Below are 55964 nucleotides of genomic sequence, written 5' to 3'. Positions count from 1 at the left end.
CCGTCGGCCCGATTTGTCAAGTTCCAAATTGAGTTCACGCTGAACTTGTTCTTTCGCGATCAGTGCATCCGTGATTTTAGAATCGTACTGTGCCCGTATTTCAAGAAAATCCTCTTTCGGGATAATATCCTCCTTGAAGTCTTCATATAAAGAAGCTTTCAGCTTCCTGTACTTTATTTCTTCCATCTCAGCTTTTTCCATTCGCTCCTGAGCCTTGCGTGCGCGGATATGCTGAAGCGGCGCGTCCTGGATCGCCTTTAAGCACTCATCCATCTGAACAACCATGGAGATATGCTTCTGCAGCAACGCAAGCACCGCATCCAGAAGCTGCTGTTCCGGAATCGCATGACTTGTGCAAGCTCCACTGTTTTTATAAGTGCTGCAAGCATAGCATATTTGCTTATTCGCTGCGGAAGCGGTAATCGTCCGGCGAACCATGGGGCTTCCGCAATCTGCGCAGAAAAGCATCCCTGCAAGGGGAAACACAACGTTTTTCCCGGGAGAGACACGCGTATCCATCTTCAGCAAGCGTTGAACAAGGTCAAACGTTTTCTCACTGACAATTGCCTCAAACGCTTGCTCAACCACGACCCATTTCTCCGGCGGGTTTACAACCACTGTTTTGATTTTGTAATTCGGCCTTGTGCGAACGCCCTGTATCATCGTCCCTGTATACACACGGTTTGACAATATACGTCCTACGCCGACAGCGGTCCATTCGACTTTTGCATGCTTCTGAAAGCTGCACTTGAGCCTGCTTCCCATGCTTCTCTTATATTCTAGTGGCGCCAGAACTCTTTGCTCTGTCAGGCGTTTAGCGATTGCCGCTTGGCTCATTCCTTCAATTTTCCAACGAAAAATATCCTGAATGACGCCTGCAGCATAGGGGTCGATCTCCAATTTAGTATGGTCATCTTCGGATTTCATATAACCATAGGGGGCAAAGGCGCCGAGATATTCTCCGTTTTTACGCCGAACCTGAAATTGACTCCGAATTTTCATGGAAATATCGCGGCAATAGTTGTCGTTCATCAGGTTTTTTAGCGTGATGCTGAAATCATCTGCGTAATCGCGCGTCACCGTGTCAATGTTGTCGTTGATCGCTATCAAGCGTACGCCGTAAAAAGGAAAAAGACGGTCGATATACTTTCCGGCATTGATGTACTCTCGGCCGAAGCGGGACAAATCCTTCACAACGACGCAATTGACCGTCCCAGCCTTGATGTCATTCATCATAAGCTGGAACGCAGGTCGGTCATAGTTAGTCCCAGTATATCCATCGTCTATACGAACGGATACAATATTTATTTCGGGTTTATCTTGTAAATAATCGAGAATGAGCTGTTTCTGATTGGTAATGCTGTTGCTTTCGTTTTTTCTTCCGTCAGAAGCATCTTCGTCTTCTTTGGAGAGGCGTACATATATAGCGGCGTTATAGTTCGTAAGCTCTGACATAATCTCACTCCTTTGATATACTTGTCAGGTTCACCGACAATTATCTCCGGATGAGTATCAGACTGAATCCTTGTTTATTTTAACATGTCGCAGCTGATAAGTCTACCGGTTTTGCCGAAAACCATAACTTTCCAGACCTCATACTGTTTGCAGCATATCGATCATATTCTGCTGAAACGATGGTCCGTTTTCCTTGTACACAACCTTTATCACAACATCCCCTATCCGAAAACAGTAGGGATTCTGTATTTGGCGCATGAATTCAGCTACTCGCTCCGGAACAGGTTTTGTTTCATCAATCGTAACCTGATTCAGGTCGATCAAGTCGTTTTTATCTATGGAACGGACATCCACGGCTCGAAGCTGTTCCAACCTTTCGTTTATCCTTAAACTATCCACAACAGGAACTCCTTTCCTAAACTCTAACTCCATTTTTGACCAATTGAATAGGTTTTATTCCTTCAAACGATGCAGTCACCCTCCGCCCGTGGCGAACGGGTCCATGGAAATCTCATCCCCCCGCCTTCATTATGGCCGGGCCGCGAATTACGGAAGTATCATTATTGCCCCTGGCGGATCATCGCGCATACGGTTGCCGTCCGTATTTATGTGCTCTTGGCTCTGGCCTGCCAAACCAAATGGATAGCCGCTTGCCACCAGAGGAACGAGAGGGCGCCGCTATGCGATTTTCAAGGTTCATTGAAAATGGGGATTGCCTTCATGAAGTAAGAACACTCGAAAAACGCAAAATCTAATGCTCTGAGAAAAAAATAAGGCTCCGGCAAAGCACCGGAGCCTTTGTCTAAATTCTGAACTCCGAAATATGCAGAACAATATGCAGCATAATGTATTGCCTACAATCCTCGTCGAGATTACCGGCATAACTGCTCAGCCGGTTAATCAGAGGCATATATAGAGCAAGCAGGGAATCCAACGCTTCCCGGTCTCCGCATACAGCAGTTTCCAGAAGCAGTCTAAATTCATTGTCGGTCATTTTTTTCGCTCCTTTATAAGGCGCTCTCTTAATCGCTTTATTGCAAGGGAGCGCTGGTTGTATACATGCTGTACAGAGCAGTGGAGTTTTGCTGCAATTTCAGATGGTGTAAGCTCTTCGACAAAAAGCATTTCCAGTATACGTCTGCGCATCAGCGGAAGTTCCCGGAATGCCTCAGCCAAACGCTGTTCCTCGAAATCAAAGCTATCCGGCGAAACACCAGCAGATAATAGCGCCGTATCCACAATTGCAACGTCAGTTTCTTCAAGGGGTACGGTTTGCAATTGCTTTTTTTCAGCACGCAGATAGTTCTTCTGTGCATTTTCTGCAGTTATGACGATCCATCTTGTGAATCGGCCACGCAGTTCATCCCTTCCGTCCGTGGGTGACATTTTTTACGCCTCCTTTGGCGCATGCCACCCCGGCAAAAGAGATCAAAACACGCCACGATGGCATGCTATGATCTGTAAGATATGGGGTTAAACCAGGAATTTGAGCGGAATAGCAGCGCATCAACGCATCAAAACCACCTCCTCCCTGTATAAGCGAGGGTTGTCTGCCCATAAAAACACCCACCCGTTGACAGTTTTTATAAACTGTACAAAACGGATGGGTGCTTGGTAGGGCTCAACAGCTCCGCCTCTGAAGTCATATTTTTACGGTGAAAGGACCTGCTTGTTTGTAGGCAGAAAAGTCTCAAAATAATCTCAACTACGGTCACAAAAACGGATAAAATCCGCAGTTCATGTTCTGCATTATGTAAAAAACGTTTTCAATTCCTGCATATGCTCATCTGTGAGATACGGCTCTGCCTGCCTGAAATAAATCTGTGACAGGGTCTTGCTGCCGGACATAAGCATTGCTTTTATGAGATAGTAATGGACTTCCGACTCATACATATCAATGGACAGCAAATCCATGGATAGTTCCTGTACGCGAAGGTAGTTCTTTTCTCTATAAAGCATAGAGAGATACCGTTTCATGTAGTGCAGAAACTTGTTTTGGTAATACAGCGTTTTGGGCATTAGCCAGTGATAAAAGTCGTACCGCGGAAGGAGACTGCCTCGGTAGAGTCCAATAATGCTCTCATACAGCGTCTGTAAAATCACCTGGTCGGAAGAATTATCGATCCGTTTGCATGCATCGTCGAAGCGATCAACATCAGTAAAGATTGTGTAATAGGGGTTTAATGTAAATGTCCCGTGCGACGCCTGAATCAAATCGCGGAGCCCTATGCAGGCAAGCGTCTTGCGAAGGCGGTATACGACATTCTTAATCGAATTGTACGGATTTCCCATGTCTGTATTTTCCCATATGACGTCTGTAAGCAGCCGCAGCGGATGTTCTCTTTTGCGGTTTAAGAGCAGAAATGTCAGGAGCACATATCCAGACTCATTTGTAAATGAATCATCTTTCAAAACATCGGTTGAAGAAATGATTTCCAGTTTCCCAAACAGATTTGCCTGAATGATTGTTGGTTGTTTTATACTCGCATAGCGCCGTTCTCTCCATTCCTGCAGCAGTATTTCATTCAACTCCACAACGACGCAAAGGATAACAAGTCGTAAAAACCCCGGATCTTCCACATTGCGTTTCGGATTATCCACGCCGAGAAAACCGGCATTGAGTCTTTTTTGAAACGGAACCGCCAGAAGCGAATTCACGCTCCGTTTCCCCAAGTAGCTGTATTCTTCCAGGAATTCAGTTTTAATCCGCTCCAGATCCGTAATAATGATTGGCGTATCGCTCTTTAGCGAGCAAAGCCAGCGCGGAAACATTTCGAACGGCATAAATTGGAGATTGTCAATTTCTGGCGCTATTCCAGGGGCACAGAACTCATATGTATTGACTCCGATACCCAACTCATCGTCCACTTCGATGACATATGCTCTGTCAGCACCGTAGAACATAAGCGCCCCCTGCAGTGCCAGTTCGATTTTTTCTTTTGGGTTCGTATTGTTGCGCAGCTTGGTTTCCAAATCGCTCAGAATGCGCAAATAATCGCAGCCATTACCATCTACATTCAGTCTGCAGATTCCTTCCTTTCTTTCACCGTTCATCATAGTGTTCACCTCCTATTTGGATGAAACCTCCCCAGATAAAACGCAAAGCTGTCCAGCAAGAACCGGACAGCCTTTCGCTCTCGTTGACCGTGCAGATATAGACTGTACGGTGCAGAATATTCATTTGTGTTGACCGAGTGCCTGCTAAGCAGAAATCGCTGCCTTCAGGGAAAGGCATTCACAACTCAATGCTCGTCATGAGCCTTTTCGATGATGTCAACCAACTGCCTCAGCAGATCGCAGGTGAGTATCTTTGTTTTCACAGGGAATTTATCAATACGCTCATAAAGGTCGCGCATGATGACCTGCTCCTTATAGTCATAGGAATCCAACAAAAGCTGATCCACTGTGGTGTGCAGCATGTTTGCCACTGAAACCAGCAGCTCAATGCTGATCCCGCCCTTGCCATTTTCGATTTTGCCGAGGTGGCTGTTCGTGCAATTCAGCCGTTCAGCGAACTCCTCCTGCGTCATTCCAAGGTTCTGACGCATCGCTTTTATGCGTCTTCCAAGAGCTACTTTGTCCACCAGCATCGTCTCCTTCTATATTATTATTTTACAAAAAAGAGGCGTGCTGTTGAAGTTACTATAAATCCATTATCCACCTTAATAATGCGTATTTACGCCTTGAAGTGGTTTTGTATTCATCAAAACAACAGAAAAGTAGATTCACAGTTTTGTAAGTTCTTAAAAGTCAACCATCAAACAACTCCAGATTACTGATCATTGCCGCAATGTCCACGTTCAAATCTTCCTGCATTTGTATAGATGGTGTTTCAACGCCTCCGGCAAGCAACTGACCGTTTGCGATTCGCTCGTCAATAATGGATCGAATCATTTGCTCAAGCGCCTCACGCCTTATCCCGCCGTCAATTTTAACACTTACCGGCGCAGGTTCAGCAAGCTCGGGATGTGCAGCAATATATGCATTCAGTGCGGCTATGACAACTGCGCTTTTTCGGTTTCCAAGACGCTCTAAAAGCTCTCCTGCCTGCACCTGTTCTCGCGTTTCCGAACCGAACTGCAGCGAAAAACGGTATTTCCCATCCCGCTTCACAACGGAACCCTCATTATTGTACCGCGCGCATGGCCATCTGTCCTCGCGCAAGCATCTCATAACCGATCGCGTTTGCCTTTGGATCCTCGATGAAGGTAGCCTTCGCCACAAGCGGGGTATGCTCAATCAACGGTCTGAACAGGACGCTTCCGCCTCCAATAAAGATGGCGGGATTGGTACGCAAATCCACCTGAAGCTCACGCAGCTTGCCCAAAATATCTTTTGCGTGCAGCTGAGCCGCATCACGAATCGCCTTTTTTACCTCCTCTGGCAGTATCGTTTCCTGCCCCTGCAGCACTGCACAGATATGCTCGTCTTCAATGCGCATGTCGTGCTGTGCGCTGATTTTGCCAATGATATCATTGTTCATGGTGATGACTCCGCTCTCTAAACTGCGGCAGAATTGCAGATCCGGCTTTCCGTTGCGAAGGAGAAGCACATCGGTAGTATATCCGCCGATATCCACGATAAACATCCGCAGCGTTTTCAATAGCTGTCCGCTTTGAGGAACAACAGCGGCATACGCCTGCGGATACACAAAGACATTTCGGATCACAATGCTCATAGGACGGTTGTTGTAAGCAAAATTCACTGTTCCAAACCGCCTGAAATACTGCGCGAAGCGTTCTCTCAGCATCCCGTAGTGTTCCGGCGGCAAGCCAACCGCAAGGTCGATCTGCTCAAACGCCGTATTGGCACCGGCAGCGGAAAGCTCCTTGGCAATGGCAAAGAGCGACAGGATAAAGTATCGATCATCTCTGGTCTTGTCTCTCATATAGGGCAAGCGCTGCCCGGTGAGCGACCAGTATTTCCCGTTGTACTCCAAAACCTCCTCTGCCATAGGCGGTTTTACGGTGTGCTCTGTCAGCCCGGAAATGAAAGAGAAATGCGGGGTTTTAACGGCATAATTTCCATGATCAATGGCGATCAACATAAGAGTACCTCCCATTTTAGTTTATCTAATTACACGGTTTAGCATGCGTATTTACAGCAGAAATACGCATTGAGTCAATAAATACGCGCGAAACGAAGGATCAGGCTTCTGGCTCTCTGCGGGGAAAAAGTCTCTGTTTCTCTCTTGGAAGAACACGATTCGACGCATTTACATTATTTCTCCCATAAAAGAAACTATTGATATTTCCCACAGCTTGTGCTATGATAAAAGAAAACTTCGGAGGTGACCTGCCATGATCGTGCGTGAACGATATATGCGGCTGATCCGTGATTTTATGGATAAGCCTGTGATTAAAATCATAACAGGAATGCGGCGGAGCGGCAAAAGCGCCCTCTTGGAGCTTACGCGTCAGGAACTGCTCGACCGCGGCGTTGACAGGAAGAACATCATTTTCATTAACTTTGAATCCTTGCGTTATGAGGCGCTCAGGGACTATAAGGCGCTGTACGCAGAGATCATCAAAATCGCGGGACAGACAGAGGGACGGATCTACGTCCTCCTCGATGAAATCCAAGAAGTGAACGCTTGGGAGCAGGTCATAAATTCTCTCCGCGTAGATCTTGACTGCGATATCTATGTAACAGGCTCAAATGCAAAGCTCCTCTCCGGGGAACTCGCCACGCTGTTGGCTGGGCGGTATGTGGAGATCCGGGTCTATCCGCTGGATTTTGAAGAATATCTGGCATTCGCGGCAGAGAATGAGGATGAGGCAAAGCTCTCGAAGCAGGAACAGTTTGCTAACTTTCTCCGTTTTGGGGGACTGCCCGGCATCCATCAGCTGAAATGGGATGAAGATCGCGTCATGCAATACCTTCATGACATCTATAATTCCGTCCTGCTGAAGGATGTGATTGCACGAAACCGGATACGCGACACGGCACTGCTGGAGAGCATTGTCCTGTATCTCATGGACAACATCGGAAACACTTTTTCTGCAAAAACAATCTCCGATTTTTTAAAAAGCCAGGGGCGAAAGCTAAGCACGGAAACCGTCTACAATTATCTGAAGGCATTGGAAAGCGCCTTCCTGATCCACAAGGTCGTCCGCTTTGACATCAAGGGAAAGCGGATACTGGAGACGCAGGAAAAATACTATCTCTCCGATTTAGGTCTGCGCCACGCCGTTATTGGCTACCGAGACAATGATATTGCCGGCGTTCTGGAGAACACTGTATTCCTGGAGCTACTGCGCAGAGGTTTCTCCGTCAACATCGGAAAGCAGGATGTGGCAGAGGTTGACTTCGTTGCAAACCGGGCTGACGACCGGCTCTATATCCAAGTCTGCTATATTCTTACGCCGGAAAACACGGATCGGGAATTTGCGCCGCTGGAGGCCATCTCGGATAACTACGAAAAGCTTGTTCTGTCCACGGATACGCTGCTGCGGGTCAATCGTGGAGGGATCCGTCAAAAGAACATTATTGACTTTCTGTTGGAACACTAAATATGAGATAACGCAGGAACGAGAAAAGGACGGTACAGCCGAAGCTGAACCGCCCTTTTTCACTAAGATAATTGCCGTTGGAAGCAGTGCTCCCAAACATAATCATCAAGACCTTTATATCGGGGATCCCACAGATAGGTGCCATAGCGAAAACCTGCATCCGAAAGCAGTGAGACCAGCGTCCTGTATCCGCCTTGCACATGGGGGTTCTCCATGAAATCCATGTCGAATGCAGTCATGATACGTTCTACACCTTGCTCGTGCAGCTGCGGCAGGATAAGCTCCAATTGGGTCAATGTATTTACCCCCGCAACTGCGAGTACCGTCTGTCCTGTCAGGTAATGGATGACATCCGCTTTCATGGGTCCCTCTGTGAGCAGCACCATATTGCGCGGTTCCCCCGCAATATGTACCCATCCCTCCGCCTTACAGCCGTCTGTGCGGCCGCTGCTGGATACCCAGCGAAATTTGCGCCGCGCCGCATTATCCCGGCGAATCTGCATGCCTTGAATACGGCCTTTGCTGTCTCGCACCGGAATCAGAATACCGCGGCTCTCACAGGCAAAGGACCATTTCCCATCTTTTCGGTAAAAGCCGGGTACACCGGACAGATAATATCCGCTGGATTGAAGCTGCCTTGCAATGGTTTGCATTCCCACCACCGGAGTGGTCCGGTACCCAAGCCTGTCGATTTCCTCATCTGATAGGCCCCGGTTTTGCAGGTTCTGCCGATGGTCGGAGGCCAGCGTCAGCTTGGACAGAAGCCCGGTATAGGTGTCGCTTCGTGATGCAATATCTGTCGGTGGGACTTCTGCAACCACGGGTACAGGAATGTGCTCCGGCTTCGGTATACTGCCCTGCACATCCAAGCGTGCGATCAGCGCGTCACGGACCTCCTCGCGGGCAATCCCCGTATAGTATGCATACAGATCGAAAATGCCGCCGGAGAACCCACAGCGCGGACAGCGAAATACATCCTTCTGCAGATTGATGTTCAGGTGTTTTGCATGTGGCTCGTCATCACAGCACGGGCAGGGTACATTGTAGTTGCTTCTTCCGTATGGCGGGTATGGAAGCCCAATCAGCGGAATGATGTCTGACATATGAAAGATGTCCATACAGCCTCCTTTCCGGGGGACGGAATATCCGTCCCCCGTGATGATATCCGCATCACACGGATGCCTGCTGCATGGCATGTTCGCAGATCAGCCTTGCCGCGTCAGACAGCTCCTGATTGTCTTTGTATTTATTGGCCACCCATGCAATCGCGTTTGGATCCATCGCTAACACCTCGCCAAGCGTCTTGCCGCTGTACTTTTTGATGGGGCATGGCTTCTGGAAAGCCTGCTCCAATCTCTGCTCCTCCGTTAGAACTGCCGGTTCGTATGTCGGCTCAATCTCCGCCTGTACAGGCTGCTCCATAGCCGACGACTCTCGGCTCGTGTCCATCTCGCCGGCAGGCAGTTCGTCCGGAGCCATGTCGGCGAAATCGTCGCCGGCCGCTGAGAACTGAAGCCCAAAGCCTGCGTTTCTTAGTGCAATGCCGACCGCTGCCGTCTGCGCCCATTCCCGCGGTGACACAGAAGGCTTGGAGGCATCCGGACCCCTTGACGCTGTAGCTTCTGCGAGATAGCAGTCAACCGGGTCCTTGTAGCTGGGATAGATGCGCGCCGTTGCCACAAAACAATCCTTGCCGGGCGACACCTGGATGGCGATACGTCCTTCAGGGTATTTCAGGCGGAACCATGCCATTTGGATCATGACAGGAAGACGCTTTCGCGTCTCCTGCGTATTGAGATCCGTATAATCCACGGCAAACGGGGATGGGTCAAAGCCCTCCACCTTGTGGATGCTGTCCAGCTTTGCCAGCATAGCTGTTTTGGCATTCGAGTTGTTCTGACTCATGATAAAGCCCTCCTCTTATTTGCTGATGTTGATGTAGGTGTTGCGCAGTTTCAACCAAACCGGTAAAACGGTGTTGATCAGGCTGCTTACTCCCTTGCGATACTGGTTCTGATCTGTTGGGGTGAAGCTGGAAAACCGCTTCCGGCAGTCCAGAACGACCTTCTCAAGGGTCTCGGACGCCGTCTGGCGCTTGGCCTTCAGATTCTGATCTGCAGGCTGTCCCAGCCGCCGCTCCTTAGTCAGGCACTGGATATAGGCGTCTACCAGCTGGTAATGGCCGGACAGAACGGCTACATCCGTCGTGACCGGTGCTGTCTGGCAGAATGCCTGACTTGCATAAAGCACCTCAATACGATACAGCAGCTCCTGATACAGCATCAGCTGCTCCAGGGAGGCATGTCCTGCACCGATCTGCTTTTCCATTTCGTTTTTCAAGTTCTTGTACTCACTGAGCCAAGTTGCCATTGTCATGATCTCCTTTCACATTTGAGATTAGCTCTTTGATTCGCGCCGAGAGCATCGTCCCGCGCTGTTCCGTATCTGTACGCTTGATGGCAATGCATAATGCCCTCCGCTCTCCTACGATCAGCACGCGCTCCTTTGCGCGTGTAATTGCCGTATAAACAAGCGGACGCACCAGCATGACCGCATGGGCGCACTGCAGGTTGATGATAACAGACTTATATTCGCTGCCCTGTGATTTGTGGATGGTGGAGGCGTAGGCCAGATCCAGCATTTCAAGGTCGCTGCCGTCATACTCGGCAATTCGGCCATCGCCGAAATCAACGGTCAGCACGCTGTCGGTGTCATCGCGGGTGACGGAAGTGATATAACCGATATCGCCATTGCTGATGTCCTCGCAGTTTTTTATCTGCATGACCTTGTCTCCCAAACGATATATCCGCTTTCTGTATGCAACCTCCGGCTTTTTCCCGTCCTGCGGATTGAGCTTTTCCCGAAGCCGCTCGTTCAGCGCATTCACGCCCGTCTCCGTCTTTTGGCGGTATGGGGTCAGAAGTGCCACATTGTCAACACCGTATCTGGCGGTTTCCTGTAGGTACAGTGTCTCGATCTGCTGTGCGGAAGCACTCATGTCACAGGAGTCATAGAACTGGAAATCCTCGCCGTATTCCAAGCTAAGATTTCCGTGTCGGATGAGCTTTGCATTAGCGGCGATACGGCTACCATAGCTCTGCCGGAATATGCGATCCAGCCGCACTACCGGTACAGCGCCACAGGCGATGATCTCGCTCAGCACGGCGCCGGGCCCGACAGAGGGAAGCTGATCCGCATCGCCAATCAGCACAAGCTGACTGCCGTGCGGTACGGAGCGGAACAGATGGTTGGCAAGATAGATATCCATCATGGACACCTCATCCACTACAATCAGATCCGCATCCAGCATCTCCGGTTCACAGTAGTCGCCGTCCTCACCGGCCAGAAGCCCAAGCGCTTTGTGAATGGTAGTGGCCGGGAACCCGGTCGATTGCTCCATCCTGCGGGCTGCGCGTCCTGTAGGCGCACAGCAGATGATTTTTGCTCCGCGGTTTTTCCTGCGATAGATATCCAGCAGGAATCGCTGGATCAGCGTCTTGCCGGTACCGGGTCCGCCGGTAATCACACTGAGTTGTGATGTCAGGGCCGTCGTAACTGCGTGCCGCTGTTCGGAAGCCAACTGTATACCCTGCTTTTTTTCTTCTGCGGAGATCTCCGTATCAATGTTGACGTGAGACCCCGCTTTCTCATAAGTAAGCATTCTGTAAACGGCCCACGCAAGGCTCTGTTCCGTTCGCGCTGTGACTGCACGGTATACCTGCCTGTCGTAGGAGGCCAAGCGGCCGGACTCAAGCATTCTTGAAGCCCGTACCGCCAGCATCTCTTCCGTCAGGTCTTCGGTATCCAGCAGCTTCAGGCATTGCTTGAGAAAGCTGTGCTTTTCCATACACAGATGCCCTTTCAGCTCTGCATCGGTCAGCGTGAATATCAGCCCCTCATCCACACGTTCCGGCGAAAGAGGGTCAAAGCCCATGCTGACAGCAATACGGTCAGCCGTCTTAAAGCCGATGCCCACCATCTCACACAGACGGTAAGGGTGATTTCGGACGATGTCCATGGTATGCTCTCCGTACTGCTTGTACAGCTTGACCGCCCTGTTAGGTGTTACACCATGTGGCGCCAGAAAGGCAACCACATCGCGTGCGCCGCGGGAGGCAAGATAGGAGTCGCAAATCTTTTTGAGCTTTGTTTTGCTGATGCCAGACACGGCAAGCAGTTGTTCCGGCTCATGATCCAGCACGGTCAGCGTGTTCTGCCCAAACATGGCATAAATCTTTTCCGCGGTTTTAGGGCCGATACCCTTGATCTGCCCGGAGCACAGGTAAGCGATGACGCCTTCCTTGCTGGGTACAATCACTTCGTCGAAGCCCTCGACTTCAAATTGGATGCCATGCTTGGCGCTCCGGCTCCAACGTCCGCGCATATCATAGCGCAGATTATCTGCCGTCGGCAGGCAATAACCCACCGCCTTGATCTCAGAAACCACATTCCCCGCCGCGTCCATGACCTTCTCACAAGGTCGGTACAGGGCGATCATGTAGCTGGCATCACCGGCCGTAACGGCTTTCGGGTAGATCAGCCTTTTGAATTGACATATCAAGATCGATTCTCCTTTCCTTTTGAAATCGGGTAATCAGTCAAAGTCAGGCTCCTCAAAGACCATGCCGTCGTAGTCACTGCGTTCTTCGGCGTCGGTGGGGCTCCAGTCATCTGACCAATTGACATGATCGGTTGTGAGATGGTCTGCAAGATCCATGGCCGCAGCCGAGGTAGCTGCTCTTACGAACACGACACCTGTGCGGACGATCGTGACCTCATAGATAGACCCGCTAACGGGGCAGTCATCGGTCGCTTGATTGTCCAATGGCGTGTAGTATTTCAGCAGCTCGCTCTCCGGCAGCGTCAGATCCTTGTGCATGGGCAGCGTTCCGAATTTAAGCGCACGGCTGATGGTCACAATGTCTCCTTCGACCTTTTTGACCTCGCCGCGAATGCAGAATTCCGTTTCCGGCTGTCCTTCTGTTTTGCAGATCAGTTTATCTCCAACATTCAGCATAAATCTGCTCCTTTCTGTTATAGGGTCGTGACCAGCACCTTGCGGGTCTGTGGAAGAAAATACTCCTCTTCAATGACCTGTGCTTCTCTTGTAAGCCGGAGCGCCAGCTCAACCATACGGTCTGCCAGTTGATCCAGCTCCTGCACGAGTTTTACACGTTCACGAAGCGCGTGCATGTTCCAGTCCTCGAAATCCTCGCCGTCATCAGTGCCACGCCCCGGATAAGTTACCACCTGCATGTGGGTCTGCGAGAAATTGACCCGAGTGGGTCTTCCGCAGACACCGCAGGTGCAGTTGCCATCGGTAGCAAGCCGGTAATTCTTCTGCCCGCAGTTAGTGCAGTAGGACTTGTAGCCGCTCGGGTGCTTTTCTCCCTGATAGAGAACCAGATACCCGCCGCTTCGTCCGTTCATCCCTGCCTGCCAGAGATAGTTGTGCTTCGCAGCAAATTCCCATTTACACTCGTCCATGGCATCAAAAAACTCCTGGGTCTGGATCATATCGAACAGCTTGTCCACCACCTCGGGCGAGAGCCCAAGGTGTGTGATTTTTAGGTTACAAGCATACGATGTGGATCTGTTCCAGGAGTTTAATGTTGGATAGCGAAAATGTGTGGTTAGATACTGCGTCATTTCCTGTCGGGACCGGAGATCTACAGGTTGATAGAATCTACGCAAGGCATCGCACCTCCCAGGACCGGTCTGCTCCCGGCTCGTTGGAGGCCAGCGCCGGATGCGTTTCGTCCATTGCGACTAACTTCTTATCCGCTCCGGCCCGTGTCGCCAGCTTGCGCACATCCAAATAGAGGTCTTCACAGTATACGATGATGGGGATTCCCAACTGGGCGGCATGATGGATTTCACCCTTCATACCGCGGCTGATGCGATCCCCGCAAATCAGCAAAACCTCGCTCTGCTCCAAAAGCTGAAGCCCAAATTGCAGAGCCAGTGCACGCTCCGCTGCTACATGGTCGCACAGGAGCATGGGCAGATAGGCGTGGGGGGCACGTGCCAGGTAGCCCAGCATGGTGCGGGCATAAAGCATGTATGCCCGAGCACGCCAGATGTTGCTGAGTTCTTCTTCCGCCGTGCTCCCGCTCAAAGGTGAGCAGATATAGGCGTGTTTCCGGTAACGGTCGTTTTTCAGGAACTGCCGGTCTAGCTCGCGCTCCCAGCTTTCGTGATAGGCTTTCATTGCGTCGTGCATTATTGATTCTCCCTTCTTATGTCGGTGTAACCGATACTTTTAGTTTCCGGCTCTCACTGGTCTTGAGTACATCCGCATACACGGTGGGATACTTCTCTTTGAGGAGCTTCGAGTCGGGACGTTTGGTTGTTCTGGTGACAAAATCGATGAGGAGCTTGTCGCCGGTCGTGCTCAGCACGCCATGCTCATGTGCCTGCATCAATTCTGCGATTCGCACGCTGTGTGCAGCGATCTCCTTTTCATAGGTTTTGATCTCCGCATTGCAGTCGGAGATTTTCCCCTGCAGCAGCGCGATCTGGCGCAGTGCCTTTTCATACTTTGCAGGGAATTCAATCGTGGGGAGTCCGGGCTGGCTGGCGCCGTAAATGCGCGCCAGGGATTCCAGTGCCAGTGCTGGCTTGACATCCGCCATCGTAGGTGGCTTGTCATGCTCCAAGCTCCAAATCCATTCCTCAAGCCGCTGGAAGATCATATCCTCCTTGGCTCGGTCACGGGTAAGCGCCGGCATTGCCAGATCATGCTCCGGATTGTTTCCCCAAATAGTAGAAAACGCGCCAATCTCCACATCCGCCACAGCCAGATAGAAGCGAAGCTGCAGCTCATAATAGATGGGATAGGCATCGTCAGCCCAATCTCCGGCTTTGTGATAGGTGCAGCTTTTGCACTCCAAAATGCCGGGAGCGTTGTCCTCCTTACGGGTAAAGCGGCGGTCAAAGTCCGCAAGAGCCCACGGGTGATCTGCATGCTGATACATATAGGTATCGTCATAGACCGTATTGCCGGTTTTTTGCTGATACCAATAGGCCGCGATAGGTTCCAGAAGATGACCCATTATCAGCTGCTCCTGATTGGATTTCACAGGCGGCTTCATCCGGCCCTTTTTGATCATCCATAGCTCTAACGGTGTTGTCCACGGCGATACGCCGAAGATAGCAGCCACATCGCTGCCTCCCACCGTATATGGAATGGTGCCCTTAGGCCCGTGGGCGCGGCATTCCAGCCATCGCTCGTTGGTCATGCCTGCAGTGTCGCAGAGAATAATCGGAGCGGACATCAGTAGCTCACCGCCTTCGCAAGGTCGTAATCGCCCCACCTCAGCGTAAGCGCACGCGCCATGTTCTCCTCCACAACGAGCATTTTGCTCTCCGGTGTATGGTCGGATTTGAGAATATAGGGGATCTCCTGCATAGCCATGAACACATCATGGGCGGTTGCGGTTCCTCCGCCATAGGCCATCTCAAACATACCGATTGCTTCCAAAGCGGCCTTCTTTGGAAGAGACAGCTTTTTGCAGATCCGGGTCATGGTGTTGACCGGATAGCTCAGATGGATATCCAACAGCTTTTGTAATCTGGCGACCGAATCACCGAACTGCGCAAACAGCTGGTCCAAAGCCGCTTCAAAGTCCTCCACTTTACTCTGGTGCCTGTGGTCCACGGCGATACAGCTCCCAATATGGATCGGGTGCTGCGTACCCTCCAGCATGGCGGAAACCTTAGCCGAGGCAATGCCGGTATCCGAGGTAACAAAGCGGATGGCGGGAACAAGTTTGGCAGCAAGTGTGGTTTTCCCCTGCGACGCCAGCAGCTTGGCATAGGCGCCGAGCAGGTCTTCCCTTTGCCCGGGCATAGTCCAGGAGGCACTGGAGAGCGAATGATCGCGATAACCGCCCTGAAACATGCTGCCGGGGAAACGGTCGTCCAGCTTTTTGGTCAGAACCTTCAGCAGTTCATCGATCGGCAGAACGGAATAATCCATGGAATCGCCGGAGTGTGCTGCCGAGATTTTTTCATCTCGGATAAGCAGGAGCGTCTCCGAAGAATACAGTTCCAGGCAATCGTTAAGCACCGACGCCAATCTTTGGCGGCTCAGCTTCGGCAAGGCCGATCCGCTGATTTTCGCTCTGTCCAACAGGCTTTTGTAGGCCGTGCTGCGGACGGGATAGTAAGAACCATCTACCCGCATGGCAAGACCGAGGTTTTCCGCCGTGTCCTCAACGGACTCGGCGCTGATTCCCGCAGCGAATGCGGACGGAGTTCCATAAAGAGGCGACGCCTTATCCAGCGGCTCAATATGCAGTTCGTTGACCCTGCATCTGTGCCATCGGCTTTCCAGCGATTCCTTCTCATGGTACCGGCGCATCCCCTCGTAGGAAGCAAAGGTCGTGGAGTAGTTGTCCTGGCATGGTTGTAACATTTTTGTGTTCTCCTTTCGTTTTTTGGCGGTATTCGCCGTGATATAACAAAAACCAGCAACCCATAATCGGACTGCTGGCTTATGCCACTATGGAATTGGCCGGAAACGAAAAAAGTGCCATTCGTGCAATGCACAAATGACACTTCGCAACTCGGTTAAACTCTGCTTAGCCGTGGCTAAACTCTGATACTTACATGATGATTATATCAGAGCTGCGGCCGACAGTCAATCCATAGTCAAACGAAAAGGCCATAAAAGCTGAAAGGAAAGAGGGATGCCGCAGATGCGGCATCCCTCGAAAGGCAAACTATGTGGAACGGTTCAACGCCCACATCCCGCGTCCTATATGCACGAAGAGTTGCGGACTGCATTGCAGGGTTTGGCGAACCTTCTCTTTCCACCACTGATTTTTCCGCGCTTTGGTATATGGCTCGACTTGCTCATAAATGTATGCAAGCGAAACAGGAGATTGGCAGGTTTCCAGCACTGCCGCAACCACATCCCGCCAGGTAGCGCCGTTCATATCGCGGATATCCTTTTCTACAGGCTCCGTTATCAGGATCGGATACACCAAGGACGCATCCTTCTTGATAATCAGTAGATACTCATGCAGTATGGGGATGAAATGCCCACTGTACTGTGTTTGATTTGAAAAGCAATTGTGCTGTGCTTTTATGATGACATTTTCCAATGTGCCCGGCTTGATCAATTCAAAGAGCATGCTGTAAAGCTGCCCTTTCTTCTTGATATCGCCGACCAGCACGGCCATCCTGCCGCCACGCTCCAAAGCGCAAAATTGTTTCATCATGGCGTAGTTCATTACGCGTACGAAGTCCTCCCATTTGGGGATACGTGATAAGTCGAACTGCCGGGGATCATATCCGTATTTTGACTGCACCTCCGAAGCCTTGTACATCACGTCTGAATATGTAATCATATCCCAATATGGCGGATGCCAGAACACAAATTCCGGGCGCTCCGGTATCTCACAATTGATGAGATCGAATCCGCTGTGCAGATCGTAGCAATGGCTAATGATTCCCATGGTATGAGCGGCATCCTGCGTCGTGCCGCTGCCGCACATGTAGTCGCAGATCTCGGCCGGCTTGAAAAAACCGATCAGATCCTCAATTAGCTTGGGTGAACAGTTGCCGCGATAGCGATTGTTGCCGCCAGCTCCGCGCTCTGGATACGAGACGATGGAGGTCAAGTTCCTATTTGGCTTATTCATGTTGGCTCCTCTCTAACCGCCGTTTTCAACGGATTGGTAGCCAATATCGGGAGGCGTATCAGTCAGAACAGAAACGTATCGATTGAGAATTTCTTCAATCTTTTCCTCCGTCAGATGCCGTTCGTATTCCGTAATATGCCATGGATATGACGGGCAAAAGAGCAAGTATTTCATCGCATCATAACCATCACAAGCTACAAAATCAATATGCTCTGCCTCGAAAATGACTTCCTTGAGGATGCTTGCCAGCCCAAGACAATAATCCTGATCGAACTCCAGGTAGTCATCAACTGTTGGCTCCGAAACATCATGTTCTTCCAGCCATCCCTGAACATCTTTTTGGTATTTAGGCGCCTTGGCAAGCAACGCCTGAATCTTCTCAGTTCTTAGGTCCTCGATATCGGAGACACAGAGACCGTATCCGTAGATATGCCAAGAGTTATAGCTCATGGTCTGCCTCCTTTGTCCTTTTCATGTTCTAAGGCCGCTGTTTTCTGAAAGAACTGTGGAGATACGTGGAGCGGCTGCCGGATAATCATGATTTTGTAGTGATTTTCCATGTATTCGCCGTCAAGATATGCTTCGTAGAAGTCCATCGAAGAATTCTCTACGAAGATGCTTGATTCTCTCCAAGACGGAACACTTCCGTCCTCCAATTCTTCTCGAATCCGATTTGTCATAACACGCTTTGCATCGTCATGGTCCGAGAACGCCTCGCAATCATTTCCGTGCTCGCCATTCACAGCCCAGTCTTCCATCACAAGAAAAACATTGACGCGTTTGCGCATAGAACGAAGATCATCCAACGGACGAATCATTTCGGGCGCCATGATAACCATGTCCAGTACGATATCAGCAATGGCCTTGGGCTGGTGATACAGATCAGAGAAGGTATCCTCCAGCGTCTTGACCTCATGCGGCATGACCGGAGGGTCAAACTCACAATAGATGTCAGGCGTTTCGTTTTCGGTCTCCTTATCCTCGCCATCATGAATGGCGTTTATTCGGCCATAAAGCCCTGCGTATTCACTTTCAGCGGTGCCCACAATGGCTCCGCCAATCGTGTATGTGACGCCTTCATACTCAAATTCAGCGCCAGTTCTGTTCAAAATCATTTTTCGCTCCTCCTATCTTAGATATGGCAGTCAATCCCGACAATGAAATGATCGTCAGGAATGCTGTCGATGTAGTCTGCCAACATCTGCCGCCATGCGTCCGGTTTCTTATCGTTGCTGCTGATACCCCACCAGCCCATATCTCCCTTGGAGTGCCAGTCTCCGTCCTGAAGGAAGGAATAGGCGTCGGGCACCATGCGCTGATCCGGTGCAAGTCCGTTGCGGCGGAGGTAGGCCTCCTCGCTTTCATTCTTGAAATAGATCTGCGTCAGGAAAGAGAAAATTCCATCCTCCGTGATCTTCCAGAAGCTGCCTTCCGGAGCCTTGCCGGAACGAAATGTCTCTGCAAGAAGCTCAAATCGCTTTTTGGCGTGCTGCAGCTCCCATTCCTTCATGAGTTCCCATGCAATATCCCTTTTTCTTGCGCCGCAGACCCATATATAGCCTTCGGGCGCTTCACATACAGCATCTTCGTTGCCCCATGAGCGCTCACCGTTAATTCGTTCCGCTGTGTCACGGACAAGGAATTGGAACGGCCAGCGGCCGCCAATGGAATACCAATCCCAGAAGGCATTCGGATTGCAGTAATACCCATACGCATTGGTCTTGCTGTCAAAGGTATAACCGCAGTAGTCCTCCGCATACTGCCTCAGACTGGGATAGAGCTTCTTCACCGGATATCCCATAAATGCACACATCTTTTTCGCTTTCTTCGTGCGCTTCTCATGGCCGAGGTGTCCGGCCTTTTTCTGGAACACCTTGCCATCTTTGATGAGATATTTTTCGCACACCAGCCGGCTGTACTCCGGAACGACAGTTCCGTCCGGAAAACGGACACAGTTGATTTTGTCGGTCTCATAATCCCGCCGCAGGTCATCGGTTCGATCCTCAAACTCCAGGTAGGCCGGGTCATCCGTTCCTTCACAGAATGGGGCCATCAGCTCATCAATCTCGCACTCAGCCGAACGTTCCAGAGTGCTGGCCTTGCTTTGAAGTCGTTTCAAAAGAAACCGCAAAGCAAAACTCTCCGGATCCTGCGCCAGCTTTTCTTTGACTTCTGCGATCTGTTCCGCATAACGCATGTTTTCCTCGCAGTTTTCCTCCAGTTTGGGCATATAAAAATTGACCAATGTTACAAAATGACTCATTTTTTTGATTCCTTTCCTGTTGTAAGATTAACGGGCAGCAGGAAAAGAATCCGCTGCCCGTCGTTGTGAATTGTAATATCCCCGTTAGACCCGCATATGTCGCTTGACCGCTGCGGTCAGTTTTACGGGCAGTTGATTCAGATCTGTGATGTCCATAAAGGAATCACCATAGATTCGCTCGATGTTCTGTTTGTCCTCGCCGATAGCGGCCGCAATGAACAATACTCCCTTGCGCCGGTACTCCTGCCTGATGCCGCGGAGATCTTCCTCGGCGGCACTGCCGTAGTAACCGGGTGCTGCCGGTTGACCATCGGATACAAGGATCAGGATCTTTACCTCCTCCGGCCGTTTAACCAGCTGCTCGGCCACAAAACGAAGCGCGGCGCCGTCGCGGTTGCTGCCACGGGCAGCAATGTCCATCATGCGGTATTTATCATCGTTATCGATGCTTTCAAACTCCGCATAGGAATACAGCTCCACACTGTTGCCGCTGGTGGAATGACCGTAAACGGTGACAGGGATATGCAGCGCCTTGCAGAAGTCATATAGAATGATGGCCGAAGACCTGGCGTAGGTACAGCGGTCGCAGGAGCACATGCTTCCTGATTCATCCAGCAAAAGCCCTACGGACATCTGTGGAATTTCGTTGGGCAGGGCATTTTTATAAAAAACCTTCCCATCGTTTCTGCAGAGGGCGTGGGCATCCAGCCGTCGCCCCATCATGAGCCCGGTCTGCTTGCCGCCACGCTGTTTATCCTTCAGCTGCTGCAAGAGGCTTTTCTGCAGCTGCCGTGAGATATCCAGCAATGGCCCGGAAATGGCGTTATACCGCTCTACAAGCTCCTCATCGACGGTGGATATCCGGTTCACACAGATATCAACACCGGCATGAACATCTCCATAGGAGATACTCTGGGCCACATCGTTGAGTTCCCGTGTCCGTTCATTCTCCAGCTGCTCACAGGCAGCCTTCTCCGCCATCTTGTCCAGCAGGCGCTCAATGTCCTCCGCTGCATGGTCATAGCGTTCACGCTCATATGCTTCGTTGTGCTTGGTAGCCCCTCCGCTGCCTTCGGAAACACGATCTGTCTGCTGATAGGGGATGCGTCCGTCTTCTTCCGCGGATACTGCCTGCTTCCCACCGGAAGCGCCTTCCATATCTCCGGTAATTGCGCCTTCTTCCGCCGGATTTTCGGTCTGGGAGATCCCGGCACAAGAACGCTCGGATTCGGAGTCAGTCTGGGGCTCGGGCCCTTCAGCGCCGCTGCTTCCTTCAGACTCGCTTTTTTCTACCTGAGCCGCCGTCTGCGCCCGTTTCCCGGCTCCGGCTGCCACACAGACCGCGCCCACTTCGGGGATCGGTGTGCTACTGCCCTCGCCGGACACAGAGCTTCCGGCCATTGCCTGCAGAAGCTGCGCGATGGTCTCGGCCAGCGACTCTGTGGAACCGGACGCCTTGGCCTCCTCCTGGCGCTTTTTGCAGATCTCCAGGAAATCCTCGATATAGTCCCAGCAGCGAACCAGTATGAGATTGACGACCTTGAGCCGTTCTTTTCCGGAGGGATTGACAATGGCGGCGTCCAGATCGTGGATCAGCTTGAACACGACCTGGATACGCTCATCGCTGAGGGGAGCATCCCCGTACTTGATTTCACCGAACTTCACATACGACAGCATGATCTGCAGGATACTCTCAAAGATATGGCAGTTCCCGTCATCCTCTTTCTCGATAAGCTCCGTTACCGTCGGAATGCTCTCATACTGCTGCTCCCGTAACGCTTCCAGGCAGTTGCCCAGTGTGCCACGAAATTGAGCGAGTATCCGATTTTCGATATAGGCGTCCTCGATGACATTGGAAATATGGTGCGCGACATAGCGAAGCATTTCGTTGTTCCGTGGCTCCAGCCGTACATACTCCCACAGCGCTCGTTCGCTTACAGTGTCTTTGGGCAGCTTGTAAGCAGGCGGCTCCGGATACCATTTCTCCCGGCTGAGGTAGTTGTTGTAGGTCTGGCCCGCAAGAAAGTCCGTGTATAGACAATGCCCGAGTTCGTGGGCAAACAGTCCGCAAACGATCTCATAGCGGCTCTCCCGCCCTCTGTTTTGGGTCACCAGCCTATGCCCCGCATTGATCAGCACCGACAGGTTATTGGTGCATGCCACTTCACCGGACTTCGGACTCCAGCTGATGGCCACATGGATGCGGCGGTTGTATTTATACCGCCGCGTCTGTGCCATGGCCATATCTTCAAAATGTCCCGCAAGGATGCGGGACGTGAAGAATTGCCGGTCTGTGATTCTGCTGCGTTTTTCATTGAGCAGCTGTTTAACCCGCTTATGATTCACTCTTGCCATATAGAGTCGTCCTCCTTTCTTCCGGACTTATGCCGATGTTCGCTTCCGCTTTGGGGCAAACATAGGGTCCAGAATGGTTGTAATCAGTGCTTCCCGGTCTTCCTCGTCGGCAGTGGCTTTGCTGATGACCGTATACTTTGCCGACAGATAAGGGTCGCCGGAGATCTCTGCACTGATGACCCAATCGATCAGGCTGCGCATTCCGCAGGCACCGTCGGTGATACTGTTTTTGCGGCAGTAATCGGCCATGTCGTTGACCACCTGCACCATCTGGGATACCAGGTATTCGTCGGCACATCCGGTCACGGCCATGGCTCGCTGCACCATAACCTCAGGCTCTGGCAGTTCAATGTCCTTGACCAGACTCATTCTGTCCACCACCGACTGGTTCATCGACCTGCAACCTTCGTAACTGACATTGGTCGTCACAATGACGACCGTATCAGGGTGTCTGCGAATGATCTCGCCGGTCGGAAGCGTGATAGACCCCTCCTGCTCCAGAAGGGAGTTAAGGCCCACCAGAACTCCCGGCTGAATGATCGTGGACGGCTCCTGAACCTCGACTAAATACCCATGTTTTAACGCTTTCACAAAATCCGTCTCCACATAAGCATAGTTCTGGCCGGAGCTTTGACGGTTTTCAGCACGCTTGCTAAGAGCCTGTACCTTTTCCGTGACCTTTTCCAGCACAACGCTCATGCAGTCCTGCACGGTAGCCGCCAGATTTTCCACGCCTGTCAGAGCCTGATAGACGCCGGCAGGATCGTAGTCCATATCATCCAAGTCCGGAAGGCGCATAAGCTTTGCTACATTGGCATAGCTGATACCGCCCATGGACTTGAGGATCTCGCGCTCACGGTCAAGCTCCGGGCTACCGGTGGACACTGCGTCCGTTTCAGGGAAGATCATGCCGGTGAAATCAAATATTTCTGTGTTGGCAGAGCAGGTATACTTCATGTATGGCAGCCCCAGTCCGGCGGCAATGGCTTTTGCACCCATGGTCTTGCCAGTACCGGCAGGCCCGCGCAACAGGAAGTTTCGCATCTGCATGGGGCGACCGGTGGTTTTCTGCGCATGCTTGCAAATATCCACCACTTCCGGCGGAATGATATACCATTCCGGGAGTTTCGGAATCAGGCTCAGCTCCAACGCGCTCAAGGTGCGTCCCGGCGTCAGGGGATACTTGCCGACGAAATCCGTATGCTCCACCACGACGCCGGCTTTTTTGATAACGGCCGGTCCGGTCTTGGCAAAGATCGTGAATTCCCCGGCTGTGACGCTGGTGGGCACAAAGGATCCGGAATCCAGCTGACCTTGAGAGACCCGCATCAGGTTTCCGGACTTGTCCACTGTGATATTGATATGCGCCGGGCAGGTATCGTCCTTGATTCTGCGGTAGGCATTGTCGCAGAGGATTGCCATGCTTTCGGTCGCCTTTGCCATATCCGGGTATCCGGCAATGAACTGGTCGTAGTACTCCTGAAAGGTTTCATCGAACTCCGCATCTGACATCAGGAACGGCATTAGGGCAAAGAAGATTGCCGCGCCGTCCCGCTGGCTCGGATGCGCCACGTACTGCTCGATGAGCTCGGTGTTTTTGTCATAAACGCTTGCCAAAGCGCTGCCGGAGGCTGCATCGAACACCACAAGATGATAGGCATCCGGACCGACGGAGGATTTATACTCCGCCACGCTTTTGTTTGTATCGATCTGGCCGACCGCGCCTTCCCCGGTGCCGTTCATGCACCGGCACATGGCGTGGACTGCCTTGATCACAGAACCACATAGCGTTGATTCCGTCTTTGCCCCGTACATGGATGCCACCTTGACCTTCTTATTTGTCATGGTATCAAAGGGGACGGGCAGCGAACGGGAATAGTTGAACAGATTGTTGATTGATACGCTCATATCGCGTCATTCCTTTCTGCAGTGTCACTGCGTGAAATCAATGGTAATACCGGTATCTGTACAGCAGCAGGTCTCCATGCCGTTCCGTTCCAGCTCCCGGCAGATGTCCGGCCAGCTTTCTCGGGCAGGCAGTTCTGCCTCCGTTATTTCCAGCATGGATAGCCCTTGAGCGATGCTCTCGTTGCACCGCTCATTGAGTTCCATAACATGGGCATCCACCCATTCAAAAGCCAGATACTCATAATTCTCCGGGGGATCGACCTTCTGCGGAGTGTCATTCTCAGTTTCCTCTGTGCCCGTCTCATCATTTTCCGTTTCCGGCATCTTGACTTCTTCCGCGTGCGGGTAGGTCAGGCTGAACACTTGAAGGCCGCGAATCACAACGATCGCTTCACGGTATCCGCCGGCATGGTTGAGCAGGATTCGCACCTCGTTGCCTGTCGCAATATTGCGCATGGCATTAGGCGTCTTCCATACCCATCTGGCGTTGGGGAAATCGGCCGTGACCAGCTCTGTAATCCGCCGCTGCATTGAGCCGAACGCCATGTCCCGGATATCCTGATCCGTAGGTTCTGGGCGAGCAGCCGGAAGCAGAGGCGGGATATTCTCCACTTTTCTGGCAGAGAGAAAGAGCAGTCGCATGGCGGCGATAAAAATACCGAGTATCACCAATAAGAGAATCGGCCAAAGCCTGCAGACAAACAGCAGCAGAGCCAATGTCCCCAGTATGGTCAAAACCTCATAGGCGATGTGGCGCTTGAATTCTTTGTTTTGCATATACTGTCCTTTCTGAACGCAAAAAACGCACATGAGTCCACATAGATACTCATGTGCGTTTTAATGCGCCCGATCCATTTGTAGTTCTTCGATTGATTATTCGTCGAAGAACGAATTTACGCCGCCGAAGGGTTCAAAGCCGGTGAAATTACCGGGCATCTCTCCGTTGGAGGCAGACTTTGCGGGTGCGGCAGCCGCTCTGGGCTGTTCCCCAGATTCCTCGGTCTTCTGCTTTCCGCCGCCAGAGGAGCAATACTCAATTTCATCCAGAATGACCACCATGGCGCTCCTTTTTTCATGCGTCGTGCTGTCCTCCCAAACATCCTCGTCCAGGCGGCCGAGAATATTGATGAACGAGCTCTCCTTAAGCTGCATCTTTTTGATGCGCTCACATACCGGGCCAAAGGCTTTTACAGAGAGGTTTACCCATCGGGTGTTGCTTTCGGCGCGGGTGTCGTACACCTTTTTGCCGATGCGGAACCGGACACTCTCCCCGTTTTCGGAGAATTTGAGAGCCGGGGCGCCGTCATATCCCTTGGAGATGACGACATCAGTTGCGATTACCTTGAACATAAGATGCTCCTTTCTTGCAGGTGCTGCCTGCTATAACATGATTTATTTCAACCCATTTAGGGAAGAAACCGAGAAACAAAAAAAGTGCCAACCAACACGAATGTGTTAATTGACACTTTATAACTTGAATACTCTGGTGTTCCGCGCAGGAAACCTTGATACTTATGATTGTATTATAGCAGGTTCTCATATGACAGTCAATTGCTTTCCGCTGTTTTCGCCGGGCACTTCGCTGTTTTCACCGGGGTACCTTGCTCCAGCACAGACAGAACCAACTCCAACGCAAGCCTCACTCGAAGCGGGTCGAATATACAGTTCCCATCCGGCAGGATACCCGCTTCGACTCTGTTCTCTATTTCCCTGACTAATCCGCGGATCTCATCGCCTTTTGTCATTTTGATCCTCTTCCTTTCAAAATATCGATTGCCAAATATGTGCTAAGCTGTTGGCAGCCTTCGTTTTCATATACCGGCGTGCCGGTTGCCGTATATACCGTGATGATGTCGCCCTCATCAACATTTCGAAGTCTTCCGGCGAGCTGTATTTTCACTGTATGTGGGTCTGACCACAGATAAATCGTTTTGATGCGGCGGCGTATCGGAGTTTTTTCCAGCCCGGTACAGTGACCACGAATTACCACTATTTGATCGGTGACTGCTCTATACAGCAGTTGCAATGCACTGAACCCATAAAAGGCGAAAAAGAGCAGGACGGAAAGAGACAGATAAAGGTTGCCCTCCAACAACAGAGACACCACCATCAATAAAAGGCTTACCAGCGCGGCTCCACATCTCATTATAATCTGTTTTTGCAGCGGCGGTGGGATTTTTTCGAAATTTTCTCTCATTACGCACCTCACAGCAGAAGGATTCTCTTTTTCTTCAGTAGCCTGAGCAATGCGGAAACGACCTCATCCCGCACTGCGGCGTGTTCCATTTGTGCTTCCAGAATGTTATCAAAAATGGTTTCCTGCGTATAGATTGTTTCCGTCAGGTTCTGCCTATTTCTATCCCCCAACAGGTTTATTTGTGGCGCTACATGATGTTCTGTCAGGAATACCAGTTCTGCCGTGGTGAGCCGAAGTCCGGCTTCTGTCAGCCATAGCAGCAGTTCTTTTTGGCGTGCACTTAGAATCGCACGAACTCCTTGCGGCTTCGCAGGCGTCAGAACGCACTGTGTCAATGCACGATACTCAAAAACGGGCTCATCGCCTTCTGTAATTTCAACAAGCCCCTGACGTTTAAGCTGCTGCAGTGCTTTTACCTCCAGCACATTCTCGCGGTTTTTTGCAAACCCAAATCTGCCATTAAGCCAGAGCGCAGCCTGTTCCCCGGTCAGCTGAAAATCTACGCCGCAGCGGGTCACGAACAGAAGATCCTCTGTGGAGGCTCTGATTACCATACCTTTGGATATATATTTCATTTTGCTCACTCCTTGTCTGTCCTTTTCCCATATTACACGGCAAGGCGGCGCGAATTACAGCACTCACAGCAAATACATTGCGACAACGCACAGAATAACAATCAGCAGCATGACTCCCGCCACGGCGGAAACCTTCTTCACCAATTCCATGTCAGCCCCCTCCTTCAGTTTTCCTGCGTCTGAAGGCAGAACATCGTCATAGTAGCCGTCATATCCATCGTCCTTTGGATGAAAAGCTCTTCCCACGTGTTCACCGACAGGCTTTTCATGCTTTTTCCGTGGCTTGGGGGACGGGTGCTTGCGCTTCTTTTCCATACGCTTTTGCGACTTTACGGGTTTCTCTTTTGGCTTTTTCTGACCATCTTCCGCAATCGGCAGACTCTTCCCGCACTCCATGCAGAAAGAAGCGGCGCCATCTGCAAAATCGGCGCCGCAATAGGGACAATATTTCATACTCAGCACTCCTTTGGGCAGTATTCGGCATTCATGCCGGGTTTCACGACCCATTGGGGGACGATACGATTATACCACAGCGTCTTTTTCGTGTCATCGGCGCAAACCCTGCCATTTAGTCTGCCATTTCGCGAGACATTTTGTCCTTTCCAAAAAAGCAGAGGGCAACGGAAAGTCTCCCGTTGCCCTCAATTCATTCACATCTCCTGATGCCAAAGTGATTTTCGTAAACAGAAAATCACTTGACCGCTTCGGCATGCGGATTCAAGAACGGCGTCGGTGAACGCTTATAGGTGGCAAGACTTACAATGACCAGCGCCGCAGCACAGGCAAGTGCTCCAGGAACCGTTGCACCGAGACCAAGGGGCTGCCCCGCCAGTTTCCAGCCGATGCAGACCGTAAAGCCCACAACCATTCCGGAGAGGATCCCTGCCGTGGTAGCTTTCTTCCAATAGAGTGCGGCAAACGCAGGAAGTCCGGCTGCCGCAGCGTAAAAGCTCCATGCAAACATGAGAATATTATAGGCGTTTTTGATATATAGCGCGATAAGCAATGCGCCCAGCGGCATGATGACCGCAAAGACGCGGGTCAGAATCAATTCCTTTTTCTCCGGGACATCCGGCTTGAATGATTTGTAAACATCATGCACACAGCTCTGCACGGACACGATCAGATAGCTGTCCGCCGTGGACATGATAACCGAAAGGATGCCTGCAAGAGCAAGCCCCGTAAGCCCAATCGGCAGAATCTCAATGGCAAGAGCCGGAACGACGGCATCGGTAGTGCCGTACATGGCAATCTTATCTCCGCTGACAAGCTGATGCGCGACCACTCCCATAAACCAGACGAGAGGGATGGTGAGACCGTACACGAAGGTGCCGAGGAACAGGCCCTTCTTTGCCGCCTTCTGACTCTTTGCAGCAAAGGCGCGCTGCCACATTTCCGCACCCGCCAGCGTAAACACAAAATATGTAATAATGTCTCCGATGATATTGCCATCGACATAGGGAGTTGCCAGCTCCGGCGCGAGATTGCGGAAAAAGGCGGCCGGTCCGCCGAGTTTCAGGAGCGATGCGCCGGGAATCAGGATATAGACAAACAGAATCAGCATGATGAACTGGAACACATCCGTGTAGATCACGCCGAACAGTCCTGAGGTGGCAGTGTAAATGATGAATACCGCGCACGCAATGAAAGCGCCCATCTCGTAGGAAATGCCGATCTATCCGCCGAGCATATTGATGATTGTCGCCGTTGCCGTGACCTGAGACGCGACGGTGCCCATCATGGTGAAGGCAATCATCGCGCCGAGAATGACCTTGGCGGCTTTTCCGAACCGACGTTCAAAAAGATCGGGAATGGAGGTAACGGCAAAGGTCGTACCCACAGCGGAGATGCGTCCGGCAAAGGCGGAAAACAAGAACATCCCAAGAAGATAGGGTAGTGCCGTCATAATGGCTTTGAAGCCACTGGAATAGGCAACGCCGGCGCGACCCATCAGGCCGCTGCCGCCGATGATAGTGGCGCAGACGGTCGCCATGAGCACCAGAGGGCCGAAGGAGCGTCCGCCAAGGTAATAGTCGTCCATATTTTTGACCTTTCTGACGACAACGAGACCTACCATGACCATCGCGATAAGATATGCGCCGATGATTACAAGATCGACCGTATGCAACTGATTATGGATCATATAAAACTTCCTTTCTTGCCCGGCACTGGCGCCGGGTATTATTCGGTGTTGAAAAAGAAGCGGGAGACCGCTTCCCGGGCTTCGTCGGACCCGACGAAAATAATTTCATCGCCGCCATACATCTCTGCATACGGGCCGGGAGATACGATGCGGGAGGTACCGCGCCGGATAGCTACGATTGTCGCACCTGTCGCCTGCCAGAAATGCAACTCGCCGAGATTCCTTCCGTTGCCATTCCATCCCTCTGGAATGCGGAAAATATGGTTTGGCAGGGTATCGTCCGCCTGAACAGGAAGCACGGCATAGTCAAGAATACTGCGGCACAAATCGGCAAGTTGGTGTGAGATGTGGCTCTGCTGCTCCAGTAGCTCTGTGAGATGCCGTCGCTTATTGAACACATCCAACTTTGGCTCAAAATCATGCAGATAACGCTTGGCATTGTCTGCGGAAAGCACATATACGCCGCTTTGCTCCCGCACATCCACGACACGCATGTCTCCAAGCAGCCGAACGGCTTTCCGAATCGTTTCCGGTGAGACATTGTACTCAGAGGACAGCTTGGATCGCCCGGAAATCTTCGCTCCCTCCGGAACATCCCCTCCCGCAATCCGCCTGGCAATGGAAAGCGCAATCTGTATATATTGGGGAAGTGTATCGTTATCCATCTGAAGGTCCTCCTCTAAATCGGTATATGATTATTATATCAACTAACAATCTTGCAATCAAGATAGGTTTTCAGTTTTGCGTATATTTATAGTTTTCCTTCAGGAAAATTAACAAGGCGCATTTCCCGAAATATTCATGGAATAAATGCGCCTTGATTCCTCTTTCTGTTGCGTTTTCTTAAACTTGAGGTTAGCCTTTCTGAAGGCTTATCCACTGCATATTAGTCTTACTTCAACGCAAAGCGACATTTCCGACCTTCCTCAAGGCATAGGCACATCCCTTTATTATGCTTCTCGAAGAACTGTTCCACTCTACAGGAAGTTTCTCTATCTCGGCGTTGCATTCCTCGACGGTCTGCGGCTTTTTCTTCTTCGTCATGGGTGGTCGCTCCTTTCTTGATTTTGGGTAAAAAAAGACCGCTGACTGTACTCACACGGCGCGGGTCAACGGTCTGATGTTCGGTATTCGGTTGTTCTGGCTGTTGAACGAATGATTATTGGTCTCTTTAATCTGCGGTAACTTTCCCAGTTTCGTCTGTCTTGCAAATAGAAAATGCTTCTAATCGACCAGGGGGATTATTGTCTGTATTCCGTGCCATGAGCACTCTTGCATATTCGCCTATCACAAATTCAGGACAACCATCGGCAGATACTGTATCCGTTGATACTTCAATCTTTGCACCTTCAGAAAGATTGCTATTTCCCGTGTCAAACACTTCCAACAGTAGGTATGCTTCATCCACTTCAATGACCTTCGCAGAGAAGAAATATTGCATATTATTGTCACCTTGCTGCAACTCGTTTGTCTTACTGCAACTGACCAGACCCAACACACAGACCAATGTTAAACCTAATGCTATCAACTTCTTCATGTAATCACACTCCTTTCGTCAAGTTCAAGTTTTTCGTTTTCAAACTTGCTGGCGGTGAAGAGCATTTTATGCTGTTTGCGGACAGCAAGTCCACAAGGGATAGACGCGCAAGCGTCGCAAGGGAGTGCAACTCCCTTGACGGAACGAAGTGACGAAATATTCTCGGTCTGGCAGTTTTCTTCTGCTGACGGAGAATGAAGCTCCGCAGGACGCACGATACTCCCGATAGGAGAGTATGGATGTGCGTCCTTTAGTTCCTAAAGGGATTTTGAAATTCCTGACAGCATATTACCACTTGCCCTTTTTTAGCCTTCCGCCAATCAGAATACCGGCAAAGAGGACAACAGCAGTCAATGCGGAAATCCAGATTGGCGAAAGCACCCATATCCAGTGCCACTTAATCACGCCTGACAGTTTCAGAACAATGAATACCATCGTCAGTATGGATACGATGCCAAGCCCGCCTTGCTTTGTTTTTGCGTTCATAACAGTCCTCCTGTGAATGAAGTTTGACGTTCTTTAACTCCAACGATTACTTAACTTGACAGCCGCCCCACTCCACTGCCGTGAAGCCGGTGCGTAACGGGGCGGTGAGGTTCTGCGTAGAAATATCCACGGCGCTCTCAAGCGGCTTCCACGCCATAAATACCCGCAGCAGCGTATCGGGTGCTGGCTCAATGGATAGCTGCGCCGTTTGCGTATAGCTGTCAGACTGAAATGCAATGAGATTGTAAGGATTCTCTTTCATCAGCGGCAGCCAGTAAACGATAAACTCATTTGCTTCCTTCCGGGTAAGTCCCAACTGGTTCAAGGTGTTCTCCAGAAAAACGGCGGTGTCGCTTCCGGCTACGCAGAAGCCCTCGGAAAAATCATAAGCAACGCTGTTTACGCCCTCCCAATAAAGATAGTTGTACGTTTGCCCGGCGGCGTCTGTCAATGTGCCGTCGGGACTGGCGGAAACCTTCCAGCCGTCATTGTAAGCAGGATATGTGCAGGTCAGTTCTCCGGCATAGTTCAATTTCACAGTGACCGCAGTTTTCTTCTCCGGGTAGAGATAAATGACAGGCTTCGCGTCGTATTGCTCAGCATCGGAGTTCTCGGCAGCTTCCATAGTGGGCAACACCCAGACCGTATAACGCCCCCAATAAACCTCAGACGAGGCTACTTCATTTCGGCTCCCATCAGTAAACAGATAGCTGCCCCCAGCTTGTTCGACAAATTCCATCCCTGTTTTTTTCTGATAATACTCAAGCAGCTCCGGGCATTCGCCACGCTTGGAGATATAGACGCCCTTTGCTTCATCCACCGCTACATAGGGATTCTTTTCAGAAATCCTGGCAGCCGCTGTAAGATAAGGAATGGGATTGCCGCGCTGAAAAATTACAGCCCGGTTCAAATAAACAACGGATGATGCAAGCACTACAAAAGCCACGAGGATCGCAATCCATAACTTCTTTTTCGTCATATTGTTCACCTTCAAAAATCAGGTCGGTTTCTTTTGCTTTGTCGGCGGGCAGAAGGATTATTCAAATCACTTATAACTATCCAATACGATTATACCATGCAAAGTGCGAGCTTTTCAATTCCCATCTCCGCTCAAACATGCAACATTTCTATGAACGCCGTACTTTTTCGCCGCTTCGCTTGCCGTCTTGCGGCGTTCCTCGCTGTATGGGGCAGACAATGAAAAAGCACAACCGATTTTCGTCGATTGCGCTTTGCTGGGCGGGAATTGTTCTATGAACTTTTTACAGAATCACTCCTGCTGGAAGTGTCGCAAGAAAACCTCATTCGCCGCTTGCAGGGATTTGTGATACTCCCGGTAAGCGGGGCTAAGCCTCTGCATTGCGGGGATGAATACATCGTTATAGCCGCTCTCCCTTTGGAATTGCTTTAGATACTCTTGCAGCCGGTAGGCGGGAGATGCCTTATATTCCTCCGATTCCGCAACTGCTCGATATTGTTCGAGCATTTCCTTGTTGTCGTGAATATACTTTTCCGGGTCTGCCATAGCTGCCGCAAGTGCAGAAGATGCGCTTTGCGTCACAGCAGCATCAGCATTTTCTCTAATCTCATCAAGATACTGCTGCACATCGCTGGGAACGGCTATTGAAACGCCGTCCAAGTATCGGATGATCGTTTCAAACGCTTCCCTCTGCTCATCTGTTGTGATTGCTTCGCTCAAAAACGGAGCCAACCGCGCCGCCCAACGCCACAAACAGGCAGTCCAACAGCGTTTTCATCTGCCGCACACCTTACCTGTCATAGACCTTGTTCCAGTCTTTCTGCGCCTGCCAACCAATATTGGCCGCGTCCACGCCCTGCTCCGCGCAGGTCGCGGCAAACTCCGTCTCTGTATAAGGGCCGCTGACCGCGCCGGAATCCAGCGCCACCGCGTAATAGGCCATGTCGCCCTTGTCTTTCTCCGCACGCTGCTGGACATAGATGGTACTCTCGTCCCAGGCCACGGCGTATACATAGCCCTCCACCACCGGCTCGGCAGTCAGACCATCGTCATCCACACAGACCAGCGGGATCTCTTGGCTATTGATCCGCCACACGGCATAGTCGCCCGGCAGGTCCTCATATTTCCAATCCCCCGCCCCAGCGCAGGCAGTCAGCGTCAGCATCAATGCCAGCAGACACACGATACCAGTCAATTTTTTCATGATCCATCACCTCCTCCACAAGCAGGATAAGCTATCCCCCAAGGTGGCAGTCAATAGGTTTTTCAAAAAAATGAGTTAGAATATTCCCTTATTGTACTTGAACTGTGCATACAAGATAAAGCCCAAGCCGATGACGAGCGCCGGAATAACAATGAAATACATTGCCTTTTCGCTCCAGAAAGTTGTGACAAATGCCGCTATCAAAGATACACCGATGATAAGCGTACCTGTGCCGACGGCTCTCCCATACTTCGGTACATCTTCTTCCTTGACCTTTCTTCGGTTGTAGGAATGTATTGTGCTGATATTTCCAGTCATATTCACGATTCCAATAACGGAGATGAATATGCCTAAGATCAACAGAGCGATATTATCCATTCGCTTCCTCCTTAAAAATAAAACAGTTCTTCAAATTTCTTGTCCAGAGCAATGCAGAGGATCAATGCCAGCTTTGCGGTTGGATTGAATTGCCCCGTTTCAATGGAACTGATTGTGTTTCTCGATACACCAATCAGTTCCGCCAGTTGTGTTTGGGATAGCTTTTTCTCTGCGCGTGCTTCCTTGAGGTTGTTTTTCAATTTCAGCTCGTCATTCATTCCTTGACCTCCACAAGCCGCAGGACAAAAAAGGCAAGAAATGTGAGGCACATCGCTAAATAGAGAATACCGAGGATCAAGTCGGTTTTTCTCTTTAGCCTTGCATACTTTACAAGAGTGTGGGTGGTAAGGATGCTGAAATAAACAACCCACGGGCTTAGAAAGTACGTTTTTGTGAAGATACGAAAGATAAGCGTGAGAACAACGCAGACCGCAGCACCGACACGACCGGCAATATTTCCTGCCTGCGCGGTTACTTCCATCTCCGCCAAATCCCTGTTTTTGTTCTCTCTGCGGCTGCTTTCCAAAATCTTCTCTTTATTCATTGAACAGAATCGCTCCTTTCCAAGTTTTCTTGTCATTATTATATCAGTGCCAAGTAAACTTGTCAAGCACAATTATCTTACCGTTCTGTGCCTTTTCTATGAACACCGCACTTTTTCGCCGCCTCGCTTGCCGCCCTGCGGCGTTCCTGTGTATATTACAAATCATCGAGAATCTGAGGCTTCACTGCTTCTGATGCTTAGAGGCAGCTCAGGACAATGCTTCTATTGCCGACGGACTTCATTCCGCCGTAACCTGCGGATAATCTTGCGCATAAATCTTGACGGCTGGAACAGAAATCGGTTGGCACCCGATTGCGCATGACGAAAGCATTTGGATGCCGAAATAGACCGTAGAGATGTAGACGCAAAAACGGAGGAGCCTGCTTTTGCAAGCTCCTCCGCACTGCTATACTGTATCGCTGAAATGTCAGTATTGAGGATACTGCTTCCACAGGCAATCCTCAATCGTTTTGATGGCACGAACCGTCTCGACAGCATCAACTCCGTTTGATAGAAGGGCGCAACCCCGATATACGCAGCCATTCTTCATCCTTAATTCTTCGGCATACACGCCGCTGTAGTCCCAGCCTCCATTGAGCCAGCAACAGCTGATTGTACTGTCCCTCTTAGATTTCTCCGGATACTCCGGCAAAAAAGCGGCAGTATACTGCGATTGTGTCTGTGCAAAATACACATCGTTACCTGTCCACACACCACCCATGTTTCGGATGCTTTCTCTGAATGTACGAAACCTCATGGGCTGTACCTCAGAAGAGTGTATTCGGGGCGTTATCGGGCGCTGCATACGTTTCCTGCACCGGCATTGTCGCTGATTTTATCGGGTTCTGCAGATAGTATGCCGTCAGCCACGACTGGTAGTGGGTTTTGGTCATCAGCATAAACTCGCTGAACAGTTCAAAAGTCATGCTGACCGAGACATGGTTTTCCGGATTCTTTCCGAACCGCGGTACGATCAGGCCTTTGGCGTTGGTTTCTCCGGGGCCGCTGTCGGCAACGAAAAGAAAATCCGTCTTACTGCCGCAGACGAGCTGCGCAGTCCGCGACAGGCTTTTCCCATCCGCTCGTGCCCGTCTGTATCTTGCTGATCATGAGGGTGACATCCTGCTACACAAGGCGGCGAAGAACGCCTTTGACGAGCTGGGTGTGAAAAAGCTCCCCACCGTCAAGAGCTTGCAGGAGGAATATGCCAAGCTGCTTGCCGAAAAAAAGGCGGCGTATGCCGAATACCGGCGTTCGCGCGATGAGATGCGCGAGCTGCTGCTCCACAAGCAGAACGTGGATCGTATGCTGGGCAAGGATGAGCGCAGCGAGGAAAAGAAACAGGAGCATGATCGCCAGTAACGGTCACGCTCCTAAGCGTTTCGGAGAAACGCGCAGCCGCACAATTTTGTGCGTTCAAAGGGTTTCAGGGGCGTTGCCCCTGACAAGCAGAGGGCAGTTTTTCGCGGCGGCGGAAACTGCCCGAAAAGCAAAGTGGGTACCTCTTTGCCCTGCTTGCCACGTTTGCTACGTTTGTAAATTTGGGCTTAAAATAACGCTGCTATCTTGACATTTGACGCAACCTGTGTATAATTAGATAGCAGTGCTATTTTTCTGGGAGGTGATTAGCATGAGTAAGAGTGAAGATACAAAACAACTGATTTTAGACACAGCCAAAAAGGAGTTCATGGAAAAGGGATATAACGATGCTTCCGTTCGCAGTATTGCAAAACAAGCTGGGCTGACTACTGGCGCAATTTTTCGGTATTTTGCCGATAAAGAAAGCCTGTTTGCCGCACTTGTGTCACCAGTTGCGGATCATATGTTGGATTTGTATCGCAAAGGCGGAGAACGGGGCTTCGCTTCTCTGACAGATGGCCATCCGGAAAATATGTGGAATATTTCTGATGAGGTTATTTCCGTACTGGTGGAGTACATTTTCGCAAACAAGGACGCTTTCTACCTGCTTATCAGCCAGTCTGCCGGAAGCGCCTACGAAAGCTTTGTGGATCAGCTTATTGAGGAAGAAGAAAAACAGACTTATGCCTTTCAGCAGGAGATGATTCGCCAGGGCTATTCGTGCCGTCCATTGACGCTGGACGAAATACATATTCTATTTTCTGCACAGTATTATGCGTTCTTCGAGATTGTGCGACATAAGCTGGAAAAGGACGAAGCACTTGACAGAATACATCTCATTGCAGATTTTTTCGGTAGTGCATGGAAATTGTATTTTGCGTAAGGAGGTGTTTTTTGCCCGTTGGTTAGCCTACTCTAACTCATTCTTATGAATCCTACAGACCTATTTTTTTGAAAGGAGTTTTTTATGAATACTACGACTGAAAAGAAAAGATTTACCACGCGGGACGTGATGGTAATTGCAGCCATGATGGTCCTAACATTTGCAGTATATGGTGCGGTTGGTGCTCTGACACTTCCGTTTCCATTCCTGTACCTTTACTGCGCTGCCGGCATTCAGGAATTTTTCTGCGCAACCTTTTATCTTGTTGTTGCTAACCGACTGAACAAACACGGGATTTTGATGGTGTGGAGCACCGTGTTTGGCATCATCAGTGCCTTAGGCGGCTATGTGTTTCTACTTCCGTATTTTCTGCTGGTGGGTGTGATTTGTGAGCTTGCCATGCTGGGTAAAGATAGCTACCGGAAACCCTTACGCAACGCCATCGGGTGGTCTTGTTATGGCCTCGGCATGATTATCGGAAACACTGTTCCGATCTGGGCTGCTTGGGAAAGTTATGTGGCAAAGGCATCCACGGAAGGCTTTTCTCAGGAAGTCTTTGATATGCAACTCAATATGCTCTCCAGCCCGTGGCACATGATTGGAGCCTGTGCGATCACGGTAGCTCTTGCCCTGCTTGGCTGCCTCTTTGGACAGCGTATTTTGAGACGCCATTTCCAGAAAGCAGGAATTGTAAAGTGATGGAAGCCGTAATTAACAACACAAAACTGATCCGCCGCGTCAACATTTTTGCGCTTTTGATATTGGCTGTTTGTGTCTGCGTCGTGGCTTTTCTCTGTAAAAACATGTGGCTGCATATTGCCTGCACCGCCGCACTGTTTCTTGTGATGACAATATTCGGGTATTGGGGAAAGGGACTGAAATTCTTAGTAGCTTTCCTCATTAGCTACGGATGGCTTACATTCAATGTGCGCCATGGTATCAATATTCCATCCCCCATGCTTTTTACTTTCCTGATCGAACTGATCCCCGTCTTTATGGCGGTCTATCTTGTTTCACAGGCTCCATCGGGCAAGCTGACTGCTGCCCTCCGGCAACTGCCGCTTCCGTCCTCCGTAAGGCTGACGGTGATTGTCATACTGCGTTTTGTTCCAACGGTGGCTTCGGAGTTTTCTGACGTGCTGGATGCCATGAAGACGCGCGGACTTCTGCTCTCTCCGCTTCAAGTGGTTTTACATCCGCTTAACACCTTTGAATATGTGGTCGTACCGATGGTGTTTCGCTCCTTGAAAATTGCAGACGAGTTGGCGGCATCCAGCGTTGTTCGCGGGATTGAGAGTCCCTACAAGAAGGAAGGCTACTACTTAAACAAGATGGCTGTAAGCGATGGCGTCATGATTGCACTGTTTATTTCAACAGCGGCCGTGTGTATCTTGGTGTGAGGTGAGAAATTGAATCCGGCGATTGAAATTAAAAATCTCAGTTTCTCCTACGGAGACACGGAGAATCAGTTGAAGCATATCAATCTCAGCGTAGAAAAGGGGGAGGTCATCGTATTGACGGGCCCCTCCGGCAGCGGAAAGAGTACTTTGACCCGCGTGATAAATGGACTGATCCCCTATTTCTTCACGGGAGAGCTCAGCGGCGAAGTATGGCTATTCGGGAAGAACATGGCGGAGATTCCCTCATGGGAACGAGGCAAGTATGTCGGGAATGTATTTCAGGACCCGCGTAGCCAGTTCTTTGCCAATGAGGTAGCAGGCGAAATTGCCTTTGGCTGCGAAAACTACGGTGTCCCTCATGACGAGATCGTGAAAAGAGTTCAGGACGCAGCGGAGGCATTGAGCATTACGAACCTTTTAGAACAGAAGGTTCGATACCTCTCTTATGGTATGCGGCAGCGGGTAGCAATCGCCTCTGCGGAGGCGATTGACCCGGATATCTATGTGATGGACGAACCCTCTGCCAATCTGGATATGGGAGCTACGGAGGACTTTGCTACATTTGTCCGTCTTTTGAAAAAGCAAGGAAAGACGATTTTGATTGCGGAGCATCGGCTTTATTATCTGCGTGATATAGCAGATCGGATCGTCTATTTGAATAAGGGTGAAATCGTCAGCGTGATGACGCCGCAGGAAATGAATATTCTGCCCCATGAGCAGGTTTTCGAGTGGGGGCTTCGCAGTATGGAACTCTTGAACTTGCCATTTCCTGCTAATAGTGGTAAGGAAACTGAACAGAAGCCTTTGTTAAGCGTTGAGAGACTACACAAGCGGTTCGGCTTGCATGAAGTGTTGAAGGACGTTTCGTTTTCCTGCTCACCGGGAGAAATCGTTGCGATTGTGGGTCCCAATGCGGCCGGAAAGAGCACGTTGGGGAAATTGCTGTCAGGGCTCCTGAAGGAGGACGGCGGTACGATCCGCTTTGCGGAAAAGCCATTGAAAAAGAGCAGACGGCGCGGTGTGATTTGGTATATCATGCAGGATTTGGACAGCCAGTTATTCGGAGAAAGCCTGACCGACGAACTTTTGACTGGCAAAAAGGAAACGCCCACATTGAAACTGCGGGCGGACGAGTTGCTGACGCTCTTGAATTTGGCAGAGTTTGCAGACCGGCATCCGGCAACCCTGTCAGGAGGACAAAAACAGCGTCTTGCTTTGGCTGTCGCCCTGTTGAACGAAGCACCGGTCATCGTTCTGGATGAGCCTACCAGTGGCTTAGATGGCCGTAATATGCGCTCTGTCAGCAAGCAGCTTCACACACTTGCCCAAAAGGGCCATATCATCCTGATGATTACCCACGACTTGGAATGTGCCCTTGCCACTTGTAGCCGTGCGCTTGTGATCCGGGACGGCACTTTGGCAGATGACTTTCAAATTGATGACGCATGGCGGCTCATGGCCGCCATGCGGGAATAACAGGAGGCGCTATGGAAAAGAAAAGAAAATCCGGCACTGCTTATTTAATGCAGTTGGCCGGGAAGTATAAATTGCATCTGTTTGTATCTGCCCTGTTCGGGATTGCCAGCGCATTATGCTCGTTTGTCCCGTATGTCATGGTGTATCGAAGCATCTTGGTTTTGCTGGATGGTGAAGGAAATGCTTTGCGCTATGGCTTGATTGCCGCAGCAGCGATTGCAGGAAAATTTCTCTGCTCCATTGTTTCAGGAACATTTTCTCACATTGGAGCCTTTAACACGCTATACAACGTGCGCACGCAGATCAGCAGGCACATTGCAAAAGTGAATTTGGGATTCTTCACCGACCATGCTTCGGGTGAGATCAAAAAAGTCATCATTGAAGATGTGGAACGGATTGAGAGATTTTTGGCTCATCAGATTCCGGACGTGACCTCTGCAATATGCGCGCCTGTGATCGTATTCATTTACCTGCTCACGATCAATGTCCCCATGGCTTTGTGCTTGCTGGTGCCTGTGGTGCTGGGGCTTATTATTCAAGGTGTGGCAATGGCGATTACCGGGAAACAGATGCCGACCTATCATCGCCTGCTGGAAAAGCTGAACACGGCGATCATGCAGTTCATCAACGGGATGCCCGTAATGAAAGCCTACAATATGACCGCTGAGAGCTATCGGGACTATGCAGACACGGTAGAGGAATACAATGCGTTCTGGAAACGCTGCACCAAAAGTCAGGGATATACCTACGGCCTGTTTGTGGCATTGGTTGAAAGCGGAATCCTTTTTGCCCTGCCGCTGGGCGGCCTGCTCTACTTCCGAGGAGCATTGCCCATGCAGGATTATTTGTATTTTATGGTCATGAGTATGGTGTTTCTCTCCGGTCTGCTCAATCTGATGAATTTTGCCATGATGTTCAGTCAGATCATGAGCGGCGTGGGGCGAATCCAAACCATTATGGATCTGCCCTGCACAACAGAGGGAATACAGACCTTAGACCGCGCACAGCCTTATGGTGTGAGCTTTGAGGACGTTACTTTCCGATATGACAAGAGCGACGTGCTGAAAAACATCACGCTGTCTCTGCCTGCGGGCAGCCTGACCGCCTTTGTCGGGGCTTCCGGGGCCGGAAAAACCACCGCTGCACAGCTTATCCCTAAGTTTTGGGAGGTCGCGGAGGGCAGCATCTGCATCGGCGGAAAGAACATTTTAGAATTGAAAAATGATAATCTGATGGACTTGGTGTCCTTTGTATTTCAGGAAACCTTTACGCTGCATGACAGTATTTATGAAAATATCGCCATTGGAAACAAAGAAGCTACGCCCCAGCAAGTAGAGGCCGCGGCCAAAGCTGCGCAGATCCACGATTTTATTATGAGCCTTCCGAATGGCTACAAAACTAAATTGGGCGAGGACGGCGTAAAGCTGTCGGGCGGAGAAAAGCAGCGAATTTGCATTGCGCGGGCAATTTTGAAAGATTCTCCCATTATTATCTTCGATGAAGCGACCAGCTTTGCGGACTTGGAAAACGAACATAAAATCCAGCTTGCCTTATCGCACTTGCTGAAAGGCAAAACCACCATCATGATCGCTCACCGGCTCCATACGATTACGGGTGCAGATCAGATTTGTGTATTCCACGAAGGACGCCTTTTGGAAAAAGGAAAACATGATGAACTGGTGTCAAAGGGCGGGCGGTATGCCGATATGTGGCGCAGTTATACGCAGGAGGTGACAGCATGAATTACACATTCAAAATGATTCACCGGGTAGCCGGTAAAAATATAAAGTCTCTGTATCTACCCATTGTGCTGTCCTGTGTGGATGCCCTGCTTCACATGGGTATGTTCAGCACAATGATTATGACGATTATCGAGCTGATCGGCGGCGTCTTTACAATGCAAAGATTGACCTTGTACGGCGTCATTCTCGTACTGCTGTTTCTCATGCGGGCGATCCTTTTTTCCATAAACTATACGCAAGTACAGTATCGCGGTGCAGATATTTCGGCGCAGCAACGCCTTGCTCTCGGCGATCATATCCGCAGCCTGAATCTTGGATATTTCAACAAGAACAGCATCGGCCGCCTCATGAGTACGCTGACTACAGATATTACTGACTTTGAACAGGTTTTGACACATTCTCTGGCGAGTTTGATAAAGGTGCTGTTCTTCAGCGCTCTGGCTCTCCTGTTTGCCTTTATGGTTTCATGGCAGTATGGACTGATTGCTACGGTGCTGATCCTGATCGCGTTCCCTTTGATGCGTCTGAGTGGAGCGATGTCACAGAAATACGGCGGCAGGCAGCGAGCAAGCGTTAGTCGTGTGATCTCCCGCATTGTGGAGTACATCAATGGAATCAGAACCTTTAAGCTCTATAACATGACAGGCGAAAAGTTTCAGCGCCTTGACGATAGCTTTACCTCCTTAAAAAAAGATTCCGTAAAACTGGAACTCTCAATTATGCCTTTTTCTATCTCCTTCAGTTTTGTGACCTCGTTGATTCTTCCGGCAGCGTTAATTTTGGCTCCGGCCTTATATCAGGCGGGAGTAATCGATACACAGCGCATGATCGCCCTACTGATGATAGGCGTATCGCTTTCCAGCATGATGGCAACGCTCGGCAGTCTGTACCCGGAATTGAAGTATCTCAGTAAGGCGGCGGAGAACATCTTACAGGTTCGGCAGGAGACACCCTTGCCGTATCGTGAGGATGCAGCGCAGCTTAACGCATTTGATGTCAGCTTTTCCCATGTAAATTTCGCTTATGAAAAGAATGTACCCGTGTTGCATGACGTTTCCTTTTCTGTGAAGCCGGGGACGACGACGGCACTGGTAGGGCCATCCGGCAGTGGTAAAACCACGATCATCAGCCTGATTTCCCGGTTTTGGGATGTGTCAAAGGGCTCCATTACGATTGGAGGCTCAGATATTCGGGAACAGTCACCGGATGCGCTGACAGGGAAAATGGCCATCGTCTTTCAGGACGTTTATCTGCTGCATGACACCATAGCGAACAACATCCGGGTGGGAAAGCCGGGTGCGAGTATGGAGGAAATCATCGCGGTAGCAAAGGCGGCGCAATGCCACGAGTTTATTTCGGCGTTGCCGGACGGCTACGATACCGTGGTGGGCGAAGGTGGAAATACCCTTTCCGGCGGCGAGAAGCAGCGAATCTCCATTGCACGCGCTCTCATCAAGGATGCACCTATCGTCTTGTTGGATGAAACCACTTCCAGTTTGGATGCAGACAATGAGAAAGAGATTCATAGGGCGCTGGACGCTCTGATGAAAGACAAGACGGTAATTGTCATTGCGCATCGTCTGAATACGATCATCGGGGCGGATCAGATCCTTGTGCTGGACGAAGGAATAATTTGTGAGCGCGGAAACCACAAGGAGCTATTGGCACAAAACGGGTGGTATGCCCGTATGATTTCAGAGCAAACAAAGGCGCGGGAGTGGAGCATTACCTGACGCCGCAAAAGATACTTATACGCAAAACGGAGGAGCTTGCAAAAGCAAGCTCCTCCGCACTGCTATACTGTATCGCTGAAATGTCAGTATTGAGGATACTGCTTCCACAGGCAATCCTCAATCGTTTTGATGGCACGAACCGTCTCGACAGCATCAACTCCGTTTGATAGAAGGGCGCAACCCCGATATACGCAGCCATTCTTCACCCTTAATTCTTCGGCATACACGCCGCTGTAGCCCCCGCCTCCATTAAGCCAGCAACAGCTGATTGTGCTGTCCCTCTTAGATTTCGCCGGATACTCCGGCAAAAAGCGGCAGTATACTGCGATTGTGTCTGTGCAAAATACACATCGTTACTTGCCCTCACACCACCCATGTTTCGGATGCTTTCTCTGAATGTACGAAACCTCATGGGCTGTACTTCAGAAGAGTGTATTCGGGCTGCTATCGTGCGCTGCATGCGTTTCCTGCACCGGCATTGTCACTGATTTTATCGGGTTCTGCAGATAGTATGCCGTCAGCCACGACTGGTAGTGGGTTTTGGTCATCAGCATAAGCTCGCTGAGCAGCTCAAAAGTCATGCTGACCGAGACATGGTTTTCAGGATTCTTTCCGAACCGCGGCACGATCAAGCCTTTGGCGTTGGTTTCTCCGGGACCGCTGTCAGCAACGAAAAGAAAATCCGTCTTACTGCCGCAGACGAGCTGCGCAGTCCGCGACAGGCTTTTCCCATCCGCCCGTGCCCGTCCGTACCTTGCGAGCTTTTCCGCAGAAGTGCCACCAAGACACTGATAGAGCGGCGTGCTGTCGCCATTTTTCTTCTTAGCCTGCATTAGATAGCGCAATTCACCACCCACCAGCTTCCGGCACAACTCCAACACCTCCGCCATATCGATGTAGATTTGAATGCTGTTGGTCTGACGCTGGCCGGAGGGCTTGCTAAGGTCGTAAGAGGCAAATGTAAAGTGCGCTTTCCCAATCTCAAAGGCATCATTCAGACTTTCCACAAAACAGTTGCGTGCATCGACGCGAATGATTTGGCTACGGTTGCGGTCGTCATTCATGGCTGAGCTCCTTCCACAATGCCGGCAGATGTTCAAGTGCGTCGATAAGACGGTCGCTGTTTTTTTGGAACTGTTCCCGGAAATCCTCCTGAATGTCATAATTGAGATACAGCGCCTGATAGGTAATGGACCAGACCCGCTCCATGGATTTGTCAGGAAGCATTTTCTCCAGCTCCACGATTTGCTGTCTTACAGAGAACAGCGCTTTCTGCCATGCAATAAAATCGTTGTCGTGGATGGGTATGCCGAAGCTTTCTACCCACTCGCGTACGGTATGCTCTTCGGAACGATCTCCGCACTCAATGGAGTTGATGATATACTGGATTCTGGCACGCTCAATGGCGTTCGGATCCGTTTCTTTCGCATCCAGCTTTATGCTGCGGCCCAGTGGGAACAGGGCGCAAACCGTAGGCTTTGCATTATGAACAGAACATTTCCGGTCCATGAGCAGCGGGCAACGCTTAATAGATCCTCTCGGCTTGAGCCGTACAATGGGGATTCGGGAGTTTTGCCCCAGATATACCTCGCAATATTGTGCAATGGTGTCCCGTGGCGCAAGTCCCAGCTCCTTGGATATGTTGTAGAGGTCTTTGGGATTCAGGAGAATATCCTCCCGGTTGATGCAGCACTTCCCGCACTGCTTGCAGTGAAAACGAAAATGCTCATCCGTTCCGATGCACATCTCGTCGTAGTGCTCCACAATGTGTTGTAATCTTTGATCCATTTTACTTCTCCTTTTCATAGAATAATCGTCGGTTTGTATTGGTTATGGCTGCTCCGCCAACAGGGCCAGTGCGGCCTTGAGCTGTTGAAGATTTTTTGCATATTGCTTTAGGAACGGCTGATCTAAGTCGAAATCCGAATACTTATATCGCCAGAACAGGAGCATCGCCTGTTGCCGATGGAATTCGGGTATCCGACGCATGAGTCGTGCAATATCCCGAGCAGAACCAAGATCCATTCTGAGAAAAGCTTTGTCTTCCTCGGTAAACCGCCGTTTCATCCATGTCTTTACATGAACGGCCGGGCCTTTGAAATGGTGTTCCTTTTCGCGGCTCACCAGATATTCCGGCTGGCCGTCATCTCCGATACCGGCAACGAATGGATAGATCCGGCAGGTTCTTGGTTTTGCCGCATGGACCATACACCGATTTTCTTTCAGAAAAATACAGGCGTCGTCAACACCTGTAACTTTCAGCATGAGCATGAAATACCCACATTCGTCCAGTAGGGCAAGTTCGGTATACCGCGCAATAAAGTCGTCCATGCAAATGATTCCCTTGTCCTTTTCCCGCAGCAGCCGTGTCAGCCGGAATACATCCGGACTTTCCAAGGGAACGCTTTGCCGGACATGGCGGCAGCACTCGCCGCAGCAGGCGCAGTGAAAGGGAACCCTCTCACGAGGAGAGATTCTGTGCGTTGTTGATAAGACTTCTTCGATGTTCATTGTGATATTCTCCTTTTAGGCCACAGGAGGCGCCGATAATTCGACGCCTCCTGTTTGTGCTGTAAAGCCTGATTTATTTTTGTGCTCAGCGTTTGGTTTACCCCTTTCCAAAGCGAATCCGCTTGAACCCGATTGGCTCACAGTAATAGAACTCACTTCCTCCTGATGCAAGAAATATTTCCACCACATCGGAGACCGAGAGCGACCGCCCTTTGTAACCGGAAGGGTGCTCCATGTTGAAAACATAGAAGATATCCTCCAGTGTTTGCGCAGAAACTTCTCCGGCAAAAACGCAGTCATAAAGCTCTGCAGGGACTCGACCATTACTGACCGATATGATGTGATTCAGGCTCTGAAATGCAAGACGGTTCTCATCGCGCTCCATCGCAATCTGGTAGATGGCAATTTTCACGACAATGCACCTTCTCTCTCATACAGATCCTCTGTATCCATGCTCTGCAGTCGATATGGGTCTTCGCACTGTGGGTCTTCCGGAAAACGATTCTGCCGATCCGGTATGACTGCACGCAGCACATTGCGTCCCGTTTCCCGAAATTCATCCAGACGAATATCGCAGTCGGCATAGATGCCGGATACATACCTGCCGGCCTGAAAGCGTTCTCCTTCCTGAACCCTAAGCCCCATTGTGTTGAGGATCCTTCCAATTTCACGTGGAGGAAGGCTCAGAACCACTTGAAAATCCGGGTGGCCATATTTCTCCATGCCATGAGTATGCGCATTGCAGGTATAGGGCAGGAATCCTTTTTCCTCCTTCCCGCACTCGTCACAGGCTCCGTTTGCTACAAGATGGATGATCCAGTCGATATTGTTGTTCATACTGCACCTCATACTTTCTGAATGGAATACACGCTATTGCGCGTTTCAATCACGGTAGCTTCTTGTGTGTCTGCCAGAATAGCACAGACTGTGGAAGTCCTTCGGTATCCGTCAGTCTCCTGAATATATGCCGGTAAGCCGATATGTACCGGGTACAGAAGCTTTCCTGTCAGACAGATCTCGGGTTTAACCGCATCAGGCATCCTCTTCGCCTCCTTCCAGAATGCGGCGCATCTCGCGCATGGCATCCGTCAGGTCGGCAGAGAAATCCTCCCAGTTTGACAGAAAGGTAGTAAGTGATGCCGGATCGTGAAATACAGCGTCATCCAATACCAGGATTTCATAGTCTTCCTCGTCCATACTGTTGTAGGGTAGACTCAGATAGCCGTCTTTTGTGGCCAGGATAAACGCACCGGCATGGATTCCGTCGCAGATGGGATAGCGCCAGCACAGCTCATTTCCGTGCGCGGCATAATAGCGCAGCCTAATATCACTGAGCGTGCGGTCAGTGCTGTCGTTGTCTTTCAGGTATGTCAGAATCTCTTTGGCCGACATCAGCGTATCCGGATTGAGCCTTCTTAAAAGACCGCTCACCGTGTAAGGCCGCGTTTCCGAGCTGACAAAACCGATCAGCCAGAGTGCATCGTCCTCGACCATCTCACACTTCCAGTCCGCCTGTAAAGCGGCCTTCAAAAGAAGTGAGCCAAGTGTCATGCCGAAACCGTGTACGGCCTCTGAATCCTCCGGCAGAGTTTCCATACGGGTCTCCGCGTCTGCTTGTACAGCATCCAGCAGCCGATTCAAATCAGCAACCGAAAACAGCCCATGCAGTGCACGGGCGCCCCAGTATCCTTGATCCTCCGGCCACACACGCAGAAGAAACCTTCGGCCCAGAACAGCCTTAATTTGATCTGACAGCAACTTTGCGATATCATCCCACGCAAGTCGGTAGGCTTCATATGCCCGGCTTTTATCAATCACCTTTTCCATACTCCGTTTCCCTTTCCGGCCGATATGGCCCATAATACTGTGTGTCCTCCGCATCGGAGGTGTAGACGCCGATGCAAAGCTCGTGGCAGGGGCTGTGCTCCGAGTTGTATTCCGCAAAGCATACGAGTTCCTCCGGCTCGCCATCCCGCAGTAGATACAGATTGATGGCCGGATAGGTCGTATCTGCATAAGCGACAGCTCGAAGATGTGTGCCGTCCGGCAGGGGCAGCGTAATGTGCGGATACGAAACGGTGTCCGGCGTCGGCGCTTGCGAAAGAGAGAACCGCTTTCGTCCCGGTCCCCCGTTTTCAGAGAATCGCTTTCTCGCCTGATCCAGTTCGATCTGCAGTGCCGTGAAGATCTGCTCGACGGCATCGGCGTCATAGGCATAGGTGTTTGTTCCGGAGCAGTTGCCCAGAAGGCGCAGCATCCGGATAATTTTGTTGACGCGCGCCTCCGCCACGCGACGGAAACGTGCATTCTTGGTTTCTTTCATTTTGTGACCTCCTATTGTTTTCTACGCAATCCACGAGAACTACGCACGCCCCCGCCTCATCACAGAAAGCGGAGTTCCAATGCGGTGATTGCGCCATCCTGTTTATAAGCATATACGCCATAGCATCCGTCGCCGTACCCGGACGAGCTATAAAAGCCGTCCTCTATCAGCCATGCATCGCCGTTACGGACACGGTCACAGAACCTGCCCCATTCCTCGTCGCTGTAATCCGGTTTATTGTGGAAAAACCCAGCCAGCCCGGCGTCAACGCCTATACTCCCGATTTCCTCCATGTCCTTCTGGCGCGGTATATCACCGTTTCGGTATATCCCAATCGCACCAACCAGTAAATACGAATACGGCGTACCGTCCTCATACTTACCTTTGTCGGTATGACGCCAGACATAGCAGGCATATTCGCCTTCACTGATTTTCACATTGTTCATCCGGCACCAGACGTCTTTGTCGTAACAGGGGTCGGTGATATCCACGCTGCCGTGGAAGTCCATGACCCCGATCTTCGTTTTTCTCATTATGTGTCCTCCTAACTGTGAGTATTTACGAGAAACGATTTGCCTTCTGCGGAAAAATCACAGTTGGCACAGCTCCAAATATCCGCTTCGTCAGGATAGTGTGTGACCTCAACGCACTCATTCAACGCTTCCAGAAAAGTGCCGTTGCAGTCGATTTTCCAATCCTGCGTAACATGTGCTGTGACCTCGAAACTCTTGGCTCCGCAGACAGGACAACGGTATTTGTGGTTTGTCATCTTGATTTCCTCCTGAGACCGGAAACGGAGCAGGTAATCCCTGCTCCGCAACCGTTGCGCCGCCTGCCATTCAGGCCAGCATGTCCTCGAATTCCTGTTCAGTCAGCGTTTTTACGCCCAGCTGCTGTGCTTTGGTCAGCTTGCTGCCGGCTTTTTCGCCAACGATCAGATAATCGGTTTTCTTACTCACGGCACCGGACGGATGAGCGCCCAGAGAAATCAGCTTCTCCTGGATGCCGTCACGGGTGTAATGCTCCAGCTTTCCGGTAGCAACGACGGTCTTGCCTGCGAAGGGGTTATTCATGGTGGTTTCCATAGTCAAATTCTCCTTTGTTTCAAATTGAATTTTTCTCAGCAGCGGACGCCAGAGCTTTGCCTCCTGAGCATCCGCATACCATGTATAAATGTTGTTGTGCATGGTCTCGCCAAAATCCGGCAGCTGTGTGAAATCGAAGCCGTTGAGAATTGCCGCCTCAAACTCAGCCCATGAGCCATGGAAATAGCGATCCAGATCCCGGCCCGCATGGCGCCCGACCATCGGAATACCGAGACCGGCGATAAACTTTGCCAACGTGCAGCGGCGGCTCTTTTCAATTGCCGCCTGCAGTCGGTCAAAGGATCGCTCGCCGAAACCCTCGGTGCGTACAATATCCTCACGGTACTGCTCCAGCTCGTATAAGTCTCCGAAATTTCGCACCCAGCCGTGACCGATGAGCTTCTCCAGCGTTGTTGCTGAGAGTCCTTCGATATTCATGCGGGTCTTTTCACAGAAATGTGCAAACTTCTGCACCAGCTTGGCTGCACAGTGCGGATTACCGCAATATAGCTGCCGCGTGCCGCCCGATGTGTACTTTACCGTTAGCGGCTTTCCACAGCAGGGGCAGATCATGGGCAGCATATAGGTGTTGCTCTGCGTTTTATTGTCCGCAATCTGCGGAATGATCATGTTCGCCTTATACACGCTGATCTCGTCACCGATGCCAAACTGAAACTCATCGAAGATATCAAGGTTGTGCAGGTAAGCGCGACTGACGAGTGTACCATCAATACTGATCGGATCGAACAGACCGGTGATGCTTACCATACCGGTTCTGGTCGTGGCCAACTCCACGCCGCGAAAACGCGTGCTATAGAGTTCATCGGCCCACTTGAGCGCAATCAGGCGATTCTCGTGATGTCCGGTTGCTCCAAGGCTTTTACCGTAGCGGAGGTCTTCATATTCCATGACGAGACCATCCACCGGATATGCGAAGTCTTTGGGTTCCATGCCGGCGACTGTATCTCGGATGTCCTGCTCGCTGTGCCCGGCATCCAAAAAGATATACGGCACAACCGAGAAACCGCTGCACTGCAGAAATTGCTGCTGCGCAAGCTTGCTCTCAGGCTCCAGATGGTCGCTGACCAGTTCGAAAGCCCAGAACTCCAGCCGGCGCTTGCTTGCCTCACCGGCGTCAAGCTTTCGCGTGCTGCCGGAGGCCAGATTCCGCGGATGGGTATAGGGCTCCTCCAGACTGGCATTGATTCTGCGGAAGCTCTCCCATGAGATGACGCCCTCTCCGCGTACCTCAAACGATTCCTTCGTGGAGATCGTCAAGGGCACGTTTCGGAAGGTACGCACCGTATGGGTCACATCCTCGCCGATGATACCCTCGCGGCCGCGGGTGATGGCCTGCTTCAGTTTTCCGTACTCATACCGCAAAACCAGCGTAAGCCCGTCCATCTTCCAGCTCAGCAGAACAGCACGTCCTGCTGCAAACCGGATCAGATCCTCAATGGACTTCGTCTTGCCTGCGGACAGCATGGGCTTTGTATGCCGCACCTCCGCAAGGCTTTCCAAAATCTCTCCGGAAACCTTCTGCGTCGGCGAACCGGAAAGCACCAGCCCGGTATCATGCTCCAAAGAGGCGAGCTCCTCTGTCAGTCGGTCATATTCCAGATCCGTCATAATAGGAGCATCGTTTTTGTAGTAGGCGATGTCTGCTTCTGTGAGCTGCTCGATCAGTTCGCGCATCCGCTCTAGATTTGTATTGTTCTTTTCTTGCATAATGCTTCTCCTTTCCGTTAATAGATTTTGCTGAGATACTGCCGGACAGTCTGAAGCCGATCCTGCGCGGCATTCTCTGCGTCAGGGTCGGCTCCGTTAAAATCCATGTCCAGGATCTCAACATCGAATTTGTAAGGGCAGGATCCGAATACTTCCTGAACCATTCCGTCCTTGACAACGATGACGACTTTATCCGTTCCCATCACCCCCTTCTTTAGGATGAGTGCATGGGTGGACCGGCATCCAATCACCGCATTTCCGGCAGTACAGCTTACCATTGCTTCTGTCACGGATATTTTTGAACTGCGTTCCTGTCCTTTCGTGGAGTTTTCCACACCCGGAACACTTGAGCCATAGAATCTCTGCATTGCAAAGCACTTCAGGGCGATATTTCCGGTTGAATGGAATAAAATCGCACCACGCCGGATTGTCCGGCAGCCGCGCCATATGCAAACTCAGCACATCCAGTTCAAACTGAGAAGGACTTTGTTCCCAATGGCTTTGCTCTCTTTCCCATGCGAAAAGCTGCTGATATAGCTCCTGCTCGCCGGATTGCCGGATCAGTTGTTTTGCCAGCCGTGTCCACTCGGCTTCCGGCAGATCTCCGATATCGGTCATCACACCGTGGCGATATCCAAACACCTTATTCCGGCCTTCGCCGGAGATGAGATAGCTCCGTCCGGTATAGTAGTGAACACGCAGATCCGCAAAGGTCAACGCATGCTCGGTATTCCCGATGTTATCCATCTGCATCACCTCATAACGCGAGTCTGCGGCTTTCTTCCGGAAGCACCTGCTTGAAAAGCTCCATATACCGCTGAAAGCCCTCTGTGGTCAGCGGCCCTTTCAGGGATGTTTCGCTCCAACAGATGAGTTCTTCCTCCGGGACGCTGTAAGCATCCGGGATAAATCCGGCTCCGTCATAGTGCGGACAATTGGGTCGGACTAGCTTTTGCAGCTCCGCCTTGGTTGTGGCGGAACCTATCATCCGGCATTTCTTGTCTGCAATGGCATAGAGCAGCTTCGGCATATAGCCAAGCTGCCGGTAATAATGCAGATACCGCTGAAGCTCGCTAATGGCTCCAAGACGGAGCTTTTTGACTCGTTCAGGCGTATCTGAGGCGTCAATCTCCGCAATACACGGGATGATCACCATCATGTAATCGTCTTCCACTGGCATTTCCTTTCTGCATTCCTGCATGTAATATCTATCTGTTCGGGTATGCCGAAAGGCTCCCCGGAGCAAAGGGTAAGGGAGCGGTTAGGCTCCGATCTATATAAAAAAGCGCTTAAAGAACCGAAGCTCTCTAAGCGCTTTTGGACCCAAGGATCCCAGATATGAAATTGTCAGCAGGGAGGGGGCATACTCCCCGCCGTCCCCGTCTGTGCCTCTGTTTGTGAGAGGCAGAAGAAACAAAAAAGTGCCTGAAGACTTTCATCCTCAGGCACTGTGTTACTCATTCACTATAATTGCTCGGTGGCAATTCTGAAACTTACATAAACATTATAGCAGGGATTCTACCATTTCGCAAGGGAAACCTTGAAAGTTCCTGCTATAGGCTGAATGCTGCAAAGTCAATGCTCATATACGGTGAAGAAGCAGATGACAAAGATATAGTCAAAATGCCTCGCTATCGCGCCGATAGTCAGTTCAATAGCAAAACAGGCAGCTTTCGCCGACTCTCACGCAGAAATACGACTTAGGCGGAAAGCTGTCTGTTTTTTTGCAGGCTGCTGCTTTATTGCCCAATCATTTCCGCATCAACCAACCGACAATATCGGTTGTCTCCTTCCTCATATAACTCAAATGTACCACTAACCGTAATCTCGCTGCCCAGCTCCGGATAATCATCCGGATAGGTATGCTTACCGGTCAGTACAAACTCCAATCCCTGTGAGCAGCAAGCCATTGCATCGCCAATGATACAGGTGAAGTATTGGGCTTTCGTATCAGGGTTTTCGTAATATACAAATTGTCCCGTCATTTTAATGGTTTTTCCAATATAATCACCGGGGGCGTTCATCATATTATAGACTTCGGAATATACCATCGTGCTGCTAAGACTTGTGAGGTCAACATCAACACCGTCTGTGCTTTGCGTTGGTTCAGAGGCTGCAGGCTTAGACTCCGATTTCTTTTCTGAGGGCTGTTTTTGTGAAACAGAAGCCTCTGGCGCTTGGTTATCGGCTGAATCAGCTGCAGCAGTCACTTTATCTTTTTCACCTCCGCAGGCGGCGAGAGGTACAAGAGTTAGGGCAATCAGCAAAACACACAATAGTTTTTTCATCTGCGAACACCTCCCAATACCGTGCCTGCCAGCCACGACAGACCGAAAGCGCCGATCTGAACGGCGACGATGGTGGAACCTACCGGCGTACCGGCGAGAATGGACGCCAGAATGCCGAGCAGCGCACAGAAAACCGAAAGGACTGCCGCGCAGATGGTCACGCTGCGAAAGCTCTTGAACATCCGCATGGCGGACAGCGCCGGGAAGATCACCAGTGCGGAGATCAGCAGGGAACCCACAAGGTTCATCGCCAGCACGATGATGACCGCAACGACGATGGCGATCAGCAGGTTGTAAAGCCCCGCCTTCGTGCCGGTCGCCCTTGCAAAGCTCTCGTCAAAGGTCACGGCGAAGATCTTGTTGTAAAACAGGATGAACACCGCCACGACCAGCACCGACATTCCCACGCATAGCCATACCTCTGCGGGGGACAGCGTCAGAATGGAGGTGGAGCCGAACAGCGTGCTGCACACATCGCCCGAAAGGTTGGATGAAGTTGAAAAAATATTCATCAATAGGTATCCGATTGCCAAAGAACCGACAGAGATCATGGCGATGGCGGCGTCGCCCTTGATCTTCGTATTCTGCCCGGTGCGCAGGAGCAGCACGGCGCTGAGGATGGTAATGACCATGACAAGGGGCATTTTGTTGGTGATCTGCAGCACGGCGGCAATCGCCATTGCGCCGAACGCCACATGGGACAGACCGTCACCGATGAAGGAAAACCGCTTCAGCACCAGCGTCACACCCAGCAGGGAGGAGCAAAGCGCGATCAGCACACCGACAATGAGCGCATAGCGGACAAAGGGATATGCCCAATAGAGAGTCAGCTTTTCCAAGATAGCGGTCATTGGCTGTCACCGCCCTTCTTCACGTCAAACAGTCGCCCTTGCGGGCTTTGAAGATAGTCCGCCTTTGTCCCAAAGAAAACGGTGTCGCCAATATGCAGAATATGGCTGGCGTATCGGACGGCGGCAGCCACATCGTGAGAGATCATGATCACGGTGATGCCGTCCTCACGGTTGAGCTTTTCAATGAGCGTATACATTTCCGCCGTCACCTTGGGGTCAAGCCCGGAAACAGGCTCATCCAGAAGCAGCATTTTTTGTGTGGCGCACAGCGCGCGGGCCAGCAGCACCCGCTGCTGCTGCCCGCCGGACAGCTCCCGATAGCACCGCCTTGCAAGCCGGGTGATCTGCATTTTCTCCATAGCCTCCGCCGCAAGTTTCTTTTCTTCTTTGTTATAAAATGGGCGGCTGCCGCAGCGTCCCTGACACCCGGAGAGAACGATCTCTCTCACGGATGCCGGGAAGTCCTTTTGTACCACTGTCTGCTGCGGCAGATAGCCGATCTCGTTTTTCCTCAGCCCATCGCCCGTCAAAATGCTGCCGCTGATGGGCATCTGCAAGCCGAGGATCGTTTTCATAAGGGTACTCTTGCCGGAGCCGTTTTCCCCTACGATGCAGAGATAGTCGCCTGCCAGGAGCTCAAAGCTGAGGTCTTGGAGAACGGGCCGTCCATCGTAGCCGGCACAGAGATTTTGACAAGTGAGCTGAGCCATAGACCTACCTCCTTACCCCAACGCTTCCTTCAGCACGGAGAGATTTTTCTCCATAACGGAAAGGTAGGTGGCACCGTTTGTCACATCCTTGGAGGTGGTGGACTGCATGGAATCCATGGTCAGCACCTTTTGATTCTTCCCGGCGGTGTTCTGAACGATGGTTTCCGCGATCCTGTGCTGTGCGCCCTCGATGGTCAGCACGCAGGGAAGTCCCAGCTCATCCACCTTCTTGGCAAGGAACGAAATGGTTTCAAAGCTGGCCTCGGTTTCGGCGGAGCAGCCCGCAAAGGCGGCGTAGTAGCGCAGACCGTAATCATCCACCAGATAGCGGAACGGGAAACGGTCGCCAAACAAAACGGTCTTATTGCTTGCTGCGTCCACAGCCGCCTTATAGTCTGCGTCAAGAGCAGCCAGCTTGTCCCTATACGCCGCGGCGTTGGCGATATAGGTGTTCTTGTTGTCCGGGTCGATGGCACACAGCGCGTCCGCAAGCGTCACGCAGAGTGCTTGGGCGTTCTTCAGGGACAGCCAGACGTGCTCGTCCTTTTCCTCCCCATGGTCATGCCCCATCAGCTCGTCAAGGATATCCTCTACGGAAAGCGCGTCCTTCACAAAAAACGGATTGGTCTTGCCACTCATCAGCGCATCGAAGCCGTCGTTGCCGAAGTAGATATGGAAATGCTCCGCCTCGCCCGGCTCGTGACCGTGGTCGTTGAACTGCACATATTGGGGCGCATCGGCACTGGTGGTTTCGAACTGATAACGGACGCTGCGGATCTTACCCTCGTCATTCAGCTTCGGCTGATAGCCGGCATAGGTGTATTCAGCGGAAACGGTTTTTCCGTCTGCATAAGTGAAGGTGATCGTGTTACCGTTGATAGAGATCTTCTCGGCGTCGCATTGCCACGAGGTCTTGTACTTCTCCAAATAGGTGTCCTTTGTGGTCGAGCCGTCCTCGTCCTCCTCCGCCCTGTGTTGGCAGAATTTGTCCAGGTCGCCGTTCAGCAGATAGGGGTGCAGGGACTTCCACGCACCGGCGAAATCCGAGAGGGTGCGATCCTCGATGTCATCCTCCGTGAGCTGTTCATCGTGACTGTGACCGTGGTCGTGACCGTCCTCCTGCATCCCCTCAACGGTCTCCTCCGCTTTCACGGAATCACCCAGCACCTCCAGCAGGTTGATGACCTTCATATTCCTGTTGGCGGCGTTTTTCAGAGCATTTTCCACCCAGCCGTCGGACTCGCCGCCCACATAGACAAACAGGTCGCAATCTGAGATTTTGACAATATCATCGGCGGTGGGCTGATAGCTGTGCAGGTCAACGCCGTTATCCAGCAGCATGGTGACCTCGGCATGATCCGCCTTGTCGCCCAGGATCGCCCTGACCCAATCGTATGCGGGGAAGATGGTCGTGACGACCTTCAATTTGCCGGCTTTTCCGGTATCCTTAGGCTTTCCGCAGCCGGCAAGGACGCCGGTCAGCATCATTAGCGCAAGCAGCAGCGCAGTTATCTTTTTCATAGACTATATGTACCTCCAGATTATGATAAGAACGTAAAAATGGGCGCAAAAATACAAGGGTGACGGCAACGCCGCGAAAGCCTATCCGAAAACGGATAGACTACACCCTTGTAAATAGTTCTTATTTAATCTGAAAGCTTGACCTTGAGCGAAACCAGAGTAAACGTG

The 55964-nt window shown here is 51.0% G+C and carries 66 protein-coding genes and 2 pseudogenes (2 of these 68 cut by a window edge); 8 read left to right on the top strand and 60 right to left on the bottom strand.

Features of this window, described 5'->3' with window-relative positions; translation table 11 throughout:
- The 8 genes from ABC831_RS10800 to ABC831_RS10765 form a co-directional block, all read right to left on the bottom strand.
- Positions 1-1455, bottom strand: partial view of a recombinase family protein gene (locus tag ABC831_RS10800; protein WP_343248128.1) — the 5' portion only. It extends 207 nt beyond the left edge of the window; only the first 1455 of its 1662 coding nucleotides appear in the window; its start codon is at positions 1453-1455; its stop codon lies beyond the left edge, outside the window.
- Between the two features lie 138 nt (positions 1456-1593).
- Positions 1594-1854 carry a DUF6870 family protein gene (locus ABC831_RS10795; RefSeq protein WP_343248127.1) on the bottom strand — a complete coding sequence of 87 codons (261 nt, stop codon included), beginning with the start codon at positions 1852-1854 and terminating at the stop codon, positions 1594-1596.
- Between the two features lie 403 nt (positions 1855-2257).
- Entirely contained in the window at positions 2258-2449 is a 192-nt protein-coding gene (locus tag ABC831_RS10790; RefSeq protein ID WP_119980274.1) for a helix-turn-helix domain-containing protein, read from the bottom strand.
- Positions 2446-2841 (bottom strand): sigma-70 family RNA polymerase sigma factor, encoded by a 396-nt coding sequence (locus tag ABC831_RS10785; protein ID WP_119980273.1) that lies wholly within the window; start codon positions 2839-2841, stop codon positions 2446-2448. Before ABC831_RS10785 ends, ABC831_RS10790 begins: the two co-directional genes overlap by 4 nt.
- 363 nt (positions 2842-3204) lie before the next feature.
- Complete coding sequence (locus ABC831_RS10780; protein WP_343248126.1) at positions 3205-4512, bottom strand: AfsR/SARP family transcriptional regulator; 1308 nt, start codon at positions 4510-4512, stop codon at positions 3205-3207.
- Positions 4513-4697: 185 nt separating this feature from the next.
- The gene (locus ABC831_RS10775) at positions 4698-5039 is read right to left on the bottom strand and encodes a helix-turn-helix domain-containing protein (protein ID WP_165860657.1); all 342 of its coding nucleotides are present in this window, start codon (positions 5037-5039) and stop codon (positions 4698-4700) included.
- A 166-nt stretch (positions 5040-5205) separates the two neighbouring features.
- Entirely contained in the window at positions 5206-5568 is a 363-nt protein-coding gene (locus ABC831_RS10770) for a hypothetical protein (RefSeq protein ID WP_069431393.1), read from the bottom strand.
- 13 nt (positions 5569-5581) lie between these two features.
- Positions 5582-6502, bottom strand: a complete 921-nt coding sequence (locus ABC831_RS10765) for a ParM/StbA family protein (protein WP_119980269.1) — start codon at positions 6500-6502, stop codon at positions 5582-5584.
- A gap of 253 nt (positions 6503-6755) precedes the next feature.
- Between ABC831_RS10765 and ABC831_RS10760 the strand changes: the two genes are divergently transcribed.
- Entirely contained in the window at positions 6756-7967 is a 1212-nt protein-coding gene (locus ABC831_RS10760) for an ATP-binding protein (RefSeq protein ID WP_119980268.1), read from the top strand.
- Positions 7968-8029: 62 nt separating this feature from the next.
- On the opposite strand, the gene ABC831_RS10755 is transcribed toward ABC831_RS10760, so the two are convergent.
- The 33 genes and pseudogenes from ABC831_RS10755 to ABC831_RS10595 all read right to left on the bottom strand — a co-directional run bounded on the left by ABC831_RS10755 (position 8030) and on the right by ABC831_RS10595 (position 35112).
- On the bottom strand, positions 8030-9085 hold the full coding sequence (locus ABC831_RS10755; RefSeq protein ID WP_343248125.1) for a DUF3854 domain-containing protein: 1056 nt from the start codon (positions 9083-9085) through the stop codon (positions 8030-8032).
- 52 nt (positions 9086-9137) lie between these two features.
- Entirely contained in the window at positions 9138-9872 is a 735-nt protein-coding gene (locus ABC831_RS10750) for a hypothetical protein (protein ID WP_069431389.1), read from the bottom strand.
- Between the two features lie 15 nt (positions 9873-9887).
- The gene (locus ABC831_RS10745; RefSeq protein ID WP_069431388.1) at positions 9888-10337 is read right to left on the bottom strand and encodes a hypothetical protein; all 450 of its coding nucleotides are present in this window, start codon (positions 10335-10337) and stop codon (positions 9888-9890) included.
- On the bottom strand, positions 10318-12528 hold the full coding sequence (recD2, locus tag ABC831_RS10740; RefSeq protein WP_343248124.1) for an SF1B family DNA helicase RecD2: 2211 nt from the start codon (positions 12526-12528) through the stop codon (positions 10318-10320). Before recD2 ends, ABC831_RS10745 begins: the two co-directional genes overlap by 20 nt.
- A 33-nt stretch (positions 12529-12561) precedes the next feature.
- Entirely contained in the window at positions 12562-12984 is a 423-nt protein-coding gene (locus tag ABC831_RS10735; RefSeq protein ID WP_069431386.1) for a hypothetical protein, read from the bottom strand.
- Positions 12985-13001: 17 nt separating this feature from the next.
- The gene (locus ABC831_RS10730) at positions 13002-13505 is read right to left on the bottom strand and encodes a hypothetical protein (protein WP_343248123.1); all 504 of its coding nucleotides are present in this window, start codon (positions 13503-13505) and stop codon (positions 13002-13004) included.
- Positions 13506-13653: 148 nt separating this feature from the next.
- Positions 13654-14178 carry a DUF7768 domain-containing protein gene (locus ABC831_RS10725; RefSeq protein ID WP_484840526.1) on the bottom strand — a complete coding sequence of 175 codons (525 nt, stop codon included), beginning with the start codon at positions 14176-14178 and terminating at the stop codon, positions 13654-13656.
- A gap of 28 nt (positions 14179-14206) precedes the next feature.
- Complete coding sequence (locus ABC831_RS10720; RefSeq protein ID WP_343248121.1) at positions 14207-15244, bottom strand: YqaJ viral recombinase family nuclease; 1038 nt, start codon at positions 15242-15244, stop codon at positions 14207-14209.
- On the bottom strand, positions 15244-16386 hold the full coding sequence (locus ABC831_RS10715) for a hypothetical protein (protein ID WP_343248120.1): 1143 nt from the start codon (positions 16384-16386) through the stop codon (positions 15244-15246). The genes ABC831_RS10720 and ABC831_RS10715 overlap by 1 nt, the downstream gene beginning before the upstream one ends.
- Before the next feature lie 307 nt (positions 16387-16693).
- On the bottom strand, positions 16694-17617 hold the full coding sequence (locus ABC831_RS10710) for a hypothetical protein (protein ID WP_343248119.1): 924 nt from the start codon (positions 17615-17617) through the stop codon (positions 16694-16696).
- A 12-nt stretch (positions 17618-17629) separates the two neighbouring features.
- Positions 17630-18067: a hypothetical protein gene (locus tag ABC831_RS10705; RefSeq protein WP_343248118.1), complete on the bottom strand. Its 438-nt coding sequence runs from the start codon at positions 18065-18067 to the stop codon at positions 17630-17632.
- Complete coding sequence (locus ABC831_RS10700; RefSeq protein ID WP_343248117.1) at positions 18064-18732, bottom strand: hypothetical protein; 669 nt, start codon at positions 18730-18732, stop codon at positions 18064-18066. The genes ABC831_RS10705 and ABC831_RS10700 overlap by 4 nt, the downstream gene beginning before the upstream one ends.
- A 17-nt stretch (positions 18733-18749) precedes the next feature.
- On the bottom strand, positions 18750-19880 hold the full coding sequence (locus ABC831_RS10695; protein ID WP_343248116.1) for a hypothetical protein: 1131 nt from the start codon (positions 19878-19880) through the stop codon (positions 18750-18752).
- An 84-nt stretch (positions 19881-19964) separates the two neighbouring features.
- Positions 19965-22235, bottom strand: coding sequence for a cobaltochelatase CobT-related protein (locus ABC831_RS10690; RefSeq protein ID WP_343248115.1), 2271 nt, complete (start codon positions 22233-22235; stop codon positions 19965-19967).
- 27 nt (positions 22236-22262) lie between these two features.
- Positions 22263-24143, bottom strand: coding sequence for an AAA family ATPase (locus ABC831_RS10685; protein ID WP_343248114.1), 1881 nt, complete (start codon positions 24141-24143; stop codon positions 22263-22265).
- Between the two features lie 24 nt (positions 24144-24167).
- Complete coding sequence (locus tag ABC831_RS10680; protein ID WP_343248113.1) at positions 24168-24920, bottom strand: hypothetical protein; 753 nt, start codon at positions 24918-24920, stop codon at positions 24168-24170.
- A 96-nt stretch (positions 24921-25016) separates the two neighbouring features.
- Complete coding sequence (locus ABC831_RS10675; RefSeq protein ID WP_343248112.1) at positions 25017-25493, bottom strand: single stranded DNA-binding domain-containing protein; 477 nt, start codon at positions 25491-25493, stop codon at positions 25017-25019.
- 197 nt (positions 25494-25690) lie between these two features.
- Positions 25691-25888 carry a hypothetical protein gene (locus ABC831_RS10670; RefSeq protein WP_343248111.1) on the bottom strand — a complete coding sequence of 66 codons (198 nt, stop codon included), beginning with the start codon at positions 25886-25888 and terminating at the stop codon, positions 25691-25693.
- The gene (locus ABC831_RS10665) at positions 25885-26340 is read right to left on the bottom strand and encodes a hypothetical protein (RefSeq protein WP_343248110.1); all 456 of its coding nucleotides are present in this window, start codon (positions 26338-26340) and stop codon (positions 25885-25887) included. The genes ABC831_RS10670 and ABC831_RS10665 overlap by 4 nt, the downstream gene beginning before the upstream one ends.
- 8 nt (positions 26341-26348) lie before the next feature.
- Positions 26349-26915: a hypothetical protein gene (locus ABC831_RS10660; protein WP_343248109.1), complete on the bottom strand. Its 567-nt coding sequence runs from the start codon at positions 26913-26915 to the stop codon at positions 26349-26351.
- A gap of 63 nt (positions 26916-26978) precedes the next feature.
- Positions 26979-27368 (bottom strand): hypothetical protein, encoded by a 390-nt coding sequence (locus tag ABC831_RS10655; protein ID WP_343248108.1) that lies wholly within the window; start codon positions 27366-27368, stop codon positions 26979-26981.
- A 238-nt stretch (positions 27369-27606) separates the two neighbouring features.
- Positions 27607-28956, bottom strand: a pseudogene (locus tag ABC831_RS10650) (sodium:solute symporter family protein).
- A gap of 140 nt (positions 28957-29096) precedes the next feature.
- Positions 29097-29723: a TrkA C-terminal domain-containing protein gene (locus ABC831_RS10645; RefSeq protein ID WP_343248107.1), complete on the bottom strand. Its 627-nt coding sequence runs from the start codon at positions 29721-29723 to the stop codon at positions 29097-29099.
- A gap of 232 nt (positions 29724-29955) precedes the next feature.
- A complete protein-coding gene (locus tag ABC831_RS10640) occupies positions 29956-30102 on the bottom strand; it encodes a hypothetical protein (protein ID WP_343248106.1) in 147 nt (48 codons plus the stop codon).
- 127 nt (positions 30103-30229) lie between these two features.
- Positions 30230-30595: a hypothetical protein gene (locus ABC831_RS10635; RefSeq protein ID WP_343248105.1), complete on the bottom strand. Its 366-nt coding sequence runs from the start codon at positions 30593-30595 to the stop codon at positions 30230-30232.
- A 288-nt stretch (positions 30596-30883) separates the two neighbouring features.
- Positions 30884-31081, bottom strand: coding sequence for a hypothetical protein (locus tag ABC831_RS10630; protein WP_343248104.1), 198 nt, complete (start codon positions 31079-31081; stop codon positions 30884-30886).
- Positions 31082-31127: 46 nt separating this feature from the next.
- Positions 31128-32060 carry a hypothetical protein gene (locus ABC831_RS10625; RefSeq protein ID WP_343248103.1) on the bottom strand — a complete coding sequence of 311 codons (933 nt, stop codon included), beginning with the start codon at positions 32058-32060 and terminating at the stop codon, positions 31128-31130.
- A 291-nt stretch (positions 32061-32351) separates the two neighbouring features.
- On the bottom strand, positions 32352-32780 hold the full coding sequence (locus ABC831_RS10620) for a hypothetical protein (protein ID WP_343248102.1): 429 nt from the start codon (positions 32778-32780) through the stop codon (positions 32352-32354).
- Positions 32781-32850: 70 nt separating this feature from the next.
- Positions 32851-33264 carry a hypothetical protein gene (locus ABC831_RS10615; RefSeq protein WP_343248101.1) on the bottom strand — a complete coding sequence of 138 codons (414 nt, stop codon included), beginning with the start codon at positions 33262-33264 and terminating at the stop codon, positions 32851-32853.
- A gap of 75 nt (positions 33265-33339) precedes the next feature.
- The gene (locus tag ABC831_RS10610; protein ID WP_343248100.1) at positions 33340-33642 is read right to left on the bottom strand and encodes a DUF3784 domain-containing protein; all 303 of its coding nucleotides are present in this window, start codon (positions 33640-33642) and stop codon (positions 33340-33342) included.
- Positions 33643-33653: 11 nt separating this feature from the next.
- Positions 33654-33860 (bottom strand): helix-turn-helix transcriptional regulator, encoded by a 207-nt coding sequence (locus ABC831_RS10605; RefSeq protein ID WP_343248099.1) that lies wholly within the window; start codon positions 33858-33860, stop codon positions 33654-33656.
- Complete coding sequence (locus ABC831_RS10600) at positions 33857-34186, bottom strand: DUF6442 family protein (protein WP_343248098.1); 330 nt, start codon at positions 34184-34186, stop codon at positions 33857-33859. Before ABC831_RS10600 ends, ABC831_RS10605 begins: the two co-directional genes overlap by 4 nt.
- 767 nt (positions 34187-34953) lie before the next feature.
- A complete protein-coding gene (locus ABC831_RS10595; protein ID WP_343248097.1) occupies positions 34954-35112 on the bottom strand; it encodes a hypothetical protein in 159 nt (52 codons plus the stop codon).
- Positions 35113-35272: 160 nt separating this feature from the next.
- Between ABC831_RS10595 and ABC831_RS10590 the strand changes: the two are divergent.
- The 7 genes and pseudogenes from ABC831_RS10590 to ABC831_RS10560 form a co-directional block, all read left to right on the top strand.
- Positions 35273-35548: pseudogene (locus ABC831_RS10590) on the top strand (relaxase/mobilization nuclease domain-containing protein); the annotation flags it as partial.
- 268 nt (positions 35549-35816) lie between these two features.
- Positions 35817-36428: a TetR/AcrR family transcriptional regulator gene (locus tag ABC831_RS10585; protein ID WP_343248096.1), complete on the top strand. Its 612-nt coding sequence runs from the start codon at positions 35817-35819 to the stop codon at positions 36426-36428.
- Between the two features lie 84 nt (positions 36429-36512).
- Positions 36513-37127 carry an MptD family putative ECF transporter S component gene (locus ABC831_RS10580; RefSeq protein ID WP_343248095.1) on the top strand — a complete coding sequence of 205 codons (615 nt, stop codon included), beginning with the start codon at positions 36513-36515 and terminating at the stop codon, positions 37125-37127.
- Entirely contained in the window at positions 37127-37828 is a 702-nt protein-coding gene (locus ABC831_RS10575) for an energy-coupling factor transporter transmembrane component T family protein (RefSeq protein WP_343248094.1), read from the top strand. The genes ABC831_RS10580 and ABC831_RS10575 overlap by 1 nt, the downstream gene beginning before the upstream one ends.
- 69 nt (positions 37829-37897) lie before the next feature.
- Positions 37898-39304 carry an ABC transporter ATP-binding protein gene (locus tag ABC831_RS10570; RefSeq protein WP_343248093.1) on the top strand — a complete coding sequence of 469 codons (1407 nt, stop codon included), beginning with the start codon at positions 37898-37900 and terminating at the stop codon, positions 39302-39304.
- An 11-nt stretch (positions 39305-39315) separates the two neighbouring features.
- A complete protein-coding gene (locus ABC831_RS10565; RefSeq protein WP_343248092.1) occupies positions 39316-41046 on the top strand; it encodes an ABC transporter ATP-binding protein in 1731 nt (576 codons plus the stop codon).
- Complete coding sequence (locus ABC831_RS10560) at positions 41043-42779, top strand: ABC transporter ATP-binding protein (protein ID WP_343248091.1); 1737 nt, start codon at positions 41043-41045, stop codon at positions 42777-42779. Before ABC831_RS10565 ends, ABC831_RS10560 begins: the two co-directional genes overlap by 4 nt.
- A gap of 422 nt (positions 42780-43201) precedes the next feature.
- Here ABC831_RS10560 and ABC831_RS10555 read toward each other — a convergent pair whose 3' ends face one another.
- From ABC831_RS10555 to ABC831_RS10465, 19 genes are all read right to left on the bottom strand, one after another.
- The gene (locus tag ABC831_RS10555; RefSeq protein ID WP_343248090.1) at positions 43202-43843 is read right to left on the bottom strand and encodes a hypothetical protein; all 642 of its coding nucleotides are present in this window, start codon (positions 43841-43843) and stop codon (positions 43202-43204) included.
- On the bottom strand, positions 43836-44567 hold the full coding sequence (locus tag ABC831_RS10550) for a YkgJ family cysteine cluster protein (protein WP_343248089.1): 732 nt from the start codon (positions 44565-44567) through the stop codon (positions 43836-43838). Before ABC831_RS10550 ends, ABC831_RS10555 begins: the two co-directional genes overlap by 8 nt.
- Positions 44568-44609: 42 nt before the next feature.
- Positions 44610-45290, bottom strand: a complete 681-nt coding sequence (locus ABC831_RS10545; protein ID WP_343248088.1) for a YkgJ family cysteine cluster protein — start codon at positions 45288-45290, stop codon at positions 44610-44612.
- Between the two features lie 97 nt (positions 45291-45387).
- The gene (locus tag ABC831_RS10540) at positions 45388-45702 is read right to left on the bottom strand and encodes a YodL domain-containing protein (RefSeq protein WP_343248087.1); all 315 of its coding nucleotides are present in this window, start codon (positions 45700-45702) and stop codon (positions 45388-45390) included.
- Positions 45699-46127 carry a DUF4262 domain-containing protein gene (locus tag ABC831_RS10535; RefSeq protein WP_343248086.1) on the bottom strand — a complete coding sequence of 143 codons (429 nt, stop codon included), beginning with the start codon at positions 46125-46127 and terminating at the stop codon, positions 45699-45701. The genes ABC831_RS10540 and ABC831_RS10535 overlap by 4 nt, the downstream gene beginning before the upstream one ends.
- Positions 46128-46135: 8 nt before the next feature.
- Entirely contained in the window at positions 46136-46330 is a 195-nt protein-coding gene (locus tag ABC831_RS10530; protein WP_069431358.1) for a hypothetical protein, read from the bottom strand.
- Positions 46323-47117, bottom strand: a complete 795-nt coding sequence (locus ABC831_RS10525; protein WP_343248085.1) for a hypothetical protein — start codon at positions 47115-47117, stop codon at positions 46323-46325. The genes ABC831_RS10530 and ABC831_RS10525 overlap by 8 nt, the downstream gene beginning before the upstream one ends.
- On the bottom strand, positions 47101-47613 hold the full coding sequence (locus ABC831_RS10520; protein ID WP_343248084.1) for a hypothetical protein: 513 nt from the start codon (positions 47611-47613) through the stop codon (positions 47101-47103). The genes ABC831_RS10525 and ABC831_RS10520 overlap by 17 nt, the downstream gene beginning before the upstream one ends.
- Before the next feature lie 59 nt (positions 47614-47672).
- Positions 47673-48146 (bottom strand): hypothetical protein, encoded by a 474-nt coding sequence (locus ABC831_RS10515; RefSeq protein WP_069431355.1) that lies wholly within the window; start codon positions 48144-48146, stop codon positions 47673-47675.
- Positions 48147-48157: 11 nt separating this feature from the next.
- On the bottom strand, positions 48158-48382 hold the full coding sequence (locus ABC831_RS10510) for a hypothetical protein (RefSeq protein WP_343248083.1): 225 nt from the start codon (positions 48380-48382) through the stop codon (positions 48158-48160).
- A gap of 70 nt (positions 48383-48452) precedes the next feature.
- Positions 48453-50426, bottom strand: a complete 1974-nt coding sequence (gene ligA, locus ABC831_RS10505) for an NAD-dependent DNA ligase LigA (RefSeq protein WP_343248082.1) — start codon at positions 50424-50426, stop codon at positions 48453-48455.
- A gap of 17 nt (positions 50427-50443) precedes the next feature.
- Entirely contained in the window at positions 50444-50629 is a 186-nt protein-coding gene (locus tag ABC831_RS10500) for a hypothetical protein (protein ID WP_343248081.1), read from the bottom strand.
- Entirely contained in the window at positions 50616-51173 is a 558-nt protein-coding gene (locus ABC831_RS10495) for a hypothetical protein (protein WP_343248080.1), read from the bottom strand. Before ABC831_RS10495 ends, ABC831_RS10500 begins: the two co-directional genes overlap by 14 nt.
- A gap of 10 nt (positions 51174-51183) precedes the next feature.
- The gene (locus ABC831_RS10490) at positions 51184-51585 is read right to left on the bottom strand and encodes a hypothetical protein (protein ID WP_343248079.1); all 402 of its coding nucleotides are present in this window, start codon (positions 51583-51585) and stop codon (positions 51184-51186) included.
- A gap of 580 nt (positions 51586-52165) precedes the next feature.
- The gene (locus ABC831_RS10485) at positions 52166-52714 is read right to left on the bottom strand and encodes a hypothetical protein (protein WP_343248078.1); all 549 of its coding nucleotides are present in this window, start codon (positions 52712-52714) and stop codon (positions 52166-52168) included.
- Positions 52711-53565, bottom strand: coding sequence for a metal ABC transporter permease (locus ABC831_RS10480; RefSeq protein ID WP_343248077.1), 855 nt, complete (start codon positions 53563-53565; stop codon positions 52711-52713). Before ABC831_RS10480 ends, ABC831_RS10485 begins: the two co-directional genes overlap by 4 nt.
- On the bottom strand, positions 53562-54275 hold the full coding sequence (locus ABC831_RS10475; RefSeq protein ID WP_343248076.1) for a metal ABC transporter ATP-binding protein: 714 nt from the start codon (positions 54273-54275) through the stop codon (positions 53562-53564). Before ABC831_RS10475 ends, ABC831_RS10480 begins: the two co-directional genes overlap by 4 nt.
- 12 nt (positions 54276-54287) lie before the next feature.
- Positions 54288-55796 carry a metal ABC transporter solute-binding protein, Zn/Mn family gene (locus ABC831_RS10470; RefSeq protein WP_343248075.1) on the bottom strand — a complete coding sequence of 503 codons (1509 nt, stop codon included), beginning with the start codon at positions 55794-55796 and terminating at the stop codon, positions 54288-54290.
- A 125-nt stretch (positions 55797-55921) separates the two neighbouring features.
- Positions 55922-55964: the 3' end of a hypothetical protein gene (locus tag ABC831_RS10465; protein WP_343248074.1), read on the bottom strand. The gene runs 254 nt beyond the window's last position; only the last 43 of its 297 coding nucleotides appear in the window; its start codon lies beyond the right edge, outside the window — the gene reads right to left on this strand; it ends in the stop codon at positions 55922-55924.

This window comes from Diplocloster hominis (assembly GCF_032380655.1).
Taxonomy (GTDB): domain Bacteria; phylum Bacillota; class Clostridia; order Lachnospirales; family Lachnospiraceae; genus Diplocloster; species Diplocloster hominis.
Note: the sequence above shows the minus strand (reverse complement) of the source record. Positions and strands in the feature narration are given on the sequence as shown.

Coding starts and splice junctions, on each gene's coding strand:
- ABC831_RS10790 (WP_119980274.1), bottom strand. CDS start 2,449: ATGACCGACAATGAATTTAGACTGCTTCTGGAAACTGCTGTATGCGGA.
- ABC831_RS10785 (WP_119980273.1), bottom strand. CDS start 2,841: ATGTCACCCACGGACGGAAGGGATGAACTGCGTGGCCGATTCACAAGA.
- ABC831_RS10780 (WP_343248126.1), bottom strand. CDS start 4,512: ATGATGAACGGTGAAAGAAAGGAAGGAATCTGCAGACTGAATGTAGAT.
- ABC831_RS10765 (WP_119980269.1), bottom strand. CDS start 6,502: ATGTTGATCGCCATTGATCATGGAAATTATGCCGTTAAAACCCCGCAT.
- ABC831_RS10760 (WP_119980268.1), top strand. CDS start 6,756: ATGATCGTGCGTGAACGATATATGCGGCTGATCCGTGATTTTATGGAT.
- ABC831_RS10755 (WP_343248125.1), bottom strand. CDS start 9,085: ATGGACATCTTTCATATGTCAGACATCATTCCGCTGATTGGGCTTCCA.
- ABC831_RS10750 (WP_069431389.1), bottom strand. CDS start 9,872: ATGAGTCAGAACAACTCGAATGCCAAAACAGCTATGCTGGCAAAGCTG.
- ABC831_RS10745 (WP_069431388.1), bottom strand. CDS start 10,337: ATGGCAACTTGGCTCAGTGAGTACAAGAACTTGAAAAACGAAATGGAA.
- ABC831_RS10735 (WP_069431386.1), bottom strand. CDS start 12,984: ATGCTGAATGTTGGAGATAAACTGATCTGCAAAACAGAAGGACAGCCG.
- ABC831_RS10725 (WP_484840526.1), bottom strand. CDS start 14,178: ATGAAAGCCTATCACGAAAGCTGGGAGCGCGAGCTAGACCGGCAGTTC.
- ABC831_RS10720 (WP_343248121.1), bottom strand. CDS start 15,244: ATGTCCGCTCCGATTATTCTCTGCGACACTGCAGGCATGACCAACGAG.
- ABC831_RS10715 (WP_343248120.1), bottom strand. CDS start 16,386: ATGTTACAACCATGCCAGGACAACTACTCCACGACCTTTGCTTCCTAC.
- ABC831_RS10710 (WP_343248119.1), bottom strand. CDS start 17,617: ATGAATAAGCCAAATAGGAACTTGACCTCCATCGTCTCGTATCCAGAG.
- ABC831_RS10705 (WP_343248118.1), bottom strand. CDS start 18,067: ATGAGCTATAACTCTTGGCATATCTACGGATACGGTCTCTGTGTCTCC.
- ABC831_RS10700 (WP_343248117.1), bottom strand. CDS start 18,732: ATGATTTTGAACAGAACTGGCGCTGAATTTGAGTATGAAGGCGTCACA.
- ABC831_RS10695 (WP_343248116.1), bottom strand. CDS start 19,880: ATGAGTCATTTTGTAACATTGGTCAATTTTTATATGCCCAAACTGGAG.
- ABC831_RS10690 (WP_343248115.1), bottom strand. CDS start 22,235: ATGGCAAGAGTGAATCATAAGCGGGTTAAACAGCTGCTCAATGAAAAA.
- ABC831_RS10685 (WP_343248114.1), bottom strand. CDS start 24,143: ATGAGCGTATCAATCAACAATCTGTTCAACTATTCCCGTTCGCTGCCC.
- ABC831_RS10680 (WP_343248113.1), bottom strand. CDS start 24,920: ATGCAAAACAAAGAATTCAAGCGCCACATCGCCTATGAGGTTTTGACC.
- ABC831_RS10675 (WP_343248112.1), bottom strand. CDS start 25,493: ATGTTCAAGGTAATCGCAACTGATGTCGTCATCTCCAAGGGATATGAC.
- ABC831_RS10670 (WP_343248111.1), bottom strand. CDS start 25,888: ATGACAAAAGGCGATGAGATCCGCGGATTAGTCAGGGAAATAGAGAAC.
- ABC831_RS10665 (WP_343248110.1), bottom strand. CDS start 26,340: ATGAGAGAAAATTTCGAAAAAATCCCACCGCCGCTGCAAAAACAGATT.
- ABC831_RS10660 (WP_343248109.1), bottom strand. CDS start 26,915: ATGAAATATATATCCAAAGGTATGGTAATCAGAGCCTCCACAGAGGAT.
- ABC831_RS10655 (WP_343248108.1), bottom strand. CDS start 27,368: ATGAAATATTGTCCCTATTGCGGCGCCGATTTTGCAGATGGCGCCGCT.
- ABC831_RS10645 (WP_343248107.1), bottom strand. CDS start 29,723: ATGGATAACGATACACTTCCCCAATATATACAGATTGCGCTTTCCATT.
- ABC831_RS10640 (WP_343248106.1), bottom strand. CDS start 30,102: ATGACGAAGAAGAAAAAGCCGCAGACCGTCGAGGAATGCAACGCCGAG.
- ABC831_RS10635 (WP_343248105.1), bottom strand. CDS start 30,595: ATGAAGAAGTTGATAGCATTAGGTTTAACATTGGTCTGTGTGTTGGGT.
- ABC831_RS10630 (WP_343248104.1), bottom strand. CDS start 31,081: ATGAACGCAAAAACAAAGCAAGGCGGGCTTGGCATCGTATCCATACTG.
- ABC831_RS10625 (WP_343248103.1), bottom strand. CDS start 32,060: ATGACGAAAAAGAAGTTATGGATTGCGATCCTCGTGGCTTTTGTAGTG.
- ABC831_RS10615 (WP_343248101.1), bottom strand. CDS start 33,264: ATGAAAAAATTGACTGGTATCGTGTGTCTGCTGGCATTGATGCTGACG.
- ABC831_RS10610 (WP_343248100.1), bottom strand. CDS start 33,642: ATGGATAATATCGCTCTGTTGATCTTAGGCATATTCATCTCCGTTATT.
- ABC831_RS10605 (WP_343248099.1), bottom strand. CDS start 33,860: ATGAATGACGAGCTGAAATTGAAAAACAACCTCAAGGAAGCACGCGCA.
- ABC831_RS10600 (WP_343248098.1), bottom strand. CDS start 34,186: ATGAATAAAGAGAAGATTTTGGAAAGCAGCCGCAGAGAGAACAAAAAC.
- ABC831_RS10595 (WP_343248097.1), bottom strand. CDS start 35,112: ATGACTTTTGAACTGTTCAGCGAGTTTATGCTGATGACCAAAACCCAC.
- ABC831_RS10585 (WP_343248096.1), top strand. CDS start 35,817: ATGAGTAAGAGTGAAGATACAAAACAACTGATTTTAGACACAGCCAAA.
- ABC831_RS10580 (WP_343248095.1), top strand. CDS start 36,513: ATGAATACTACGACTGAAAAGAAAAGATTTACCACGCGGGACGTGATG.
- ABC831_RS10575 (WP_343248094.1), top strand. CDS start 37,127: ATGGAAGCCGTAATTAACAACACAAAACTGATCCGCCGCGTCAACATT.
- ABC831_RS10565 (WP_343248092.1), top strand. CDS start 39,316: ATGGAAAAGAAAAGAAAATCCGGCACTGCTTATTTAATGCAGTTGGCC.
- ABC831_RS10560 (WP_343248091.1), top strand. CDS start 41,043: ATGAATTACACATTCAAAATGATTCACCGGGTAGCCGGTAAAAATATA.
- ABC831_RS10555 (WP_343248090.1), bottom strand. CDS start 43,843: ATGAATGACGACCGCAACCGTAGCCAAATCATTCGCGTCGATGCACGC.
- ABC831_RS10550 (WP_343248089.1), bottom strand. CDS start 44,567: ATGGATCAAAGATTACAACACATTGTGGAGCACTACGACGAGATGTGC.
- ABC831_RS10545 (WP_343248088.1), bottom strand. CDS start 45,290: ATGAACATCGAAGAAGTCTTATCAACAACGCACAGAATCTCTCCTCGT.
- ABC831_RS10535 (WP_343248086.1), bottom strand. CDS start 46,127: ATGAACAACAATATCGACTGGATCATCCATCTTGTAGCAAACGGAGCC.
- ABC831_RS10530 (WP_069431358.1), bottom strand. CDS start 46,330: ATGCCTGATGCGGTTAAACCCGAGATCTGTCTGACAGGAAAGCTTCTG.
- ABC831_RS10525 (WP_343248085.1), bottom strand. CDS start 47,117: ATGGAAAAGGTGATTGATAAAAGCCGGGCATATGAAGCCTACCGACTT.
- ABC831_RS10520 (WP_343248084.1), bottom strand. CDS start 47,613: ATGAAAGAAACCAAGAATGCACGTTTCCGTCGCGTGGCGGAGGCGCGC.
- ABC831_RS10515 (WP_069431355.1), bottom strand. CDS start 48,146: ATGAGAAAAACGAAGATCGGGGTCATGGACTTCCACGGCAGCGTGGAT.
- ABC831_RS10510 (WP_343248083.1), bottom strand. CDS start 48,382: ATGACAAACCACAAATACCGTTGTCCTGTCTGCGGAGCCAAGAGTTTC.
- ligA (WP_343248082.1), bottom strand. CDS start 50,426: ATGCAAGAAAAGAACAATACAAATCTAGAGCGGATGCGCGAACTGATC.
- ABC831_RS10500 (WP_343248081.1), bottom strand. CDS start 50,629: ATGGGAACGGATAAAGTCGTCATCGTTGTCAAGGACGGAATGGTTCAG.
- ABC831_RS10495 (WP_343248080.1), bottom strand. CDS start 51,173: ATGGATAACATCGGGAATACCGAGCATGCGTTGACCTTTGCGGATCTG.
- ABC831_RS10490 (WP_343248079.1), bottom strand. CDS start 51,585: ATGATGGTGATCATCCCGTGTATTGCGGAGATTGACGCCTCAGATACG.
- ABC831_RS10485 (WP_343248078.1), bottom strand. CDS start 52,714: ATGAAAAAACTATTGTGTGTTTTGCTGATTGCCCTAACTCTTGTACCT.
- ABC831_RS10480 (WP_343248077.1), bottom strand. CDS start 53,565: ATGACCGCTATCTTGGAAAAGCTGACTCTCTATTGGGCATATCCCTTT.
- ABC831_RS10475 (WP_343248076.1), bottom strand. CDS start 54,275: ATGGCTCAGCTCACTTGTCAAAATCTCTGTGCCGGCTACGATGGACGG.
- ABC831_RS10470 (WP_343248075.1), bottom strand. CDS start 55,796: ATGAAAAAGATAACTGCGCTGCTGCTTGCGCTAATGATGCTGACCGGC.